The organism is Marinococcus sp. LNHM4E3-1 (genome assembly GCF_056034405.1).
Window position 1 is genome coordinate 1 of record NZ_JBQLID010000009.1, and the last position, 57,671, is coordinate 57,671.

Annotated in this window: 51 protein-coding genes and 1 riboswitch (1 of these 52 running past the window's edge); of the genes, 12 read left to right on the forward strand and 39 right to left on the reverse strand. The window is 48.7% G+C overall.

What is annotated here, in order from left to right:
- The first annotated feature begins 296 nt into the window (after positions 1-296).
- Positions 297-1,364 carry an SAP domain-containing protein gene (locus ACTRXI_RS10765; protein ID WP_474262430.1) on the forward strand — a complete coding sequence of 356 codons (1,068 nt, stop codon included), beginning with the start codon at positions 297-299 and terminating at the stop codon, positions 1,362-1,364.
- 60 nt (positions 1,365-1,424) lie between these two features.
- On the opposite strand, the gene ACTRXI_RS10770 is transcribed toward ACTRXI_RS10765, so the two are convergent.
- From ACTRXI_RS10770 to ACTRXI_RS10800, 7 genes are all read right to left on the reverse strand, one after another.
- Positions 1,425-1,850 (reverse strand): SRPBCC family protein, encoded by a 426-nt coding sequence (locus ACTRXI_RS10770; protein WP_474262431.1) that lies wholly within the window; start codon positions 1,848-1,850, stop codon positions 1,425-1,427.
- 53 nt (positions 1,851-1,903) lie between these two features.
- Entirely contained in the window at positions 1,904-2,758 is an 855-nt protein-coding gene (locus ACTRXI_RS10775) for an STAS domain-containing protein (protein WP_474262432.1), read from the reverse strand.
- A 178-nt stretch (positions 2,759-2,936) separates the two neighbouring features.
- Positions 2,937-4,736, reverse strand: a complete 1,800-nt coding sequence (locus ACTRXI_RS10780) for an IucA/IucC family protein (protein ID WP_474262433.1) — start codon at positions 4,734-4,736, stop codon at positions 2,937-2,939.
- A 39-nt stretch (positions 4,737-4,775) separates the two neighbouring features.
- Positions 4,776-6,086, reverse strand: coding sequence for a lysine N(6)-hydroxylase/L-ornithine N(5)-oxygenase family protein (locus ACTRXI_RS10785; protein ID WP_474262434.1), 1,311 nt, complete (start codon positions 6,084-6,086; stop codon positions 4,776-4,778).
- Positions 6,079-6,666 (reverse strand): GNAT family N-acetyltransferase, encoded by a 588-nt coding sequence (locus tag ACTRXI_RS10790; RefSeq protein WP_474262435.1) that lies wholly within the window; start codon positions 6,664-6,666, stop codon positions 6,079-6,081. The genes ACTRXI_RS10785 and ACTRXI_RS10790 overlap by 8 nt, the downstream gene beginning before the upstream one ends.
- Entirely contained in the window at positions 6,647-8,404 is a 1,758-nt protein-coding gene (locus ACTRXI_RS10795) for an IucA/IucC family protein (RefSeq protein ID WP_474262436.1), read from the reverse strand. Before ACTRXI_RS10795 ends, ACTRXI_RS10790 begins: the two co-directional genes overlap by 20 nt.
- Positions 8,401-9,909 carry a pyridoxal phosphate-dependent decarboxylase family protein gene (locus ACTRXI_RS10800; protein ID WP_474262437.1) on the reverse strand — a complete coding sequence of 503 codons (1,509 nt, stop codon included), beginning with the start codon at positions 9,907-9,909 and terminating at the stop codon, positions 8,401-8,403. Before ACTRXI_RS10800 ends, ACTRXI_RS10795 begins: the two co-directional genes overlap by 4 nt.
- Positions 9,910-10,226: 317 nt before the next feature.
- On the opposite strand from ACTRXI_RS10800, the gene ACTRXI_RS10805 reads away from it, so the two are divergent.
- Positions 10,227-11,039, forward strand: a complete 813-nt coding sequence (locus ACTRXI_RS10805) for a PRC-barrel domain-containing protein (protein ID WP_474262438.1) — start codon at positions 10,227-10,229, stop codon at positions 11,037-11,039.
- A gap of 122 nt (positions 11,040-11,161) precedes the next feature.
- A complete protein-coding gene (locus ACTRXI_RS10810) occupies positions 11,162-12,337 on the forward strand; it encodes a DUF4317 domain-containing protein (protein WP_474262439.1) in 1,176 nt (391 codons plus the stop codon).
- Positions 12,338-12,418: 81 nt separating this feature from the next.
- Here the strand turns inward: ACTRXI_RS10810 and rlmD are convergent, their stop codons facing one another.
- Entirely contained in the window at positions 12,419-13,807 is a 1,389-nt protein-coding gene (rlmD, locus tag ACTRXI_RS10815) for a 23S rRNA (uracil(1939)-C(5))-methyltransferase RlmD (RefSeq protein ID WP_474262440.1), read from the reverse strand.
- A 105-nt stretch (positions 13,808-13,912) separates the two neighbouring features.
- Between rlmD and ACTRXI_RS10820 the strand changes: the two genes are divergently transcribed.
- Positions 13,913-14,434 (forward strand): N-acetyltransferase family protein, encoded by a 522-nt coding sequence (locus ACTRXI_RS10820; RefSeq protein ID WP_474262441.1) that lies wholly within the window; start codon positions 13,913-13,915, stop codon positions 14,432-14,434.
- A 15-nt stretch (positions 14,435-14,449) separates the two neighbouring features.
- Positions 14,450-15,175, forward strand: coding sequence for a potassium channel family protein (locus ACTRXI_RS10825; protein WP_474262442.1), 726 nt, complete (start codon positions 14,450-14,452; stop codon positions 15,173-15,175).
- Here ACTRXI_RS10825 and ACTRXI_RS10830 read toward each other — a convergent pair.
- Positions 15,163-15,687 (reverse strand): N-acetyltransferase family protein, encoded by a 525-nt coding sequence (locus tag ACTRXI_RS10830; RefSeq protein WP_474262443.1) that lies wholly within the window; start codon positions 15,685-15,687, stop codon positions 15,163-15,165. The genes ACTRXI_RS10825 and ACTRXI_RS10830 overlap by 13 nt on opposite strands.
- Positions 15,688-15,859: 172 nt before the next feature.
- On the opposite strand from ACTRXI_RS10830, the gene ACTRXI_RS10835 reads away from it, so the two are divergent.
- The 4 genes from ACTRXI_RS10835 to ACTRXI_RS10850 all read left to right on the forward strand — a co-directional run bounded on the left by ACTRXI_RS10835 (position 15,860) and on the right by ACTRXI_RS10850 (position 19,616).
- Positions 15,860-16,840 (forward strand): aldo/keto reductase family protein, encoded by a 981-nt coding sequence (locus tag ACTRXI_RS10835; protein ID WP_474262444.1) that lies wholly within the window; start codon positions 15,860-15,862, stop codon positions 16,838-16,840.
- Between the two features lie 132 nt (positions 16,841-16,972).
- Complete coding sequence (gene exaC, locus ACTRXI_RS10840; protein ID WP_474262445.1) at positions 16,973-18,496, forward strand: acetaldehyde dehydrogenase ExaC; 1,524 nt, start codon at positions 16,973-16,975, stop codon at positions 18,494-18,496.
- Positions 18,497-18,528: 32 nt separating this feature from the next.
- Positions 18,529-18,900, forward strand: coding sequence for a DUF779 domain-containing protein (locus ACTRXI_RS10845; RefSeq protein ID WP_474262446.1), 372 nt, complete (start codon positions 18,529-18,531; stop codon positions 18,898-18,900).
- A gap of 143 nt (positions 18,901-19,043) precedes the next feature.
- Positions 19,044-19,616, forward strand: a complete 573-nt coding sequence (locus ACTRXI_RS10850; RefSeq protein ID WP_474262447.1) for a GNAT family N-acetyltransferase — start codon at positions 19,044-19,046, stop codon at positions 19,614-19,616.
- Positions 19,617-19,644: 28 nt separating this feature from the next.
- On the opposite strand, the gene ACTRXI_RS10855 is transcribed toward ACTRXI_RS10850, so the two are convergent.
- Both ACTRXI_RS10855 and ACTRXI_RS10860 read right to left on the reverse strand, forming a co-directional pair.
- Positions 19,645-20,532, reverse strand: coding sequence for a diacylglycerol kinase (locus tag ACTRXI_RS10855; protein ID WP_474262448.1), 888 nt, complete (start codon positions 20,530-20,532; stop codon positions 19,645-19,647).
- 116 nt (positions 20,533-20,648) lie between these two features.
- Positions 20,649-21,584 carry a helix-turn-helix domain-containing protein gene (locus tag ACTRXI_RS10860; RefSeq protein WP_474262449.1) on the reverse strand — a complete coding sequence of 312 codons (936 nt, stop codon included), beginning with the start codon at positions 21,582-21,584 and terminating at the stop codon, positions 20,649-20,651.
- Between the two features lie 440 nt (positions 21,585-22,024).
- On the opposite strand from ACTRXI_RS10860, the gene ACTRXI_RS10865 reads away from it, so the two are divergent.
- Both ACTRXI_RS10865 and ACTRXI_RS10870 read left to right on the forward strand, forming a co-directional pair.
- Complete coding sequence (locus ACTRXI_RS10865) at positions 22,025-22,336, forward strand: hypothetical protein (protein ID WP_474262450.1); 312 nt, start codon at positions 22,025-22,027, stop codon at positions 22,334-22,336.
- A gap of 73 nt (positions 22,337-22,409) precedes the next feature.
- Positions 22,410-22,997 carry a GNAT family N-acetyltransferase gene (locus ACTRXI_RS10870; protein ID WP_474262451.1) on the forward strand — a complete coding sequence of 196 codons (588 nt, stop codon included), beginning with the start codon at positions 22,410-22,412 and terminating at the stop codon, positions 22,995-22,997.
- Between the two features lie 18 nt (positions 22,998-23,015).
- Here ACTRXI_RS10870 and gatB read toward each other — a convergent pair whose 3' ends face one another.
- The 27 genes from gatB to ACTRXI_RS11005 all read right to left on the reverse strand — a co-directional run bounded on the left by gatB (position 23,016) and on the right by ACTRXI_RS11005 (position 56,134).
- Complete coding sequence (gene gatB / locus ACTRXI_RS10875) at positions 23,016-24,452, reverse strand: Asp-tRNA(Asn)/Glu-tRNA(Gln) amidotransferase subunit GatB (RefSeq protein ID WP_474262452.1); 1,437 nt, start codon at positions 24,450-24,452, stop codon at positions 23,016-23,018.
- Positions 24,453-24,468: 16 nt separating this feature from the next.
- Positions 24,469-25,926 (reverse strand): Asp-tRNA(Asn)/Glu-tRNA(Gln) amidotransferase subunit GatA, encoded by a 1,458-nt coding sequence (gatA, locus tag ACTRXI_RS10880; RefSeq protein WP_474262453.1) that lies wholly within the window; start codon positions 25,924-25,926, stop codon positions 24,469-24,471.
- A gap of 17 nt (positions 25,927-25,943) precedes the next feature.
- Positions 25,944-26,234, reverse strand: a complete 291-nt coding sequence (gene gatC, locus ACTRXI_RS10885; protein ID WP_091615876.1) for an Asp-tRNA(Asn)/Glu-tRNA(Gln) amidotransferase subunit GatC — start codon at positions 26,232-26,234, stop codon at positions 25,944-25,946.
- Positions 26,235-26,344: 110 nt separating this feature from the next.
- Positions 26,345-27,547, reverse strand: coding sequence for a CamS family sex pheromone protein (locus ACTRXI_RS10890; protein WP_474262454.1), 1,203 nt, complete (start codon positions 27,545-27,547; stop codon positions 26,345-26,347).
- A 139-nt stretch (positions 27,548-27,686) separates the two neighbouring features.
- On the reverse strand, positions 27,687-29,690 hold the full coding sequence (gene ligA / locus ACTRXI_RS10895) for an NAD-dependent DNA ligase LigA (protein ID WP_474262455.1): 2,004 nt from the start codon (positions 29,688-29,690) through the stop codon (positions 27,687-27,689).
- A gap of 14 nt (positions 29,691-29,704) precedes the next feature.
- A complete protein-coding gene (gene pcrA / locus ACTRXI_RS10900; RefSeq protein ID WP_474262456.1) occupies positions 29,705-31,927 on the reverse strand; it encodes a DNA helicase PcrA in 2,223 nt (740 codons plus the stop codon).
- Positions 31,928-32,000: 73 nt separating this feature from the next.
- On the reverse strand, positions 32,001-32,687 hold the full coding sequence (gene pcrB, locus ACTRXI_RS10905; RefSeq protein ID WP_474262457.1) for a heptaprenylglyceryl phosphate synthase: 687 nt from the start codon (positions 32,685-32,687) through the stop codon (positions 32,001-32,003).
- Positions 32,688-32,913: 226 nt separating this feature from the next.
- Positions 32,914-33,228 (reverse strand): YerC/YecD family TrpR-related protein, encoded by a 315-nt coding sequence (locus ACTRXI_RS10910; RefSeq protein WP_022793704.1) that lies wholly within the window; start codon positions 33,226-33,228, stop codon positions 32,914-32,916.
- 115 nt (positions 33,229-33,343) lie between these two features.
- Positions 33,344-35,086: an adenine deaminase C-terminal domain-containing protein gene (locus tag ACTRXI_RS10915; protein WP_474262458.1), complete on the reverse strand. Its 1,743-nt coding sequence runs from the start codon at positions 35,084-35,086 to the stop codon at positions 33,344-33,346.
- 369 nt (positions 35,087-35,455) lie between these two features.
- Positions 35,456-36,703: a phosphoribosylamine--glycine ligase gene (gene purD / locus ACTRXI_RS10920; RefSeq protein WP_474262459.1), complete on the reverse strand. Its 1,248-nt coding sequence runs from the start codon at positions 36,701-36,703 to the stop codon at positions 35,456-35,458.
- Positions 36,704-36,795: 92 nt separating this feature from the next.
- Positions 36,796-38,328: a bifunctional phosphoribosylaminoimidazolecarboxamide formyltransferase/IMP cyclohydrolase gene (purH, locus tag ACTRXI_RS10925; RefSeq protein WP_474262460.1), complete on the reverse strand. Its 1,533-nt coding sequence runs from the start codon at positions 38,326-38,328 to the stop codon at positions 36,796-36,798.
- Positions 38,325-38,936, reverse strand: a complete 612-nt coding sequence (purN, locus tag ACTRXI_RS10930; RefSeq protein WP_474262582.1) for a phosphoribosylglycinamide formyltransferase — start codon at positions 38,934-38,936, stop codon at positions 38,325-38,327. The genes purH and purN overlap by 4 nt, the downstream gene beginning before the upstream one ends.
- Positions 38,933-39,970 (reverse strand): phosphoribosylformylglycinamidine cyclo-ligase, encoded by a 1,038-nt coding sequence (gene purM / locus ACTRXI_RS10935; RefSeq protein ID WP_474262461.1) that lies wholly within the window; start codon positions 39,968-39,970, stop codon positions 38,933-38,935. The genes purN and purM overlap by 4 nt, the downstream gene beginning before the upstream one ends.
- A gap of 17 nt (positions 39,971-39,987) precedes the next feature.
- Complete coding sequence (purF, locus tag ACTRXI_RS10940) at positions 39,988-41,409, reverse strand: amidophosphoribosyltransferase (RefSeq protein ID WP_474262462.1); 1,422 nt, start codon at positions 41,407-41,409, stop codon at positions 39,988-39,990.
- Positions 41,385-43,613 carry a phosphoribosylformylglycinamidine synthase subunit PurL gene (gene purL, locus ACTRXI_RS10945; protein WP_474262463.1) on the reverse strand — a complete coding sequence of 743 codons (2,229 nt, stop codon included), beginning with the start codon at positions 43,611-43,613 and terminating at the stop codon, positions 41,385-41,387. Before purL ends, purF begins: the two co-directional genes overlap by 25 nt.
- Positions 43,597-44,280 (reverse strand): phosphoribosylformylglycinamidine synthase subunit PurQ, encoded by a 684-nt coding sequence (purQ, locus tag ACTRXI_RS10950; RefSeq protein WP_474262464.1) that lies wholly within the window; start codon positions 44,278-44,280, stop codon positions 43,597-43,599. Before purQ ends, purL begins: the two co-directional genes overlap by 17 nt.
- Entirely contained in the window at positions 44,280-44,528 is a 249-nt protein-coding gene (gene purS / locus ACTRXI_RS10955; RefSeq protein WP_474262465.1) for a phosphoribosylformylglycinamidine synthase subunit PurS, read from the reverse strand. Before purS ends, purQ begins: the two co-directional genes overlap by 1 nt.
- Entirely contained in the window at positions 44,521-45,240 is a 720-nt protein-coding gene (gene purC / locus ACTRXI_RS10960; protein ID WP_474262466.1) for a phosphoribosylaminoimidazolesuccinocarboxamide synthase, read from the reverse strand. The genes purS and purC overlap by 8 nt, the downstream gene beginning before the upstream one ends.
- 29 nt (positions 45,241-45,269) lie before the next feature.
- Positions 45,270-46,565, reverse strand: a complete 1,296-nt coding sequence (gene purB, locus ACTRXI_RS10965; protein ID WP_474262467.1) for an adenylosuccinate lyase — start codon at positions 46,563-46,565, stop codon at positions 45,270-45,272.
- Between the two features lie 31 nt (positions 46,566-46,596).
- Positions 46,597-47,736 carry a 5-(carboxyamino)imidazole ribonucleotide synthase gene (gene purK / locus ACTRXI_RS10970; RefSeq protein WP_474262468.1) on the reverse strand — a complete coding sequence of 380 codons (1,140 nt, stop codon included), beginning with the start codon at positions 47,734-47,736 and terminating at the stop codon, positions 46,597-46,599.
- Positions 47,724-48,218, reverse strand: coding sequence for a 5-(carboxyamino)imidazole ribonucleotide mutase (purE, locus tag ACTRXI_RS10975; RefSeq protein WP_474262469.1), 495 nt, complete (start codon positions 48,216-48,218; stop codon positions 47,724-47,726). The genes purK and purE overlap by 13 nt, the downstream gene beginning before the upstream one ends.
- Before the next feature lie 176 nt (positions 48,219-48,394).
- Positions 48,395-48,496, reverse strand: a riboswitch (purine riboswitch).
- Between the two features lie 91 nt (positions 48,497-48,587).
- On the reverse strand, positions 48,588-48,788 hold the full coding sequence (locus ACTRXI_RS10980) for an NETI motif-containing protein (RefSeq protein ID WP_474262470.1): 201 nt from the start codon (positions 48,786-48,788) through the stop codon (positions 48,588-48,590).
- A 106-nt stretch (positions 48,789-48,894) separates the two neighbouring features.
- On the reverse strand, positions 48,895-50,202 hold the full coding sequence (locus tag ACTRXI_RS10985; protein WP_474262471.1) for an allantoate amidohydrolase: 1,308 nt from the start codon (positions 50,200-50,202) through the stop codon (positions 48,895-48,897).
- A gap of 49 nt (positions 50,203-50,251) precedes the next feature.
- Positions 50,252-53,068, reverse strand: coding sequence for an ATP-binding protein (locus tag ACTRXI_RS10990; RefSeq protein ID WP_474262472.1), 2,817 nt, complete (start codon positions 53,066-53,068; stop codon positions 50,252-50,254).
- Complete coding sequence (locus tag ACTRXI_RS10995; RefSeq protein ID WP_474262473.1) at positions 53,061-53,429, reverse strand: response regulator; 369 nt, start codon at positions 53,427-53,429, stop codon at positions 53,061-53,063. The genes ACTRXI_RS10990 and ACTRXI_RS10995 overlap by 8 nt, the downstream gene beginning before the upstream one ends.
- An 18-nt stretch (positions 53,430-53,447) precedes the next feature.
- Positions 53,448-55,037, reverse strand: coding sequence for a diguanylate cyclase domain-containing protein (locus ACTRXI_RS11000; RefSeq protein WP_474262474.1), 1,590 nt, complete (start codon positions 55,035-55,037; stop codon positions 53,448-53,450).
- Between the two features lie 209 nt (positions 55,038-55,246).
- Entirely contained in the window at positions 55,247-56,134 is an 888-nt protein-coding gene (locus tag ACTRXI_RS11005) for a nuclease-related domain-containing protein (protein ID WP_322526102.1), read from the reverse strand.
- Between the two features lie 162 nt (positions 56,135-56,296).
- Here ACTRXI_RS11005 and ACTRXI_RS11010 point away from each other — a divergent pair, with 162 nt between their 5' ends.
- A complete protein-coding gene (locus tag ACTRXI_RS11010; RefSeq protein WP_474262475.1) occupies positions 56,297-56,893 on the forward strand; it encodes a DNA-3-methyladenine glycosylase in 597 nt (198 codons plus the stop codon).
- Positions 56,894-56,899: 6 nt separating this feature from the next.
- Here the strand turns inward: ACTRXI_RS11010 and ACTRXI_RS11015 are convergent, their stop codons facing one another.
- Positions 56,900-57,671 carry the 3' portion of an acrylyl-CoA reductase family protein gene (locus ACTRXI_RS11015; protein ID WP_474262476.1) on the reverse strand. It continues 224 nt past the right edge of the window, so the window shows 772 of its 996 coding nt (coding positions 225-996); its start codon lies off the right edge, out of view — the gene reads right to left on this strand; its stop codon occupies positions 56,900-56,902.

Genomic DNA, 57,671 nt, shown 5'->3' on the forward strand with positions numbered 1-57,671 from the left:
AAATGGGTTCATCTTATTGGTGAAAACCTGCTCTACCTTAATTGTGATAAATTGCTCTCTCTAGTTTAGCGTTTACAGAGGGTTATTTATTACCTGAAAGTGAAATTTTTTCTTCCGTAGAATCAATCGAAAAACAAATTATAGAAGAAAGCAAAGAAGATGAATTTATCAAAAATTCTATTTCTGAAGAAACACTAAGAATTTATAATGCCGTGCTGGCAGCTGCATGGAAGAAGGACGAATCACTCAATTCACACGAAATTAATATGCTTAATGTGCTTCGGGATGAGCTTGGATTGACTACTAAAGATCATTATCTGATCGAAAGCCGTACTGGAAGGTTCCCTCAAAAAGGAAACAAGTTACATTCTACAAAGCAAATAGAAAAATCGTTAAAGCATTTTCAAACGAGAGGACTTATTTTGCGATTCAAAAGCGATGAAGGTTATTATGTTATTCCTTATGAAATAGCCAGGGTCGTAAGATACGAAATGGGAAGTGAACTTCGCAAAGATACATATTTGAAACTCCTGAATGACTTAAATATGAATCAACTTAAGACTATCCTTTCTGCATTGAACTTAAATTTAAGCGGTAACAAGGACATTCTGATTGAACGAATTATAAAGCATAACGCTAGACCTACCAGTGTATTGAACACTTTAAGTTTATCTGAATTGAAAGAAGTGCTTCAATCTTTAGACGGAGCCAGGTTAAGCGGTACTAAAGTACAAAAAATAAAAAACATTATTGATTACTATGAAAATCTAACTTCAGTGGTTGATTCCGATCCTACAGATCATAGATCCAGGTATTACGATTTTTTTGAAGATTTGGCTTCGAGAAATTATAAGCTGTTAAGAACAAATAAAGTAATCGATAAAGATTTAGATATTGAAAATAATTTTGAACAAGCTACTCAGTTTCTTTTTGAAAAACAGTTGAAATTGGATCTCGTAAAAATGAATGGTTCAAAACATGCAGATGGTAAACTTCATTATTCATCAAAAGAAGTAATCCTTTGGGATAATAAAAGTGTTGAAGAAATATATAATTTCCCTGAAGCTCATTATGAGCAATTTTTGGGGTATATTCGTTCAGACACCATGAGGGTGACTCTGTTTTTGATTATTACTGCTGATTACAGTACCGAAACCATTTCTAAAGCCCAAAAGCTCAAAGCATTTTCAGAGCAGGACACTGACGTAGCTTTAATCAGTGCTTCCGATTTAAAATATGTCGCCGAACATTGGCAGGAATATTCCAACTCAAAAGATCCAAAGTTTAATTTGCAGGTTTTTAACTTAACTGGAGAACTAAATCGAAATACATTAAAAAGTAGAATGGAATGGGCTATACAATAAAAAGGAAGGCAGCTTCACTATAATAAGTGGCTGCCTTCTTTTTTATTAAGATAATAAGATTTATAATGCTTCACTGCATCTTTTAAGTCCTTTCAGTATATCCTTAGCAAGCTTATTCGTCAGCGGACGTACGAGCGCCCCAAGCACCCGGCCAAAACGGTGGTTTTGACGGGATTCGTACGTCTGGACGACTTCGGTCCATGCCGATCGCTCTTTTAATTCATAGGTAATGACTATATGCATTTGCTGGAGAGTCAATTCATAGCTGAATAACTCCGGCTCCTTCACACTTAGATTTCTCCCTTCAGATACGTAGACGGAGCGTCCAGCTTTCTGGGTCTGAGTGAATAACGCACCTTCCTTTTCAGGTGAATGCTCATATGTAATGTCGATAATTTCCGGACTCCACTCTGCCCGCTTCTCTGGATCCGTTAAACAATCATATACTGTCTTCCTGGATGCTTTTATCATGATTTCATGCTTCATCTTATCCCTCCCTGTGCTTTGGCTACTAAAAAAAACCGGCAGAAGGGCCGGTTTTATTGAGACTGCAGATGAAAACCAATATGTTCAAGCGCAGATTCCAGATTTCTTGAGATGTGGATGTTCATTTTTAAAATTTCATTGTTGCTTAATTCATGCTGGGCGATCGCCGGAGATATTCCGGTCAGTAAAATGTTAACTCCCATTAGCTTCAGGGCATGAATGACATTAATAAACACGTGCGGAAACTCACCATCCACGATCACAAGCCCTGACAAATCAATCACAAGGTGCTCAATTTTTTGGTCTGCCGCGTACTCCAGAACGGTACTGGTAATAATTTCAGCCCGTTTTTCATCAATAATTCCCTGAACCGGAAGAATCGAAATACCTTTTCTGACCGGAATAATCGGCACGTTTAAAAATCCGAGGTTGTACTGGGTGTGGTCGAGCTCGATAATATGTGCAAGCACCTCTCCCATGGCTTTTAAGTAGTCCACATCCTCCTGGCTGAATATTTTTTCCTCGGGATCCATAACACACAGCGTGCCGAATACATTGCCGTTCAGATCGGTCAGCGTGACACCGAGGAATCCTTTCATCTGCAGCTGGGAGGTCACCTCCAATTCTCTTGTCATCACATCTTTTGTCAGGTCTTCTGTACAGAGTGCGTCTTCCTCGTTCATAATAATTTTCCTGCAGTACGTATCACTATATTCTACCGAATAGCCTTCGGGAATAATTTCTTCTTTTTTATTAAACGTGCTGATGACAGTCATTTCATTGTTGCCGCGCTTTGTAATATACGCTGTATTCACATCAAGCTGGTCGGCTATTAAATCAAACATTTTCTGCGAAACAGATTTGAGTGACGGGAATTCAGTCGAATCCAGACTATATTCTTTTTGCAATTTATGTTCCTCCACATTTAGATTGATTGAGGGGATGATTTGTACATTAGAATTATTATAATACGTTTCCCCTTTCTAAACAATACATGTGTCTTTAGTACGATATATTTATGTACTAATTATGTAATTTATCACAAAGATAAATTATCAAACAAAAAAAGCCAGGAAAGATCCTGACTTATTCGTTATGCGCACGAACCATATAGAGGGCGTTGCCCACATACCCATGCTCTGAAGCGTGCGGGCGGTCATCACCGTCACCGTAGCCGTAATCAAGCATCCGGTTCCGATTCAGGCACAGCTTCACCATGGTCGGCTGAAAAAGATTAAAAAGCTCAAAGCGTCCATTCAGCTCCGGAAAGCATTTTTCGTACGCTTCCATTGTTTCTACAGCCATTTTCCAGAATATACTTTCTGTAAGTAAGTTCTTCCGGTCGAGCAGATCCGCCAGATAGCGGAAGTGGCAGATGAACAACCCGGTGAAAATGAACTGCACAAGTCCTTCCGGCGGCTCGCACCGAAGAACCTGCTTTAACTCCTCTGGAAGCTCCTCGAGCTCCGGCAGCTGCTGATCGCTCACATTCACATCATCCACAAAGTCTTTCATGATCAGCCGCTGCGGGGCATAGTTCTTTAATACAACAATTGTATTCTGCCCGTGAGGAGAAAAAACGGTGCCGTATTTATACATGTAGTGCAGCAGCGGAGGGAGCAGGGAATCAAACAGCTGCTTTATCCACGCTTTCGTACTTAACCCTGAACGTTCCACATACTCCTGAACCAACAGCTTTCCATTCGCATCTTCGTGCAAAAGAGCCGCCAGCGTTACTGGCTTTTCTTCATCCTCCACTGCCGTATAAATACTTTCTCTCCAGACAGCACCCAGCATCTCTGTATACTGGTACGGCACTCCCTGCAGATGATGAAACCCGGGATGCGGCACATCGATTGTTTCTGTTTCCCCGAGCAGCCCCACCTCACACGTATCCCGCAGAAAAGGGTCTTCGTCCTTGATGGTTTGAATCCATTTGGTCACCTCTGGTGCCACTTTTGTCCGCTCGCTTGGCAGCCCCCGGTAAACGAGTGTATTTAAAATACTTAGCGGAAGCTTCACATGTTTTTTTGTTTTATGCTCTGTGTTGACGAACGTACGAATCGATTGCTGCGGAAGGTACGCATCTTTTGAATACGCCAGAGGAATAATCCACCCTCTGGCAATATACTCAGCGTAGAGCGTTACGATGTAATTGTCCCACTGCCAGTCATGCACCGGCATGTAATAATAGTCATCCGGTTCTTCCCCGGCACGGCTTATTAGACTGCTAAAATAATTGCGCTCGGTTTCATTCAGCTCCTGCTCTATTAACTGGCGGTAACCATCAGCATGCAGGGTCTGAAACGAAGCAGCTTCCCTGTGGACCGCTATCCAGAATAAATGGACTTTCTGCTTATGTTCAGGGGCATAAGAAAGATAATCCTGAAAGCTGAAGCCAATTCGGCCTTTATTATATGTGATCCACGGATGGCCGTTCATTTCTCCTTCAAGCAGCAGATAATCCATGTCTGCAAGCTCGGCAGCCGTCGTCCTTTTGTCCAGCAAATAGCAGTCTGCTGTCAGGGTATGATAATATTCTTTCAGCAAATGCCCAGCTGTTTCACTCGAAATTGGAGCTGTTTGCTGTAGTTCAAGCAGAAAAGCGTCCGCCCGGACCGGCGCTTCTGATTTCCCTTCTTTTTTCACTATGCTTTCCGGATACACGTGGACACTGTCAAAAAACCGCTTGCGCGCCGAAAATGCATAAACTGCCTGAGCTGTTTTCACTTGAAGCTTCTGCAGCTCTCCCTCTTCGGTAACCTCTGCGTCGATAATACCCTCGTACAGGAATTCCTGAAGCATTTTAGCCGTTAACCGCCGGTTCGCCTCCTCCCAGTGCAGCTGTTGGACAGATTCCGCGGACTCCGCCGTATATGAATTCATCTGCTTCCTTCCTTTCTTTTAATATTATGGCGCTCAGCTTCATACGATAGCCCCGGCCGTTTTTCTCTTAAACTGCTGAAAGACATTTTCAGACCGGACGGGGTAAACTTCCCGGTTTGCGATTTGATTAATAATAACCGCGTTCCGGTGCGCTCCAAGCCCGAGGTCCGGCGCTCCAACACCATGCGTGTGCATCTCGCCGTTTTGAATAAAAACATAGCGGTTCTGCTCAGCCTGCACTGCACGGTACTTTTCATCAATTTGCATCCGCCCGTATTCATCACGCTGCAGATAAGCTTCGATTCCTCTTAGAAATGGCTGAGGGGATGGCTGGTAGCCTGTCGCAGCGATCAGTGCTTCTGTTTCTTCTGTATGCTCTGTGCCGTAGTTAATCTCCTTCAAAAACAGCTTTATATCGCCAGCCGGCGTACTATCCATACTCGTAAGTTCCGTATTTGCCTGAAGCACTATGCCCTGGCTTTCCCCTCCGATTGTCTGCTCATACAGCTCGTCGTATACGGCCGCAATCGTATCAGCGCTGATCCCTTTATACAGCAGATCCTGCTTCTTGAGCAGCTGCTCCTTTGTGTAAGGGTCAAGGTGGTAAAAATAACCAGTATAATCCGGCGAAAAATGTTCAAGTCCGAGCTTGGAATATTCCATCGGGAAAAATCCCGATGACCTCGTATACCAGCGGAGGCTGTATCCATATTCCGGCCGTTTCTTTAACAGATCGAGAAAAACTTCAGCGGCGCTCTGACCGGATCCTGCCACTGTGATGCTCTGCTTTTGGAGCAGTTCCTTCCGGCGGTAACGGTAGTCTGCAGAGTGGCAAACATCTCTTTCGTTTTCCATCCATGAGGGAAGCGCCGGCTTCGTACCGGTACCCATTACCACATGCCGGGAATAGAAGCACCTACTTTTCCCTGTGCCAGTATTTTCTGTTTCTACTTTATACAGCCCGTTCTCCTTCAAAAATTCCATCTGGACAACCCGCTGCCCAAACCGGCAGGAGGAAAGCTTTTCAGCTGCCCACCGGCAGTAGTCATTGTATTCGCGGCGCGGAATATGAAATTTCTCATAGAAATAAAAATGATATAATCTTTCCTTTTCCTGCAAGTAATTTAAAAAGGAATAAGGACTCTTTGGATCAGCCAGCGTGACCAAATCCGCAAGAAATGGAACCTGAAGGCTGGTGCCTTCGAGCAGCATACCGCCGTGCCATTCAAATCTATCGTTTTCATCCAAAAATAGACCCTTCACTTCCGGTACATTTTCCACAAGTGCCGCCATCCCCAGGTTAAACGGTCCAATTCCTACCCCTAATACATCGTATATTTCCTCAGCCATCGCGGTCTCCTCCTTCATATGTCCCGCGGGTGCAGACCATTAAAAGTCCACGTTTGTCAGGCAGATCCACCGGCTTTACAGGCTCAAATCCCGCTTTTTTAAACACATGAATCATTTTGCCGTTGGTAATATCGGGCTCAGCGATCACCCGATTTGTTCCAGGATGGTTAAACTGCATCGAAAGCATAGCTTTTAAAAGCGGCAAGGCAAGTCCCCTGCCTGTTTCTTCAGGGGGCCCAATCAAAAGGTGAACGCCCTGATCCTCCGGCTCCGCCTCGTAATAGGAACCAATCATGTCGTCTACTGCCCAATACACCTCCCAGTAGCTGATCGGACGGCCATCAAGCTCCCCGACATATAGCGATTGATGATTATCCGCCAGTGCCTTTCGAAGATGCGCTTGATAGCTGCTTTTATTTATATTCAGCTGCCAGAATGGTACGACATGCGCCTCGTGCATCCACCCATGCAGAAGATCCAGATCAGACTGTTCATCCACATCACGAAACTGAAGACGTTCATCCAGCTCTTCTACCGGATCCCGGCTAAAAATATGGTAATTAGATTGCCTCGTTTTCATGCTGCATGCACTCCTTTGCAGTCAGTGGATTTGAAATATGAATATAGACAGACTGTTCGGCCAGGGACCCCACCAATTCGTCCATGTCGAAAAAGCGGGTCAGCAGATTGCCCTTGGACGGGATGCTTTTGTATTCAAGAAGACTTTGGGTCAGGCGGGAACGGCCGAATGCTTTTTCCGCATCTTCAAGCTCCTCTCGGAGTATTTGCAGCAGTTCCGCTTCTTCAATCAGGTCTGAAGCTCCGAAGCCGTTAATCAGCCCAAACAAATGGTTGATGAAGAAGTAATAGCGGAAGCGTTCATCTGCAATATCATCTGCGCATACAGTGTCGCTTGAAGCATTCAGCTCCGGCACATACTTTTTCAAGTGCGCTTCCTTTGAGTGGGCAAAATAGTAGCCCTGACTGTCCCGGTAATAAAACACTTTCGGATAGCCGCCGGTAAAACGAACGACAGAATTCTGCTGGTGGGCTTCAAGCGCAATGCCGTGAGTCATATACAGCCAGAGCATAGGATGCAGGGATATTGATAAGTACCGCCGGAACCAGTCCCTGCTTACTTCGGCAGTGCTCCGGTTTTCCGCCCGGGCGAGACCTCGAATCATGTTGCTGAGCATACTGCCTTCCCCGTATGCATCGTGGACAAGCCCTGCGGCCAGTGACACCTGGTCATCCATATTTTCCTGAAACGGATTGCGCCGGATAATCGTTTCCAGACCTGTTTCTTCTTCACCTTTAAGGGTGATATATGCTGGATCATGTATAATTTCAAACCCCGGGAAAAACTGTGCTGCATCTTTTCCAATCCGGCTCTGCATCAGTTTTTCTACTTCTATGCCGCGAGCCAGTTCTTTTTTTTGATTGGCACGCAGTGAATTAGTAACCTTCACTGGAATTGAAACTTTAAACATGTACGGTGACTGCTCGTGATAGAGGGTCCGGATCGAGGAAGTCGCTGTGAAGCTTCGGCCTGCCGGGCCAAGATAATCTAATTCTCCGTGTTCCATTTTCCGTTGAATCGACTCCTCGCAGAGCATAGCTTCTGCCTGAAGCGGATGTACCGGCAGCAGGGCATATCCATCATCCAGACGGCAGTAGTGTTTTTTAAAAAATCCCTCTGTCTCCGGGGCATTTTGAAGATCTTTTTTTACGATATCTGCCGCATTTTCTTCTTCCATCGAGGCTTCCTCTACCTGTGCTGACGGAGCCCGGAAAAAATGCAGCTGAAAACGTCCTTTTGTTTCCGGGGAATACAGTTCAGTTTCCTCCTTACGTTCCATGCCCTGCCGGCTTTTAGGGGTCGGGTGCAGCAGGTGCCCGAGCAAAAGGCTCTGCTCTGAATCAATATAGCGGGAGATAACTTCTCCTTTATCCTCCCTGCGTGCTTCTAAAAACAGCTCTATGAGTTCAAAGCTTTGCAGTACACGCTGCATCATTTCTTCCTGCCCTCCCTTATTAGCGTATGCAAGCGAAAGTTCCTTCAAAAGCAAAGCCCCGGTGGTCAGCACATCCAGTTCAACTAGAGAACTGCTTTCGCTGGTTCTATAATAAAGTGGAAAACGGAAAAGATGATGATGTGTCAGAGACCGGTATTTAACCGGGAGTATCAGCTCTATCTCCTGATGAGAAAGCTCCACACGGCATTCCTTCTCTCCCCAGGCACCGCTTCCGGTCTCGCGCAAGTAACAATTGAGAAGGCTCTGCATCGAAGCCTCTGCTGCTGTTTGTTTAGTATTCACTTCTTCTGCCCCTTTCGTATGGTTTCAATTTCCCGGCCCATTTCAATCACGGCCTGAATCACGTGATCAATATCCTCTTCTTCCGTTAAAGGATTGATCAGCGTGCACTTTAAAAACTGCCTGCCGTCTACTTTCGTTTTGGCAATGACTGCTTCACCTGAAGCATACAACCGCTGCTGAATTTCTTTATTGACCTCGTCTTCTTCCCTTTCTTCAAAGGAGCTTTCTGTGCAGTATTTAAACACTACTGCATTCATTTCTGGTTTCATTACTAGATACAGGTTCGGCTCATCGTTAATTTTTTCCGCGAGACGCCCCGCCTGTCTTAAGCCCTTCCCGATCATTTCCGCCCATTTTTCCGTGCCCAGGGTCCGGAGCGTCATCAATATTTTAAGTGCATCAAAGCGCCGGGTCGTCTGCATTGAATAGTCCACGAGGTTAGTAAAGCCCTCCTCGCTGTCGTCTTCTGGGTTCAAATAATCCGCCCTGTGTCTGATAAAACGAAAAGTGTCCTGGCTCTTAACCAAAAAAGCCCCGCAGCTGACTGGCTGATAGAATAATTTGTGAAAATCCACCGCCAGCGAATCTGCTTTATGCACCCCGTCGAGCTTTACAGCCTGATTGCTGCTGAGCGCCAAAGCTCCGCCGAAGGCGGCGTCCACATGCATCCATAGATTTTCTTTGTCTGCTGTACGTCGAATCTCCTGGAGCGGGTCAATGCTTCCAAAATCAGTAGTGCCGGCCGTAGCCACTACGGCAATGGGATGGTCACCGGACTCCCTTGCCTCCTGAATGAAGGCTTCAAGCTTACCGGCGTTCATTTTTTTGTGCTCATCTGTCGGCACCCCTACTACTGACCGTTCTCCGAGGCCAAGCTGAACAGCCGATTTTTTGATGGTAAAGTGCGCCTCCTCTGAACAAAAAATCTTGAATCTGGATGCTTCCGGAGGAAGGCCATCGGCTTTCACATCATGTGACAACTCCCGGACGCAGTATTGGTCTCTTGCAAGCAGCAGTCCCATAAAATTCGACTGAGTCCCTCCAGTCGTAAATGTTCCTGCAGCGGTTTGAGGCAGCTGATACAATTCACACAGCCAGTTCACTACCTCTGTCTCTACTGTTGTCGCTGCCGGGCTTTGATCCCAGGAATCCATCGATTGATTTAGAGCGCTCACGATCAAATCTGCACACACCCCGGATAAAAGCGGCGGGCAGTGCAGATGTGCCATCGCATGAGGATGGCTGATGTTTAAGGAGCGTTTCATAATATGCTCCATTACTTCGTCAAGCACATTATCAAAAGTATGTTCATGCTCTATGCCGTGAAAGAATTGTTTTACCTGCAGTTCTTCTTCTGCGGCCACAGGGCTTTCATTTTCATTAAAAAAATCCGCTATATAGGCAGAAGTCTGGGTTAACATTTCGAGCGTTCTTTGCTTATCACCGATGTTTGTTAGAAATTCATTATCAAATGCGGTGTGCGACCCTTCCTTTACAACCGGCATATCGTCTCCTCCATGATCTGTTATTTATAGATAATGAAAATCATTATCAATTAATCTAAAAAAATAAAAGCTCTGTTTCAAGCTGTTAATTACAATGTACACACTAATTGAAAATGATTATCAAAGTCAACAACTGCTGTGGAATTGATACAAAGGTTGGTATCGGCCCGTTGAACGGTTTAGGTCTATTACCCTTTCTCCCGTCCAAATTGTGACTTAATATTCACCTGCTTTTAAGAGCTAACGTCGTTAGTTTAAAAACACCCCTATGAGGTAATAAGCCGTATATCAACAACTATCATCAGGAGGTGCAGCAATTGCTCGTACGCACAAAAGATTTTCAGGCATTTTGGATCTCAGCCACCGATGAAGAAGCAATCGGCTCCATTTCCGACGTCTATTTCGATTCCAGAGGCGAATGGAAGGTACGGTTTCTCGTCGCTGATACCCGCACGTGGTTTGTGGGAGGAAAGGTTCTGCTCAGCCCCCAGCTGATCAGCCGTCTCGACCTTGCCGGCCAGGCCATTCAGATGAATGCCTCGAAAGACCAGATTAAAGACAGTCCGAAGCCGGATGAACACGAACCTATTTCCCGTTCCTACGAAGCTTCTGTTTTAAATTATTACAACTTAGAGCCTTACTGGATTCCAACAGCCGGAAGTACCGGAACCGGGCCGGTTATGCCTGTAGGCGGCCCTTTCGCCCCTAACGATGATGACGATAATAACGCACGTCCCGCCCATGACACTGCCGTTACCGGTGCGGAAGAAAACGAAATGGAAGCTGCCCGGAACAAAGAAGACTACTACCTGCAGAGTACGAAGGATCTTCGCGGCTATGATGTCGATGCAGGCGGTGAAAGTATCGGCACGATCTCTGACGTGGTTTTTGACACAAACGACTGGAGCGTTCAGTTCATCGAGGTTGATACTGCCGGTGCACTGTCAAGTGACCACTCTCTCGTTCCAGTGGAATGGTTTAATCAGTTCAGTGCCATGGACGAAAGTGCCACCACCAGTGTGAGCCGCGAAGCGGTGGAAAATTCACCTGATTACGAAGCATCCATGACATTAACCGATGATTACGGTGAAGAAATCCGCCGTCACTTCGGCAGCCCCTCGAATAGATAAATGAAAGTTGTCCGCTGTTTAAAAGCAGCGGGCTTTTTTATATCTGCCGAATCCGGAACCGCTGTAATATGTTAAAATAAATAAGCTAATAATCCTTCAAACAGCTCAGGAGTGGACTACCTATGGATAAAAAAGATATTGCCGACCTTCGAAGGCAGTTAAAAACAGACAATGATCTGCTCACGATCTCCGACATCTTTAACGTTTACATAATGAAAGAAACGACCGATATTTATCACTATCAGAGTCAGCCGTTCGAAATGCTCGACAGCGACCAGCAGGAGCTGTTTATGGCCAATTTTAAAAAAGTTCTCACCGGGCAGCTGGATGAAAAATTATTCGAGCTGAAATTTCAGCAGGACGTTGAAGATTCCAGCCAGTTCATTCTCCACAAAGGTCTTTTAAGCCGTAATGTTGAAGACTGGAAGGAACAGATGCTTCGCATGACCGAAAAAATGATTGAAGACCACCCGTATGAAAAAGACACCGTAATCACCTTTATCCGTGCCGATTATTTAAAACCGGCAAAACAGCGGAATGAGGAAGCAGAAACGAGCGACCGCGATGCAGTATATTCCAATTCCTTTATTCTCTGCAGCATCAATAAGACAGAAGAGCCGAAAAAAGAAATGCAGTTTGATTACATTGAGAAGGAATTCAAATACAAGGTCGAGGCCGATCCGGTCATTGATCTTAAACATCCGTTGGCCGGCTTTTTGTTTCCCGCGATGACGGAAGGGGCCGCTGACGTCAATCATGTGCTCTATGCAGCTTCAAAGCCCAACGAACCCGACTACCGGTTTATCGAAGATGTGCTGAACGGAGAAGAGATCGTCACCGCCAAAGAAAACAAAACAGTATTTGAGGATATAGTAAGAGACGTGGTCGGTGATCAGATGAACCCCACCACACTTGCGAACGTCTACGGCGAAATTCACCGGGTCGTCGAAGAAAATGAAGAGGATACCCCGCCGACGCTCGACTATAAAGACGTGGAACGGGTGCTTCAGCAGAGCGGCGAGCAAGTGGAGACCGACAAAGTAAAAACAGCGTTTCAGCGGGTGACCGATAACGAAACCTATGAGCTGAAAGCAAGCAGCATCGTGCCGAAATACAATTCCAAATCCATTAAAATCAACACGAAAATCGCCAACATTGCGATCAGCCCGCAGGATCTTGAATACGTAAGACAGGTCAACTATCAGGGAAAACGCTGTATTATGATTGAGATTGAAGAGGACGCAGAGATCGAAGGCTTTAAAATGCTGCCGGAGGCTTTTGGCGAAGATACTCAGTAATAACACAAGGAAGGCCCCGGGCGGGACCTTCCTTGTTTTTTAATATACAGCTGGGCCGGCGGCGTTTTTGCATACTCCCTCTTACTTTCGCACTAATTTTGTGGCCACTTCCACATGCGTTGTCTGCGGGAACATGTCCACCGGCTGGGCTTCTACGACCTCGTATCCGCCCTCCACGAGGTGCTTTAAATCGCGGGCGAGTGTCGCCGGGTTACAGGAAACATATACGATACGTTCGGGAGCAACCTCAAGCATCGTATCAAGTAACTGTTCGTCGCAGCCCTTCCGCGGCGGATCCACAACAACAACGTCCGGTCGCAGCCCGTTTGCTTTTACCCACCACGGCATCACTTCCTCTGCTTTTCCTGTCGCAAAGGTTACGTTATCAAAATGATTCAGCTGGGCGTTTCGCTTAGCGTCACTCACGGCCTGAGGAACTACCTCCACGCCGTACACTTCACGCGCTTTTTCTGCGAGAAACAGCGAGATGGTTCCGATGCCGCAGTAGGCATCAATAACCGTTTCATGACCGCGCAGGTCCGCGTACTCCAGTGCTTTGTCATACAGCGTTTTTGTCTGGACCGGGTTCACCTGGTAAAAGGAACGCGCGGAGATCGCAAACTTCACATCGCCAATGTGGTCGTAAATGTAGTCTTCGCCCCACAGCGTCTTCGTGCGGTCACCGAAGATGACATTCGTTCGTTTCGTATTCACGTTTTGAACGATGCTTGCCGTATCCTTAACTTCACTGCGCACAGCCTCGATAAACGCCTGCTCGTCCGGTATTTTCTTGCCGTTTGTAATAAGGACAATCATCAGTTGGCCGGTAGTCGGGGCGTACCGCGTCACAACGTGGCGGAGAAAGCCGCGTCCGCTTTCTTCATCATAGGCGCTCATGCCAAATCGGTCGGCAATGTCTTTTACCTGCTGAACGGCAGCGTCGTTTTCCTTCTGCTGAATGATACACTCATCCATATCAATAATGTTATGTGTCCGTTTTTGGTAAAAGCCCGCTTTTAACCGGCCATCCTCTTTTACACCAAGCGGCACCTGGGCCTTGTTGCGGTAGCGCCACGGATCCTCCATCCCGATCGTATCGTGGACCACTGTTTCGTCGAGGCCGCCGATCCGTTCAAACGCATCCTTCACCTGTTTATGCTTATAGCGGAGCTGGGCATCGTAGGTCATATGCTGCAGCTGGCAGCCTCCGCATTTCACATAAATCGGGCACGGCGCTTCCGTTCGATCGCTGCTTTCTTCAAGAACAGTAATAAGCTTGCCAAAGCCGTAGCCTTTTTTTGTTTTAATAATCTTTGCCTGAATACGCTCACCGGGCAGGGCATACGGGATAAACAGCGCATACCCATCGATTCTTCCGACCCCGTGACCTTCGTGAGTTAAATCCTCGATCGTCGTCTCTATTAATTCATTTTTTTCTACCGGGGCTTCCGGCTTATTTTGCTTGCTCATTATTTCGTTCCTTCCGTTCATTCTAGTCTGTCAAAAAAATTGTAACACAGGAGTGGTTTGGCGTCCGTCTGTTCGCACGCTATAATATAGGAATACTATAAGCAAATGAAAAAGAACGGAGAGATACATATGGACATCCGTCTGATTGAACCATCGGATGCGAACGTTCACCTGGCGTTCAGTCAGCAGCTCGATAATGAAACATCTTATATGCTGATGGAGCCAGGAGAGCGAAAGCCAACAGCCGAGCAGCATCAGCATATGGTGAACGAGTTTATTATGAAGGATCATCTTGTGCTTTTTATTGTGGAAGATGCGGGTGTGGTGGTTGGCCACGCGATGGGCGTCGGCGGCAGCACCATCCGCAACTGCCTGACCGCCTCTGTCGTTATAGGGATCCTGCCCGCTTATCACCGCCTGGGTCTTGGAAGACGGCTCCTTGAGCATATCGAAGCATGGGCCGGAAAGCGCGGGCTTCACCGTCTGGAGCTGACCGTAATAGAAGAAAATGCCGGGGCGCGTGTACTCTATGAACGCTTCGGCTTTCAGATTGAAGGCGTTAAACAGGAGTCGCTTTTCGCCCACGGGACATACGTCAATGAAATTATGATGGCTAAGCTGCTGTAGAAAGGAGCACCAACCTTGCGCATTTCATTTGAAGCAATTTATGAGCTGATTCTTGCCGCTCTCTTAATATTTTCCTTAACGGTAGATCTGCCGCCTGAGCAATCCAGGGCGCTTGATATATTTATTTATGTTTTATTTGTAATTGATTTCAGCGTCCGCTTTTTTGCGAGCGACAGCAAGTGGCAGTACATCAAAAGCAATCCGCTCGAACTGATCGCCATTTTGCCGCTAGGGGAAATCTTCCGGGCTGCCCGCCTCATCCGTCTGCTGAAAATTCTGCGTCTGATCGTGCTGTTCAGCCGCCGGCATTCCCTGCTTGATGTCTTTTTCTCCAAATATCAGGTGGACCGGGCAGTGATCATTGTCGGCGTGCTGCTGTTTGCGGCCAGTCTTTCCATGCGCTGGATTGAACCTGACTTTCATACATACGAAGAAGCGCTCTGGTGGGCCGTCGTGACAACGACTACGGTCGGGTACGGCGACTTTTATCCGGTAACGACTGCCGGCCGGATTATTGCAAGCATCCTGATGATCGTCGGCATCGGACTAATCGGCATTGTTACCGGTACTGTAGCTGCCTTTTTCTCTCATGATCACCGTACGCTTCCGCCGGAAGCCCGGCACGTGCAGGAAACGCTGAACCGCTATCCGGAGCTTACAGCAAAAGAGATGGATGATATGATCGCTTCGCTTGAAAAGTGGAAGGAACGCTACAAAAAAGAGGAAGATCAATCATCGTAATTGTCTTCCTCTTCCACGCCCACCACCTGGCTGCGGCGTTCAAGCAGCACCACGTCGCGCCAGCGTCCCTGCATTTTGCCGATACGCTCCCGTACACCTACCTCTCGGAAGCCTTTACGCCGGTGAATACGCAGGCTATAGTCATTTTCAGGAAAAATGCCGGCCTGCAGCATCCAGTAGCCTTCTGCTTCCGCTTTTTCAATTAATGCTTCCAGAAGCGTTCCACCCACACCACGGCCGCGTTCATCCTGGTGAATATAGACACTCGTTTCGCCTACGCCTTCATATACTTCCCGGCCGGAAACCGGGGCAAGCGCTGCCCAGCCGATTACTTTTTCAGTTGTAGTGTCGATAGCAACGAGACGGCAGGCCAGATCGTGCGTCGCTGACCAAAGCTCCCATGACGGCGCCTCCGTTTCAAATGTCGCATGCTCACTCATAATTCCCATTTCGTATATGTCCCGGACTTCAGGCCAATGCTCCTTTTGCATTCTCGCTATGTAATAGTCCACGTGCATCTACCCCTTATCCTGCTTTTTTTCCTAGAATAACATACCTGTTTTTCTTTTGTTTATTTCAGCATCCGCCTGCAAATTGTTTACAATTTAATGAACAAAGGAATACCTTTCACGTAACCTGTCTCTCTGCCGCAGGGAATTATACTTATGAAAAGGACGTGTTCGCATGAAGTACCGTCGATTAGGGAACTCCGGCGTAAAAGTAAGTGAAATAGGCCTTGGCAGCTGGCTTACCTACGGCTCCTCCGTGGAGGACCAGACTGCTGGTAACATTATTCACCATGCGTATGAAAATGGCATTAATTTCTTTGACACGGCGAACGTCTACAATAAAGGAGAAGCGGAAAAGGTCGTAGGCAAAGCTTTAAGCTCCTACAACCGGGACAGCTACGTGCTGGCTTCGAAGGTGTATTTTCCAATGGGAGGCGGTCCGAACGACCGCGGACTCTCCCGCAAGCACATCATGGAGCAGTGCGATGCCAGCCTGCAGCGGCTCGGTACGGATTACATGGATCTGTATCAATGCCACCGCTATGATCCTGATACTCCGCTGGAGGAAACGCTGATGGCGCTTGATGACCTTGTGCGCCAGGGCAAAATTTTGTACTACGGCTTCAGCGAATGGTCCGGTGCCCAGATCAGCGATGCGGCACATATTGCTGATAAACGAAATCTTCACCGGCCGGTATCGAACCAGCCCATCTACAATATGCTCGTACGCTATATTGAAAAAGAGGTCCTTCCGATCAGCGAACGTGAAGGGCTCGGACAGGTCGTCTTTTCCCCGCTTGCCCAGGGCATTTTAACCGGCAAATACCGTCCGGGCGAGCAGCCTCCGTCCGACAGCCGTGCTGCCAATTCAGATATTAATTTCGCTATGGAACGCTTTATGGATGACCGGATTCTCGAAAACGTCATAAAACTGGAGAATTTAGCCCGTAACGAGCTCGGCGTTAAGCTTTCCCAGCTCGCCCTCGCCTGGATTCTCCGAAAGCCTGGCGTAAGCTCTACCATTGTTGGAGCGAGCCGTCCCGAACAGCTCGAAGAAAATTTAAAAGCTGCAGAGCTTGAACTTCCGGACAATCTGCTCGATGAAATCGACAGCACCCTTCAGGAAATCGAAGATGTGACCTCCAGGCTTCATTAAACACTATCCCGCCGCAGCCGGCGGGATTATTTTTATATTCAGAACTTCTATATTTTCATTATTTTTAAATGGTGCTATAATGAACTTGTGTAAGCGTTTCCAATTTTTCTCTAAAACGAAGGAGGATTTTGCATGAGATACGATGCACCAAACACCCCCGAAAGCCTCGTACATTTTAAAAACAAATACGATAACTTTATTGGAGGCGAATACAGAGCGCCGGCCCAGGGCGAATATTTTGATAACGTCAGTCCGGTTACCGGTACCGTTTTCTGTCAGATTGCCCGTTCAACGAAAGAGGACGTTGATGCGGCAGTGGCAGCAGCCAATAAAGCAAAAGAAGCGTGGGGCAAAACGTCCACGACCGAACGCTCCAATATTTTAAATAAAATGGCGAACCGGATGGAAGAAAACCTTGAAATGCTGGCCGTTGCCGAAACATGGGAAAACGGCAAAGCTGTCAGGGAAACACTGAATGCTGATATCCCTCTTGCCATCGATCATCTTCGCTACTTCGCAGGCGTTATTCGTGCCCAGGAAGGAACAATCGGCCAGATCGACGATGACACTGTAGCATATCATTTCCATGAGCCGCTCGGCGTTGTCGGCCAGATTATTCCGTGGAATTTCCCGATTCTTATGGGGATCTGGAAGATCGCTCCTGCACTTGCTGCCGGCAACTGCATTGTTCTCAAACCGGCTGAACAGACACCAGCGTCGATTTACAAGGTGCTTGAGCTCGTTGAAGACCTTCTGCCGCCGGGCGTTCTGAACGTAGTGAGCGGATTCGGGGTTGAAGCCGGCAAACCGCTTGCCCAGCACGAAGGCATTGATAAAGTGGCATTCACCGGGGAAACGACGACCGGACGACTGATTATGCAATACGCTTCGGAAAATATAATTCCGGTAACGCTCGAGCTTGGCGGCAAATCACCGAATATTTTCTTTGAAGACGTAATGGCCGAGGACGATTCGTATCTCGACAAAGCAATCGAAGGCTTCGTCATGTTCGCCTTGAACCAGGGGGAAGTCTGCACGTGTCCATCCCGTGCTCTCATTCAGGAATCCATTTACGATAAATTTATTGAACGGGCTATTGAACGCGTTAAAGCCATCAACGTCGGTCATCCGCTCGACACCGACACGATGATGGGCGCCCAGGCTTCCAAGGAACAGCTCGATAAAATCCTTTCCTACCTGGATATTGGGAAACAGGAGGGTGCAGAGGTTCTGGTCGGCGGCGAAGCAGCCCAGGTCGACGATGAAGACCGTTCACAGGGATATTATGTGCAGCCGACCGTATTTAAAGGCCATAACAAAATGCGTGTGTTCCAGGAAGAAATCTTCGGACCTGTGCTGAGTGTGACTACCTTTAAAACGAAGGAAGAAGCGATGGAAATCGCCAACGATACGCTGTACGGACTTGGCGCTGGCGTCTGGTCGCGTGATATGAACACCGCATACCGGTTCGGACGCGCGATCCAGGCCGGCCGTGTATGGACGAACTGCTTCCATGACTATCCGGCGCATGCTGCGTTCGGCGGCTATAAAAAATCAGGTATTGGCCGGGAGAACCACAAAATGATGCTCGACCATTACCAGCAGACGAAAAACCTTCTGGTCAGCTACAGCGAACAGCCGAAAGGATTCTTTTAAGCGGCCGGAAGCATTAAAAAGGAGGATGTCTCATGGCAGTAGAGCGTGTAACCGCTACTGACACTGCCCTTGAACTAATCAACAGATTGACAAAACGGCACGGTCCGTTAATGTTTCACCAGTCCGGCGGCTGCTGCGACGGCAGCGCCCCGATGTGCTACCCGGAAGGTGACTTTAAAACGGGCAACAGTGATATGTATATGGGAGATATCGGCGGGGCACCGTTTTATATGTCGAAGGATCAATTTGAATACTGGAAGCACACACAGCTGATAATTGATGTTGTCGACGGCCGGGGTGGGATGTTTTCTCTAGAAGGACCGGAGGGTAAACGGTTTTTAACCCGCTCCCGGGTATTTTCCGAAGAAGAACGCACAGAGCTCGAACACAATTCTACTGTTTAAACATTCAGGCATTCTGCATTTGCGCAGAATGCCTGTTTTCTGTCCGGTGTGCCTATTGTCATTTTAGGTATTTCTTATTATTCTATAATTAACAAAGAAATAAGCACCGTTTGAGGGCGCGCTACAGTAAAGGATGAAGGCCTATGCATCATTCATCAACATCACCGTTCAGACCCTTCCCCACCCTGGAAACGTCAAGGCTCCGGCTTCGGGCCCTTCGTTATTCAGATCTTGAAGACATTTACGAATACGCCTCCAATCCGCTGGTCTCCCGCAACGTTTTGTGGGACACCCACAGAAGCCGCGGGGAAACAAAAGATTTTCTGGATATCACGATGAATTCCTATAAATACGGCGACCGGGCGCCATTTGGCATCGAACGCAAGGACTCCGGCAAAGTAATCGGCACCATCGATTTTGTGCATTGGGACCGGGGTCATGCCGCCGGGGAAATTGGCTACACGCTCGCCCCGGATCATTGGAATCAGGGGTTCGGATCGGAAGCGGCACGGGAAATTATCCGCTTCGGCTTTGAAGATATGGGCCTGCATCGGATTGAAGCCCGGTGTTTCACCGAAAATACAGCCTCTGCCAAGGTAATGGAAAAGGTTGGCATGGTGCATGAAGGCACACTGCGCCGCTCACTGTTGATTCAGGGGGTACGGCGGGATGTGATGATTTACGCTATTTTAAAAACAGAATGGAAAAGCTATTAAAAAAACAGCCGGCGATTCGGCTGTTTTTTTATGGGCAGAACAGTTCAATATGCTGGTACAAATTTTCAAACGTCGCCGGCAGATGGCCGCCGTATTCCCCGTCAAGATTCAGCTGCATGTCTTCTTTTGCCTCAATACGAAGCTGTTTTGCTTTAAAATATTTAATTTTGGGATTTTCCAGATGCCTCCCGCGCAGAGCCTGGCGCAGCAGCTGGCTGAATTCAAACATCGTCATTTTCTGTACGATAAGCACATCAAAATAACCGTCGTTGTATTCTGCCTGTGGTAGAAGTTTTTCAAAACCACCGACGGAGTTAGTGTTGGATACGAGAAACATTGTAATTTCTTCCTCGAGAAGCTTTCCATCGTATTCAACAGTCGTCATCTGCGGGTGCAGAGACCAGAATTTCTCAAATCCTTTAATGAAATAGGCGGCCTGCCCCAGCGCCGTTTTCAGCCCCTTCGGAGTGTCATAGGTGAGCTCCGTCAGCTTTCCCCCCGCAGCAATATTAATAAAGTACGAGCCGTTCGCCTTTCCTATATCAATGCCCTGGGTGCGCCCGCGCGCAAATACGTCGCAGACCTCTTTGATTTCTTTTCCCTGCAGTCCAAGGGCCCGGGCAAAATCATTCGTCGTTCCGGCCGGAATAAGTCCTACTTTGGGGCGCCATTCCTGTTCAGCGATTCCATTAATGACCTCAAAAATCGTTCCGTCCCCGCCTGCGGCAATTACAGCTTCGAACCCATCCTGTGAAGCGCGCCGTGCCTCATCCCGGGCGTCACCCTCTCCCCGGGTCATAAAGGCTGATGTTTCGTAACCTGCCTGTTCCATCCGGTCTAATATATAAGGCACCTGCCGCTCCATCTGCTCTCTTCCAGACGTTGGATTGTAGATTACTCTCGCTCGTTTTCGCATATTATAACCCCTATTACATCGAAGATTTCAATTCATTTGGCTAATATATAAAAGAACTATCTTTGTCAGTCATTGTTACATGCATTACTAATTAATTGTATACTATTGTTAATTCATTAAACAGTAGCGGCTGTGGGGTCGATACTGCCCGGTTGAAAATATGGCCGCTGTGCCAGGGCTGCACGCTGAAAACGTAAATAATTTTGAAGAATAAAATCATAGAAAATTGTCTGGCCTTTTTCTTCTAAATAAAATAAGGATTTCTCCATACAACGCAGCGCTTCTTTTATATTACCTAAATAGTACAAACATATTCCTTTTTGATAATATAATTCTCCTAATAAGTATAAGGATTCCTGCTCATATACGTTTTTGATTCCTTCATCAACAACTTTTAACCCTTTTTTAAATTTATTAGAGTTTGCATAAACTACACATGTATTGAAATATATTTTTGTTTGCATCGGCCCCCATTGATCTATCGGTAGCTTTTTATATAAAGTTCGCGCTTCATCAAAATATTTAACTGCTTTATTAAATTCCTTTGTGTCCATAAAAATAGTACCAAAATTTATAATAATGCCTACGTCTTCTTCTGTAATACTCAAGGTTTCTGTCTTAAGATCTCGGGCTAATTGCAATAATTCTAAAGCTTCTTCTTTTTCATTTGTTAATTTAAAATGTAAAATAGCTCTTTTCCACAATAAAAACTTTTTATGCACTGGCTTCCTAAAAAGAGGATTTTTTAACTCTTCTCTTATGATATTCATCGCCTCAATAAAGTCATAGTCGCGGATTAACTTATCAATTTTATCTTTAGTGTCTCGAATGTAATTAAATCGTGGAGCTTCATGATCGTCAAAAAAATAACTTATCTTAACCCCTAATTTTATAGCTATTAAATTTAAAATTTCTGCAGTCGGTTGCATTTCATCTCTTTCAATTTTGGAAATAGCTTTTTGTGAGCATATACTTTTAGCTAGTTCACTTTGGCTAATTTCATAGTATTGTCTTAAATCTTTAAGTTTTGTACCTAAAGTTAATATTTCCATAGCAACCTCCTGTTTAGTACTATAGTTCTTAACATTTCTATTGTAGCATGAATACCGGACCTTAAGACAGTTAATCTCTTCTAAAGCCCGAATTCTCGGAATACACTTTTTTATTAATTGTGTAATAATATGGATAGAGCTTGATTAACTAGTCTTTAGGAGGTATGCAGTAATGTCCAAAGCTTATTTATTTAGAATAGCAACTTTTGCCGTAATGGCATCATTTGCAGCTGCTGCTGGGGATTTTCAAACTCTAGTCAACCTGCCTGGAGTAGCTTAATATCTAAGTTCTAAGTGTAAACCGTCACCCTCGACACACGTTTCACACCATTAACCAAGCTTACCCCTGTTATATTTTTTGTATCCCTTGCAGTTTAGCTGGCAGGGGATTCTTTTTTTTACTTATTAACTGACCATTTATCGGCATTGGAGGAGCAGCCATGCATCCGGATCAACATATTGCTTACTTTGTAGATCAATTTTTGTACCAGCTGGATCATGCAGACGATCCAGCCGAGCTCTGCCAGCTCCGCGATCAGGTGTTTGAACAAGTCGCCCTTATTGGTGTCCGTCTCCCTTATATTGAAATGATGGGTACACTCTGGCACAAACACCCCGCCATCCTTAAGGAAGCACTCGAAGAAGAGCCTGTTTGTTATGGTCTTTTAATTGATACGTTTCAGCACGTTTCTTCGAATCAGTTTGTGTATATGCGCTGGCGGCTGCACGAATGGGCCCGGCTTTCTGCGTGAACAGAAAATGGGTTATATTCGGCAAAATATCGGGAAAATACTCTCCACCTATAGTTTACGGAGGGGATAAAAAATGGCTGAGTTTACCGTGGATTCCCAAATATACCTTCGTCCGTTTAAAGATAAGGACGCTGCCGATTATCTGCAGCTGGTGGATGATAATCGTTCATACCTGCGTCATTGGCTGCCCTGGGTGGATAAAACACGCGAGCTGCGCGATGTACTCCGTTTTTTTGAACACCGGGCTAAACTTGCCCGCCGCGGCACCTCTTACACGTTTGGTATCTGGTACGAAGGCAGGCTCGCCGGGGCGATCAGCTTCAACCACGTGTACCGGCTCACCCGGCGCACTGTCATTGGCTACTGGCTTGCCGCCCCCTTTCAGGGAAGAGGCATTATGACCCGGGCAGTACAGACATTGACTGATTATGCCTTTCGGGATATTCATCTCCGGCGTGTGGATATTTGTGTCGCTCCAAACAACCGTCCCAGTCGTTCAATTCCGGAGCGGCTCGGCTTTGAAAAATATAAATATGTGCGCAATGCCGAATGGCTGTACGACCATTATGTTGATCACGTTGTCTATACGATGCGTTCGCGCTTCTGGCTTCCAGCTATTCTCGGTCCCGGAATGGAGCATACAAAAACCCCGCAGGTTTAAATCTGCGGGGTTTTCTGTTTAGCGCTGTTCCATGCCTTCAAGAATTAAAGAGTTTACCATCTGCGGATTGGCTTTCCCTTTCGTTTCCTTCATCACCTGGCCGACTAAGAAGCCGAGCGCTTTGTCTTTTCCATTTTTGTAGTCTTCAATCGACTGCGGATTGTTATCCAATATGCCGTCAACTACCTGCTTCAGCTCTCCTTCATCAGAGATCTGCATAAGTCCTTTATCTTTTACGATCTGTTCCGGATCGCCGCCCTGCTCCATTACATCTGCAAAAACCTGCTTGGCAATTTTGCTTGAAATGGTGCCTTTTTCAATGAGTTCAATCAGCTTGGCAAGCGACTCCGGCGTGAGAGCCGTCTCGTCAATATCCATATCGTTGTTGTTTAAATAGCCGCTTATCTCGCCCATCAGCCAGTTGGCTGTAAGCTTGCTGTCCGCTCCGGCATCAACAGTTTCCTGGAAAAAGTCTGCGATGGCCTTGGACTGCACCAATACTGATGCATCGTATTCGGAAAGACCGAAGTCCTCGATATAACGCTTCTTCCGTGCGTCGGGAAGTTCAGGAATTGATGACATGATTCGTGATTTCCAGTCTTCGTCGATATAGTACGTGACCAGATCCGGTTCCGGGAAGTAACGGTAATCATCCGAGCCTTCTTTGATACGCATCAGAATTGTTTCTTTTTTCGCGTCATCCCACCGGCGCGTTTCCTGCAGTACTTCTCCGCCAGAAAGCAGTTCTTTTTCCTGACGTCCTTCTTCAAATGCCAGTCCTTTTTGCACATTCGTAAATGAGTTCAGGTTCTTCAGCTCAGTTTTCGTGCCAAATTCCTCCTGGCCTGCCGGACGGATGGAAATGTTCGCATCACAACGGAGCGATCCTTCTTCCATTTTGCAGTCGGAAACGTCGGTATACTGCAGAATCGCTTTTAATTTTTCCAAATAAGCGTAGCCTTCCTCCGGCGTCGTAATATCCGGCTCTGACACAATTTCAATCAGAGGTGTGCCAACACGGTTAAAGTCAACCAGAGAGTGGCCGCCGTCTTCGTCGTGCGTGAGTTTTCCGGCATCTTCTTCCATGTGAATACGGGTAATACCGATACGCTTCGGTCCGTTTTCTTCTGTTTCAATGTCAATCCACCCGTTTTCTCCGATTGGCTGGTCAAACTGGGAAATTTGATAAGCTTTCGGATTGTCGGGATAAAAGTAGTTTTTACGGTCGAATTTCGTTTCTGCGGCGATATCGCAATTTAATGCAAGCGCTGCTTTCATGGCATAGTTGACCGCCTGCTCATTCAAAACCGGCAGCACTCCTGGATGGCCCAGGCAGACCGGGCACGTATGCGTATTCGGAGGAGCACCAAATTCGGTTGAGCAGTTGCAGAAAATCTTTGTATTTGTTTTTAACTCTGCATGGACTTCGAGTCCAATGATTGTTTCAAAGTTCATGGTCCTGGTTCCTCCCCTATAATTCCGGTCTGGCTTTATGGTGTTCAGTTGCCTGTTCAAAGGCGTGGGCAACTGTATAGATCGTTTCTTCAGCAAACGGCTTGGCTATAATCTGCAGGCCAACCGGCATATTGTCCGAGAAGCCGCACGGCACAGAAATCGCCGGAATACCAGCCAGGTTTACCGGAATGGTTAGAATGTCGTTGGCGTACATCGTGAGCGGATCATCAAGCTGCTCCCCGAGTTTAAATGCAGTTGTCGGCGCTGTCGGCCCGACGATAACATCATAGTCGGCAAATACTTTTTCGAAGTCCCGTCGGATGAGTGTACGTACCTGCTGGGCCTTCTTGTAATAAGCATCATAATAACCCGCGCTCAAAGCAAAGGTTCCAAGCATAATCCTGCGCTTCACTTCTTCACCGAAGCCTTTGCTGCGGGTTTCTTTATACATCTCCACCAGATCCTTCGCGTTTTCATCGCGAACACCGTAGCGGACACCGTCAAAGCGGGCCAGGTTGGCTGAAGCCTCTGAAGAAGCAATTAAATAGTACGCAGCCACTGCGTATTTTGAATGCGGAAGGGAGACTTCCTCCCATACTGCTCCCTGCTCCTCCAGTACCTTCAGCGCTTCAAGCACACGCTGTTTGACGCCTTCATCTACGCCTTCTCCGATGTATTCGGCCGGCACACCAATTTTCAGGCCTTTAACGTTCCTGCCTAGTGCTTCCAGATAATTTGGTACCTGAACATCTGCGGAGGTCGAATCGTTTTCCGAATGACCGGCAATCTGCTGCAGTATGTAAGCATTATCTTCAACCGAACGGGTAAGCGGTCCGATCTGATCCAGGGAAGAAGCAAAAGCAACAAGACCGTAACGAGATACGCGTCCGTAGGTAGGCTTCAAGCCGACAACTCCGCAATAGGAAGCGGGCTGGCGGATGGATCCTCCTGTATCAGAGCCTAACGAAAACAGCACTTCGCCGGCTGCCACAGAGGCTGCTGAGCCGCCGCTCGAACCGCCCGGAACGTAATCGGTGTTCCACGGGTTTCTCGTTTCCTGCACGCCGGAGTTTTCCGTAGAGGACCCCATGGCGAATTCGTCCATGTTCAGCTTCCCGACGGTGACCGTTTCTGCTTCTCCGAGTTTATCCATCACGGTCGCATTATGAACCGGATCAAAGTTTGCAAGCAGCTGACTTGCGCAGGTGGTCCGAAGGTCCTCGGTGATAATATTGTCTTTAATACCTGCCGGCATGCCAAACAAAAACGGCACCTCGCCACCGTTTTGAATAAGCTTGTCGAGCTTTTCAGCCTGCTCGAGTGCCCGTTCTTCATTTAACGTTAAAAACGCTTTTACGTCTGTATCTACTTCACGGATACGGGCAAATGAAGCTTCCACCAGTTCGGTGACAGTTACTTCCTGGTTTTTTATCTTCGTATGTAACGACGCTACACTTTCTTCCAAAATGGACATACGTTATCTCCCTTCTTTTACTCCAGCACGGATGGTACTTTCACCTGGCCGTCTTTTTGGTCCGGCGCATTTTTTAATGCTTCCTCCCGGTCAAGCGATGGTTGAATGGTATCTTCACGCAGTACGTTGTGAATATCCAATACGTGGGATGTCGGCTCCACGTCAGTCGTATCGAGTTCATCAAGCTGTTCAGCAAATCCAATTATCGCATCAAGCTCTTCGGTCAGTTTTTCCAAATCCTCATCAGAAACGGAAAGTCGTGCGAGATGGGCCACGTGCTCCACATCTTCTTTTGAAATATGAGCCATCAGTTTTTCCTCCTTTAAATGCTTCTATCGTTCTTCTGTTGGGACAATACTCTGATCATATCAAAGAAAAAGGAAAGCGGGCAACTGTGCCCACTTCCCGCGCTCACAAATTACTCATTGTATACGTGAACGTACATATCTTCTCCCGGTTCATTCGTAATTAACGCTTCCTGACCGGAGGAGGAATTAATATTCACTTCCACTTCAAGACCGTTTGGAAAAATGTCTTCTGTCTTATCCGCCACGTGCTGAGTAAAGGCAATAATTTCTGTTTTACTGTAAAATTGAATTGGAATATCAATCGTCAGGCTGTCGAGTTCACCATTAACGTAATGACCTTCTCCAACTACACCGACTGTATTGTCAAAAAAGCTGTTCACTTCATTACTAAACTCATCGAACATTTCGGAATCAGAACGGTTATTTTCTTCTGCTTCCGAAGACGGGAACAAATAGTTTGATTCATTTAATTCATTCCAGTTTCCGGGCTCCTGTCCCGGATCAGCCATACCGGTTGCAATAAACGTTCCCGGCACGCTCGAGTCTCTCGGTGCCTCCTGGAAGACGGTAAACATGATCGGCACTTCTTCAATCTGGTCTGCATTATCGCGTTCGTCGTTTCGCAGGCGCTGGGTAATTTCCTCTGCAATACGCTGCGCGTCCTCAAGAGCGTTTTCTTCACTGATGGACTCTTCAAGCCACGGTCCGTATGTACCGTCTTCATATTCCTCGCGGAAGTAATATGTTTCATTCATCGACAGCCCAATGACAATACCGCCAAGTTCAAGGCCGTCGCTTCCCTCTTCCATGTAGTTATGTTCAAGCAGGTTGGACATTGTTCTCGGTTCACCGCGTTCGCGCTCCTCAAACTCGTCTCCTTCACTCCCGGCAAGCGGCGGATTCAGCCCTCTCGGCCTCGTCGTTGGTTCACCGTCGCCTTCTTCGCCTTCCCGCAGCAGCCAGTTATTTAACTCACTGCGTTCAATGACCTGCCCTTCCCGGAAATAGTAGTTATCCTGACTGAACTCTTCCGAAGCAAGCTCCTGCATGCCTATTTCCATCCGCTCCAGATCAAAGCGGTTATAAACAATGGAATTACTGAGCCCCCGGGATTCACCTGTGACGTACTGGCCATCGTCAGTGAGCACCGCCCGGTAGTACTCATCCAGACTTGGAATGCCGGCGCTCAGCGACAGCTCTTCCTCTGATTCCGGCTGAGAGTTCTCTGATTCTGATTCACCCCCGCCAAACAACCCGCATCCTGATAATGCAAACACGGAAGCAGCTATAACAAGGCCGGCTCTTTTCCGCATAATATCATTTCCTCCATTCCCGGCGTTTCCTTCCAGATATTTTTTCCTCTTTTGTGCATCCAGAGGCTTACATTTTTTTCTTTCCCATCTCTATCTTAGAAGGTATGCCCGAGTGAAACAAGCTACTTTTATCTTCTTTTTATTCACTTGTCTGCCCAATTAACTGCTGTTCGTCCCAGACGGTCACGTCCAGTTCTCTCGCTTTTTCCAATTTAGAGCCGGCTTCTTCTCCTGCCACCACGATATCCGTATTGCTGCTGACGCTGCCGGTAACCTTTCCACCCAGCGCCTCAATACGTTCCTTGGCGTCCTTGCGGGTTAATTCCTGCAGCTTGCCGGTAAGAACGACCGTTTTACCGCTGAACACAGTATCTGTTGCCTGTTCAGATTTCCGCGGGCCTTTATATTCCATATTCAACCCGAGCCGGCGCAGCTCGCCGAGCAATACCGAAACGTTTTCCTGTTCAAAATAACTGACAATGGAATCTGCTACCTTCTCACCAATATCATAAATGGCAAGAAGCTGGTCTTTATCTGCCTGTTCAAGTGCCTCCATCGTACCGAATTCTTCTGCCAGCGTCCGGGCCGCTTTGGAGCCGACAAACCGGATGCCAAGGCCGAACAGTAAGCGTTCCAGTGAATTTTCCTTGGACGCTTCAATCGCTCTCAAAAGATTATCAACGGATTTTTCCCCCATGCGTTCAAGCTCAAGCAGTTCATTCCGGTCGAGCTTATAAATGTCTTCAATCCCAGAGACTAATTGATGCGAAAACAGCTGCTGAATCACCTTTTCTCCGAGGCCATCGATATTCATCGCCCCCCGGGAGACAAAATGAATCAACGCTTCCTGCAGCTGTGCCGGACAGTTTGGATTCATGCAGCGAAGAGCCACTTCCTCTTCGAGACGTACAAGCTCTGTCCCGCAGGAGGGGCATTCTGTGGGCATTTCAAATTCCCGTTCATTTCCTTCGCGGAGCTCGGTTAACACCCGCACGACCTCCGGAATAATATCTCCGGCTTTTTTAACGACAATCTGGTCTCCGAGTTTGATTCCCTTTTCCCGTATCAGATCTTCATTATGAAGCGAAGCCCGCTGCACTGTCGTTCCTGCCACCTGAACCGGCGTCAGCTTCGCCGTTGGGGTCACTACGCCGGTACGTCCAACGCTTAAAATAATATCCTCGAGCGTCGTCACCTTTTCTTCTGCCGGAAATTTATAGGCCGTCGCCCAGCGTGGACTTTTTGCTGTAAAGCCCAGGTCCTCCCGTTGGCCTAGATCGTCCACCTTGATAACGATGCCATCGATTTCATAGGAGAGCCCGTTGCGGTTTTCCGTCCAGTAGTCTACAAATTCCAGTACTTCTTCAATGGTTCGGCATTTTTTCGTTTCCGGGTTCACTTTGAATCCGAGCTGATCCATAAAATCAAGCGATTCGGCGTGCGTATTCACGTCCAGCTCATCATCGTTGCCGGCACCATACAGAAAAATATCCAGGTTTCGCTTGGCCGCAATTTTCGGGTCAAGCTGCCTGAGGGAACCCGCAGCTGCGTTGCGCGGGTTGGCAAACGGCTCTTCTCCGTTTTTCTCCTTGTCTTCGTTCAAGCTGAGAAACGAGCGCTCCGGCATAAACACTTCTCCGCGCACTTCAATATCCACTGCTTCTTCAAGACGCAGAGGGATCGCCCGGACCGTTTTCAGGTTATGGGTAATATCCTCTCCGGTTGTGCCGTCGCCCCGGGTCGCCCCGAGCACAAAGCGTCCGTCCTCATAGGAGAGCGATACGGCCAGGCCGTCTATTTTCAGCTCGCACACGTATTCCACATTGTCACCGGTCACCTGGCGCACCCGCCTGTCAAAGTCACGCACATCCTGTTCGTTGAACACATTTCCGAGGCTCAGCATCGGAATCCGGTGCTGCACCTTGCGAAAGCCTTCCAGGGGCGCTCCTCCAACTCGGACCGTCGGAGAGTCGGGAGCCTGCAGATCCGGGAAATCATTTTCAAGCTGGATCAGCTCCTGCAGCCGTTCATCGTATTCAGCATCCGGCACGATTGGATTATCTTTGACATAGTAATAATAGCCGTATTTATCCAACAGCTCACGGAGTTGTTCTACACGTTCTTCTGCTTGCTTTCTCTCCATCGGCTTCGTCCTTTCTACGCTTTTTCAATTGGGGCAAACGTGGCCATCAGCCGCTTGACACCTTCGCTCGGAAAAGCAATATCGAGTTCCATGTCGTTGCCTTCACCTCGTACGCTGACAACGGTGCCGGTTCCCCATTTTTTGTGCTTAGCCTTGTCGCCAATATTCCAGGAAAGGTCACTGCCGCCGCTTGGCGTCGGTGCTTTGCTTTCCCGGGGAGCGGCCGTTGCAGCCTGGCGCTTCCGTTCAAACGGGGAAGCCGTTTTTCCGCCGGCGGAATTCTGCTGCTTTTCTTCACGTCCGGAAATCAGCTCCTGTGGGAGCTCCTGAATGAACCGCGACATTGGGTTTGCCTGCGTTCGTCCGTACTGCATCCGCATGGAAGCGTGGGTCAGGTGAAGCTCCTGCTCGGCCCGGGTCATTCCAACGTAGGCGAGCCTGCGCTCCTCTTCCATTTCTTCGGGCTCAAACAGTGAACGGTTGTGCGGGAAGATCCCTTCTTCCATCCCAATAAGAAATACGGTCGGGAATTCCAGTCCCTTGGCGGAGTGCAGGGTCATCATAGCTACCTTGTCCCGCACGTCGGTGTCATCATTTTCATTTAGGTCAGCCACAAGCGCCAGATCCGTTAAAAAGGAAATTAACGATTTGTCCTCGCTCCGTTTTTCAAACTCCTGGGCGACCGTCATAAATTCTTCGAGGTTCTCGAGGCGGCTCTGTGACTCCAGCGAGCGTTCATTTTTCAATGCTTCCCGGTAGCCGGTTTTCTCCAGGAGCTCTTCGACCAGTTCGGTGACCGAAAGGTAGTCCTGCATCTGCATCCAATGCTTCATCTGCTCGGCAAAGGACTGCAGCTTTTTGACCGGCCCGGCGCCAAGACCAATCTGATCGGCCTCCTGCAGCGCATGGATGAGGGAAATATCCTGACTCGCAGCATACTTTGTCACCTTTTCCATCGTGGAAGCTCCGATGCCTCTTTTAGGCACATTTACAATCCGCCCGAGGCTGATGTCGTCATCCGGATTTGCCACCGTCCGCAGATAGCCGAGCAGGTCTTTGATTTCTTTTCGGTCATAGAACTTGGTGCCGCCAATCATGTTGTACTCCACGCCTGATTTCACAAACATTTCCTCAATCACACGGGACTGCGCGTTTGTCCGGTATAAAACGGCAATATCACCGTGGCGTATATCCTTCTTTCTCGTAATTTCTTTGATTTTATCCACTACGTAATACGCTTCGTCGCGTTCGTTGGAGGCCTGAAAATAGTAGATATTTTCCCCGTCCGGATTCGACGTCCAAAGCGTTTTTTCTTTACGCCCGGCATTGTTTTTAATCACTTCATTTGCCGCGCGCAGAATCGTTTTCGTCGACCGGTAGTTCTGTTCGAGGAAAATAGTGACTGCTTCCGAATAGTCCCGCTCAAAGGAAAGGATATTTTGTATATCCGCCCCGCGCCATTTGTAGATGGATTGGTCTGAATCCCCTACAACGCAGAGGTTGTGACGCTTTGCTGCGAGCATATTCACGAGCATGTACTGCGCCCGGTTGGTATCCTGGTATTCGTCCACATGAATGTACTGGAATTTCCGCTGATAAAACTGCAGCACCTCCGGCACGTCTTCAAACAGCTGGATCGTTTTCATGATCAGATCGTCAAAGTCAAGGGCGTGGTTGTTCCGGAGCCGCCGCTGGTACTCTTTATACACATCCGCTGCAATTTCTTCGAACGGCCCTTCTGCTCTTTCTGCAAACTGATTCGGTGTTTCAAGCACATTTTTATTGGACGAAATCATGCCAAGGATCGCCCGTGGTTCAAACTTTTTCGAATCGATATTCTGATCCTTTAAGATTTGCTTGATAACAGACAGCTGGTCGCTTGAATCCAGTATCGAAAAGTTCCGGTTATAGCCGATCCGGTCGATATCCCGGCGGAGAATGCGGACGCACATCGAGTGAAAGGTCGACATCCAAATATCCTCGGCCACCGGTCCGACGAGTTTGCCGACACGCTCCTTCATTTCTTTGGCAGCTTTATTTGTAAAAGTAATTGCAAGAATTGCGTAGGGCGGGATCATTTTTTCTCTAATTAAGTAAGCAATCCGGTGGGTCAACACCCGGGTTTTTCCGCTTCCTGCCCCGGCCATAACCAGAAGCGGACCTTCTGTGTGCTGCACCGCTTGTTTCTGCGGCTCGTTCATTCCGGATAACATGCGCTCAATGATTTGTCGCTGCATGATGCCACCGCCTTTCATAAGTATTCAGGAACATACGTTCCTGTTTTAGTATACCGAATATTTTTGATTCACGCTACGGCCTGACCGCTTTGACGGTCTGCACTGCTCTCTTTACATCCTCATACACAATATCTCCGACTACGATGGTATCTGCGTAAGCAGCCATTTCCGCTGCCTGCTCTTTCGAACGGATACCGCCGCCGTAAAAGAGCCTTGCTTCGTGTAATGCTTCCCGTGCTTTCTGAACCATTCGCACGTCGCCATATGTGCCGCTGTATTCTATATAAAAAATCGGAAGATGAAACAGCCGGTCCGCCATCGCGGCATATGCTTCAATATCTTCGTCCGTCTGTTCCGTCCTGGCCTTTGTTAATGCTGCTGCCTTGGCATCCGGATTTAAAATACAGTATCCTTCCGCTAGTACTTCCTCCTGCTCGAGCGCGGGGCCCATTTCCTTCAGTGCCTGCTGATGCAGCCCAGTAATCCAGCGGGCATCTCCTGCATTTAACACAGTCGGCACGAGGTAGCAGTCAAAGCCGGGGGTCACCGCTTCTATATTTGAGATTTCAAGCGCACAGGCAACTGGAAACCGACGCACCCGGGCCAGAAGATTCAATGTATTATCAAGGGTAACCCCGTCGCTTCCTCCCACAATGACCGCGTCTGTTCCCGACTCACATATTTGTTCTAAATTCTCGTCGCTGATCGCTTTCGCCGGATCCAGCTTAAAGACATGTTTCCATTCTGAATATGATAGCATCCTGACGTACTCCCTTTATGCAAATAGATAAGCCCAGAGAGGCTCCGATTTGAAGCTGCTAAGATCTGAAACGGCCAAACCTTCCGTGCCTTTCCGCTTTTCATTCCTCAGTCTTTCATTATACCAAATCTACCGCAGTTCCTAAATAAACTTATACCGTTTCCCCCGCAAAAAAACTCCCATCCGGCAGTCCGGCGGGAGTTTTATACGCGTCTGTCTGTACGCTCTATTGTGAGTCCTGTTCCTGTTTTTCATCATGCACACGGTCGAGAGTCATTTGATAACTGTCGTTTCCATAATTCAGGCACCGTTTCACCCTTGATATGGTTGCGGTGCTTGCACCGGTTTCCAGTTCAATTTTGTGATACGTATACCCGTGCTGAAGCATTCTTGCTACTTCAAGCCGCTGGGCAAGTGATTGAATTTCATTAATCGTGCATAGATCGTCAAAAAATTCATAGCACTCATCGATATTTTTTAACGAAAGGATCGCCTGAAAGAGCTGATCGAGCTCTTTCCCCCTTAATTTGTCAATCTGCAACACACTACACTCCTTTTTGGCTACGTGACAGACGAAGGTATTTATTCATAAAGCGACGCGCAAAACAGTTTCATCCAGGCTGAAACTAGCTGATATCAGTACCTACTTTTACAGTTTAACGCATAATGGCAGGAAAGAGTACCATTTTTTTATGAACGTCATATATACCTTTTTGCGTAACCCTGATATACGGGAGATGAGTCGCTGCAAAAAATAAGAGAGAATAAACCGGATCCTCATGCGGATAGCCCCGGGTTTTCAGCGCGGCTACCATTTTTTCATGCTCAACAATAACCTCTTCCATCGGCTTCGAGGACATCAGGCCGAAAATATCCAGGGAAATATGCTCCACCACTTCCCCGTCCTCGACGAGAAAAATCCCGCCTTTATTTTTGATGAGTTCTTCGGCTGCTTTTTGCATATCTTCCTTATGCTTGCCGATCATAATAATATCACCATTGTTATTAAAGGAAGACGCGAATCCGTCCACCTTGGTTGCAAACCCTTTTAAGATCGTATTAACGCGCCATTTTCCGTACCGGTCAATGACCATGAAAAAGGACTCGTCGTGGGTTTTCCACAGCTCATCATTGTTTGCTTCAATGCCGATATGGTAAGGCTTTAAAATAACGGAATTCATCAGCTCGATTCCCATCGGCATCGAAAAGTGAAAGTCGCTGTCCTTTAATTCCCAGTCAATTTCAAGCGGGGTCACCCCGTACTTTTCCCATTCGAAGGGCTTTTTCGGATACAGGTTCGTTTCATTCCTGTATACCCACTGGCCTTTAGCAAGCACGGCTTCAGGCTTAGGCTCGCGTTTATCCGATAAAACATTCAGATGGGCAAGCCGCCCCGGGGCAATCATGCCGATCAAATTATCGAGACCCAGGTGAACCGCCGCATTATACGAGCCCATTTCATACGCATCGATTTCGGGCACGCCCTTGTCCAGGCAGATTTGAATGGTCCGGTCAATAACACCTTCTTTATAAAAGGCCGGGGTGGACCCGTCAGTATTCAGCGTAAAACGGCGAAAGTCCGTGATTCCGGCCTCAAGCAGCCCTTCGATCATGTCCGGAAGGTCCGGCCGGATCGAAGAGTAGCGCAGCGATGTGACGAGACCTGCGTCCAGCCGGCGAAGCGCTTCCTCTGCTGTCATCGCTTCATGCTCGCCGTCCACGCCGAGCAGTGCCATCTGCGTAATCGTCGATACCGAGGAGCCCGGAAGGTGTCCTTCAATCGGCTTATTCAGTTCCTTCGTGTATTGCATCCAGTGCAGGATCGTATCGTTACCCGTCATCACTTTAGGCCACGAGGTCAGCTCTCCCCCCTGGACGACGAGCGGATGCTCCAGCCAGTCCTTCATGTTCGACGGCGAAAACCACCGGTCTTCTTCCTCCAGTTCTGTCTGGGAATCGTACCGGGCCCACCAGAACATGGACGTAGGAAGCTCCCCAAGATCTTCAATGGCAGAAAGCGCCTGGTATTTCTCCATATTTAAAAACAAAAACAAATTATCGTTCACAAGTGTAGTCGTTCCACGCACGGACGCATACTCCGCCAGTGTCTGCGGGCTGTACAACTGGAATGGGTGGGCATGTGGTTCAATATAACCCGGCACCACCCATTTTTCGCTGCAGTCGACGATTTCCGATCCGTCTGTTTTCTCCGGCCATTCAGGCCCGGCGTACATAATGCGGTCGTCATATATCCATATGTGCCCGCGGCTCCAGCTTTTGCGGGCACTATTTAAGTATGTTGCATCTTTTAAAATAATAGAGGGAGCTGTTTCGCCCCTCATCACGGAAAGATGGTCTCTCAATGTTGATTTGCTCCAATGATACAGCTTATTTGCCATCCAAACATCTCTCCTCCTGCACACAGTTCGTTGCTCGATTTCATTTTCCCTATCATATCACAAATGTAAACGCTTTTTTATATTTTCAAGTGACAATTTTGAAACGTTTTCCTTTTTTACAACTGTTTTCATGATTTCACAAAAATAGTGAAACAGTTTCAGTTAATTGTCAGAATTCACTTAAAATATTAGGAAATTTTATTGAAAGACCGATAAAACTGTACTAATATTTTTATCCTGCTCATTGTAACAGAATCCTTTGCCCGAGAGAAAGAAAATGACAGGAAATATAACATAAATTTCATATTCGCTTTGCAAGGTTCATAAAAAAACTGTTTCTGCTGATGGCAGAAACAGTTTTGCTTTTCATTATTGCAGAGCCCGGAAACCAATATCGGTGCGGTAAAATAAATTACCCGTATCGAGTTCCTTTATTTTTTCATATACCTGTGCCTTCGCTTCCCCGAGGGTCGCAGCTTTCTCTGAAAGCAGCAGCACCCGGCCGCCGCTGTTTACATATACGCCGTTCTTTTTTTCCACTCCAGCGAAAAAAAGAAGAGGGCTTTCCGGCACATGATGGATGGGACGGTTCTTTTCATAGGTGCCCGGATAGCCTTTAGAAGCAGCCACTACTCCGAGTACCGCTTCTTCCGACCAGACTGGCTCCGGCCTGCCTCCGTCGAGGAGGGTTACCAAAAGTTCCGCCAGATCCGATTCGAGTCGCGGAAGCACGACCTGCGCCTCCGGATCACCAAACCTCGCATTAAACTCAATCACTTTCGGTCCCGCAGACGTCATCATTAATCCGGCATACAGGACACCGGTGAACGGCGCGCCTTCCTCCATCAGGCCGGAGGCTGCCGGCTGGAGTACTTTTTCCACCGCTTCATCGATGTCTTTTTGAGTAAATTGAGGAACGGGACTGTAAGCACCCATTCCTCCGGTATTGGGCCCTTCGTCGTTATCATATGCACGTTTATGGTCCTGCGCAGCTACCATTGGCACGACCGTTTCACCGTGTACAAAAGCCATTAAAGACAGTTCTTCGCCCTCTAAAAATTCTTCAATGACTACTTCGGCTCCCGCTTCGCCGAACTTGTGGTCTTTCAGTACTTCTTCGAGCGCCTGCAGCGCTTCGGCTTCGGTCATCGCCACGGTGACCCCTTTCCCGGCAGCCAGACCGTCTGCTTTAATAACAATCGGCGCTCCCTGGCGGCGTACATAAGCCTTTGCTTCTTCATATTTTGAAAATGAAGCATAGGCGCCGGTCGGAATATGATAGCGTTCCATGACTTCTTTCGCGTAGGATTTACTTCCTTCAATCATAGCTGCTTTCTCACCCGGACCAAACACACGCAGCCCTTCCTGCTCAAAACGGTCGGCAAGCCCGGCCAAAAGCGGGGCTTCCGGCCCGATCACAGTCAGCTCCACCTTCTTTTCCTTTGCGAAGGCAACCAGGCTTTCCTGATCACTTTCCGCTATGTTCACGCATTCCGCATAATTCTCCATACCGTCATTACCCGGTGCTGCATACACGCGGCTCACACTCGCACTTTTTGCAAAGGCATAAGCGAGGGCATGCTCCCGACCGCCTGCTCCTACTACTAAGACATTCATCGCCATCCTCCTGTTCGAAAACCGTTATATTCATGCTTCACTGGTTTCAAATAAAAGCCCGGGAAGCCATTTCCCGGACCTTTCTGCCGATTTTAATGCTTAAAATGGCGCATACCGGTAAACACCATAGTGATTCCCAACTCGTTGGCCCGGTCGATGGACTCCTGGTCCCGGATCGAGCCGCCCGGCTGAATGATCGCTGAAATCCCCGCTTCCCCGGCTGTTTCCACCGTATCCTGCATCGGGAAAAAGGCGTCGGAGCCAAGTGCGCTGTGCACCGCTTCTTCCCCAGCCTGGTCAATGGCAATCCCCGCCGAGCCGACCCGGTTCATCTGACCGGCCCCAATGCCTATCGTCTGGACATTTTTCGTCAATACGATCGCGTTGGATTTAACATGCTTTACTACCTTCCAGGCGAGCTTCAAGTCTTCCCATTCGGCCTCTGTCGGTTCCCGCTCCGTTACCACCCGCACGTCTGCGTCCAGAAATCCCCCGGTATCCTCATCCTGCACAAGCAGACCGCCGTGAATGGATGTCAGCTGCGAACGCGGCTCTGCAAATCCCTCGAGCGTTACCGTCAGCAGACGGATATTTTTCTTCTGCGTCAGCAGATCAAGAGCTTCCTGGGAAAAACTCGGGGCGATGACAATTTCAAGGAATATTTCCTTGAGCTTCTCTGCGATGGCCTCAGTCACTTCACCGTTAAACGCAACAATGCCGCCGAATATCGAGACTGGATCTGCGGCATACGTTTTGTCGTAAGCTTCTTCGAGTGTTTCCCCAATCGCGACCCCACACGGATTCATATGCTTCACGGCTACCGAAGCCGGGTGCGTAAACTCACGGATCATGCTGAGCGCTGCTTCAGCATCATTAATATTGTTGTAGGAGAGCTCTTTGCCGTGCAGCTGGAAAGCATTTGCAATCGAGCTGAGCGGCCCGATCGGCTCCCGGTAAAAGGCTGCCTCCTGGTGAGGATTTTCGCCGTAGCGCAGATCCTGCTTTTTCTCATACGTCACGGTATACATTTCGGGATGCTTTTCTCCGGCTTCCCGGGTTAAATAATCCGCAATTAACGCGTCATAGGAGGCAGTGTGCCGGAAAACCTTAGCCGCAAGTTTTTTGTTCGTCTCAGCTGACACCGCTCCGCTGTCGTTTAATTCTGTAAGCACAAGCTCATAATCATCCGGATCCACGACGACCGTAACGTCTTCGAAGTTTTTCGCCGCGGCCCTGAGCATCGTCGGGCCGCCGATGTCGATGTTTTCAATGGCGTCCTCAAACGACTTGTCCGGGTTTTCGATCGTTTTTTTGAACGGGTACAGATTTACTACCACCAGGTCAATCGGTTCGATGCTGTGCTCCTTCAGCTGGGCTGTATGAGCATCATCGCTGCGGCGGGCAAGCAGTCCGCTATGTATGTTCGGATGCAGCGTCTTCACCCGGCCGTCAAGTATTTCCGGAAAGCCGGTAACGTCTGAAATACCCGTGATCTGCACACCACTTTCCTCAAGTACGCGGCTCGTTCCTCCTGTGGAGATAATTTCAATTCCCTGCTTTTCGAGGCTTTTGGCCAGGGGAACAATGCCCTCTTTATCTGACACACTAATTAATGCTCGTTTCATGAATGGTTGGCTCCCTCCGTATTGGTTTGCACTGTTTTAAGGGGACGGGCAATCCACTGCTGGACAATTTCCGGATAGAGCCGGTGTTCGACAGCCTGGATACCGGCTGTGAGTGTCCCTAGCGAATCTGTCTCTTTTACATGCAGCGGCTCCTGCGCAATGATGCTTCCAGTATCCATGCCTTCATCGACATAATGAACCGTGACCCCGGTCACTTTTACTCCGGCATCCCACGCCTGCCTGATGGCATCTTTTCCAGGAAAAGCCGGAAGCAGTGACGGATGAACATTAATCATACGCCCGCCGTATTCCGTAAGCAGCGTATCGCCGATTAACCGCATGTAGCCTGCAAGCACGATCCGCTCCGCCCCTTTAGCATATAATTCCTTTACGATTTCAGTTTCAAACGCCGCCTTGTTTTCGTATTCCTTCGGCGAAAAAGCGAACACCGGAATGTCTTCTTCTTCGGCAAAGGCAACGACCGGGGCGTGAGGCTTGTCACAGACAATCAGCACAAATTCCGCTTCGAGCCTCTGCTCCCGGGCTGCACGAACCAATGAACGGGCATTTGAGCCGGTGCCAGAGGCAAATAAAGCGAGCTTCATCAGCACGTCGCCCCCTTCACCTGCACACCGCTGCCATCAGTCACTTCCCCGATGGCCCACGCCTCTTCCCCGGCCTGCTTCAGCGCCTCGAGCATGCTTTCTTTTTCCGCAGCTGGTACAACCGTCATTAAACCGATGCCCATATTAAAGGTGCCAAACATGTCTTCCGGAGACAAATGACCCTCGTTTTGAATGAAGGGAAAAATCTCCGGCTGTCGCCAGCTGTTAACGTCAAACATCGCGCCGCAGCCGTCTGGAAGCATTCTCGGAACATTTTCAAAAAAACCGCCGCCGGTAATATGAGCCATACCTCTGGCTGTTCCTGCCTGCTTAATTACCTTCGCAGCATTCACGTAAATCTTCGTTGGCTCGAGAAGCTCTTCTCCGAGCGGACGCTGAAACGGCGGTACCGTGTCGTTCATCGTAAACAATCCCTCTTCAAACAAAACCTTTCGCACAAGGGAAAACCCGTTACTGTGCACGCCTGAGGAAGCCACCCCGATAATTGCGTCTCCGGGTTCCGCTTTTGATTCAGCCAGAATATCCGCTTTCTCCGCCGCACCTACGGCAAACCCGGCCAGATCATATTCTTCTTCGCTGTACATTCCCGGCATCTCGGCGGTTTCTCCGCCGATAATGGCACAGCCTGCCTGCGCACAGCCATCTGCTACACCTTTCACGACCTGCTCAATTTTTTCCGGGTCTGCTTTTCCCAGTGCCAGATAGTCCAGGAAATAGAGGGGATCGGCCCCCTGGACGGCGATATCATTTACACACATCGCCACTACATCCTGGCCGATCGTGTCGTGCTTATCCATTTGAAAAGCAAGCATTAATTTCGTACCGACACCGTCTGTGCCCGATATGAGCACGGGCTCTTTGTAAGGAAGTCCGGAAATATCAAACATACCGCCAAAACCACCGAGAGCCCCCATCACTTCCGGGCGGCCAGTACGGGCAATGTGTTTTTTCATCCGCTCTACCGCCTGGTATCCTGCTTCAACGTCTACACCGGCCCGCTTGTAAGCTTCAGACATCCGTAGGCCCTCCTTTGTTAACCATTCATAATTTTATCGTGCGGGTGGAGCGTATCGTCATAAATTTCTGTAGGGTATCTGCCGGTAAAGCAAGCGAGACACTGACCGCAGTTCGGCTCGCTTTTGTCCCGGCCGATGCCGTTCTGCAGGCCTTCAATGCTGATAAATGAGAGGGAATCCGCCTCCATCAGATCGCGCATTTCATCGACGGTGTAATTCGAAGCAATCAATTCCGCTTTCGTTGACGTATCTATTCCGTAAAAGCATGGGTGCGTAATCGGAGGTGACGTAATGCGTACGTGCACTTCGGTGGCTCCCGCATCTTTCAGCATGCGGACGATCCGTTTGCTTGTCGTTCCGCGGACAATTGAATCATCCACCATGACAACCCTTTTGCCTTCCACGACCCCGCGGACGGCCGAAAGCTTCATTTTCACACCCTGCTCCCGCAACGCCTGCGAAGGCTGGATGAACGTCCGGCCGACATACCGGTTTTTAATCAGCCCAAGTTCATATGGCGTGCCGGTAGCTTCGGCATATCCGATAGCGGCGGAAATCGAAGAGTCCGGCACTCCGGTCACTACGTCCGCTTCCACCGGTGCTTCTTTAGCCATTTCTTTACCAAGATTTTTTCTGGCAGTATGCACATTAATATTGTCCACATTGGAATCCGGACGGGCAAAATAGACATATTCCAGGCTGCAGATCGCCCGCGACGTAGAGGCTGAAAACAGCTCTGAACGCATGCCCGAGTCGTCAATGCTGACAATTTCTCCCGGCTGCATGTCCCGGACGTACTCAGCACCGATCACGTCGAACGCACACGTTTCCGAAGCGACCACGTACGTGTCTCCAATTTTTCCAATCGTAAGCGGACGGAGGCCGTTCGGATCCATGGCGCAAAGCAGCTTGTCCTCCGTCATGACCGCAAAAGCATATGCTCCTTCAATATAGGAGAGGGCATCCTTCAGCTGATCCTCAAAGCGGGTTTCATCGCTTCTCTTGATCAAATGGGCAAGCACCTCGGTGTCTGAGGTGGATTGAAAAATGCTTCCTTTTCTTTCGAGTTCCTCTTTCACGTGGTTGGCATTCACAAGGTTTCCGTTATGCGCAATCGCAAGTCCCGTCGTCTGTGACTGAAAAAGCAGCGGCTGGCAGTTCACAAGACCGCCTCCGCCTGCCGTAGCGTAGCGTACGTGCCCAACGGCTGAGCTTCCCTGCAGCTGTTCAAGGTCCCCTTCTTTAAAGGCTTCCGTAATAAGACCGAGTCCTTTGTGGCTCGACAGTTTATCGCCGTCGCTAACGACGATGCCTGCCCCCTCCTGGCCGCGGTGCTGCAGACTATGCAGCCCGTAATAGGTCAGCTGTGCGGCCTCCTCGTGATTCCAGACAGCAAACACACCACATTCTTCGTTTAAGCCTTTGATTTCACCAAGCATGGAATAGCTCCTTTCCAGGCGTTCTCCAACTCCTTGGCAGAAGCTTGAAGAATCGTCTCTCCCGATTCTTTGAGTAAGTGCAATGTCGCTTCTTCTGTCACTCTGCCGGCGTATCTTGCGTCTGGCACTGTCTGTTCAAAGGCTTTCCGGTTTTCCGGTGTTACCGAAATCACATAGCGTGACTGCGTTTCAGCAAACAATTCATTGACAACATCCCCGGCAATTACTGCTTCCGCTCCGAGTCCGGTGCCAAATGTGCTTTCCGCAAGGGCAACGCCGAGACCGCCTTCGGATACGTCATGCGCCGATTGAACCAGTCCTTCCTGAATAGCCTTTAACACGTCGCGCTGTCGCCTGTATTCGGTGTCAAGATCAAGCTCCGGAGCCCGGCCGTCAATAGACCCGGTCTGCATTTCCTGAATCTCGCTGCCGCCAAAGTCTTCCCCTGCTTCCCCGATAATATATACAGCATCTCCCGGTTGCTTAAACTCCTGGGTTGTAATATGGGCAAGCTCTTTAATCAGCCCTACCATGCCAACGACCGGCGTCGGATAGATCGCGCCGTTCTGCGTTTCGTTGTAGAGGGATACATTGCCACCGATAACCGGTGTTTCAAGGGTTTTGCATGCTTCAGTCATTCCATCAATCGACTTCTCAAACTGCCAGTAGATTTCCGGTTTTTCCGGATTGCCGTAGTTCAGGCAGTCAGTCAGACCGAGCGGAAGCCCGCCTGAGCAGATGATGTTGCGGGATGCTTCTGCAATAACGATTTTCCCGCCCTGCTCCGGATCAAGTCCGAGGTAGCGTGCATTGCAGTCAGTCGTCATCGCAAGCGCTTTGTCTTTCCCGCGTACGCGGAGTACCGCTGCGTCAGACCCCGGCAATACGGCTGTGTTGGTGCGGACCATGTAATCATACTGGTCGTAAACCCATTCCTTGCTGGCGACCGTCGGCTGCTTTAACAGGTCCGTGAGCGTTTCCTTCGCATCATTCACGTCCGGTCTCCACGCTTCCTGCTGCTGGCGTTTGCGGAATGCATCGGGTTCCCGCGACTCAGGATAATACACCGGCGCGTCTTCAGCCAGCGCATCCACGGGTACGTCCGCCACCTTCTCCCCGCCGTGCCAGAGCACAAGGCGCTGATCATTAATCACATGGCCGATTTCCGCTGAATGAAGTCCCCAGCGGCTGCAGATATCGTGAATCTCTTTCTCTTCTCCCTGTTTTACAACCAGAAGCATCCGCTCCTGGGACTCGGAGAGCATCATTTCATATGGGCTCATGTCGAGCTCCCGCTGCGGTACCGTATCAAGGTTCATTTCGATCCCTGACCCCGCCTTGCTGGCCATTTCTGCTGAAGAAGAAGTCAGCCCTGCCGCTCCCATGTCCTGAATCCCGACAAGCGATTCACACTTCACGAGTTCGAGGCATGCCTCAAGCAGCAGCTTTTCCATAAATGGATCACCCACCTGCACGGAAGGACGCTTGCTTTCCGATTCGTCGCTGATTTCTTCCGAAGCAAAAGTAGCTCCGTGGATACCGTCTTTCCCGGTGCTTGCACCGACATAAATAACTGTATTTCCGGCGCCGCTTGCAATACCTTTCTGAATATCCTTATGATCAATGAGCCCAACGCACATTGCGTTGACGAGCGGGTTGCCCTCATAGCTCGGGTCAAACTGCACTTCGCCTCCGACTGTCGGCACGCCGATGCAGTTTCCGTATCCGGCAATCCCGGCGACAACCTCTTCAAATAAATATTTCACCCGCGGCTTGACGAGTTCTCCAAAACGAAGCGAATTCATAATGGCGACCGGGCGCGCCCCCATTGAAAATACGTCCCGGAGAATACCGCCTACTCCGGTGGCTGCACCCTGGTAAGGCTCAATCGCTGACGGATGGTTGTGGCTTTCCATTTTAAACACAACCGCCTGCTCGTCGCCGATGTCGATGATGCCGGCGCCTTCCCCGGGCCCCTGCAGCACGCGCTCTCCCTCTGTCGGAAATTTTTTCAGCTGGGCTTTGGAATGCTTATAGCTGCAGTGCTCCGACCACATGACTGAAAACAGGCCAATTTCTGTATAGTTTGGCAGGCGCCCGAGAATTTTTTTAATCATTTCGAATTCTTCGTCTTTAACGCCCATTTCCTGATAGATTTTTTCCTGTTCAATCTGCTCTGCGGAAGGCTCAAGTAGTAAGGACATGGGATTTCCTCCATTGCTTCAATATTGACTGAAAGATTTTCAATCCGTCGTCACTGCCGAGAATCTGATCGGTTGCTCGTTCCGGGTGCGGCATCATGCCCATCACGTTGCCCTGTTTGTTTATAATGCCGGCAATTGCCTCTTTGGAACCGTTAAAATTATCTTCATAGGTGAATACAATCTGGTTGTTAGCCTGCAGATCCTTTAGGGTCTCGTCGTCGCAATAGTAGTTTCCTTCGCCGTGGGCTACCGGGATCGTAATTCGCTCGCCCCTGGCGTATTCGGAGGTAAAGCCGGTTTTATGATTCGCCACTGCGAGGCGGGCCGGGCGGCAGATAAACTTCAGCGACCGGTTCCTCTGCATGGCTCCCGGAAGCAGTCCTGCTTCAAGCAGCACTTGAAATCCGTTGCATACGCCGAGAACCGGCTTGCCTTTTTCCGCCTGCTCCACGACGCTCGCCATGACCGGGGCAAAACGGGCGATAGCCCCGGAACGAAGGTAGTCTCCGTAGGAAAATCCACCGGGCAGAAGAATACCGTCGTAATCCGCGACGCTTTCTTCGGTGTACCAGACTTTATCCACCGGCTCCCCGAGACCTTCCTGGATTGCATAATACATATCGTCATCACAGTTGGACCCTGGAAACACGATCACCGCGAACCTCATCAGGACACGCCCTTTCCGATCGTATACGTGTAATCTTCAATCACCGGATTGGACAGGAGCTTTTCACACATTTCTTCGATCCGGGCTTCAAGGTTGCTTCCTTCCTCTACTTCGAGTTCAATATACTTGCCGGTCTGAACAGATGCCACTTCATGGTACCCCATCGTCTGCAGGGCATTTTCAATCGTACTTCCCTGCGGGTCAAGTACTCCCTCTTTTAATGTCACATACACTTGAACGTTAACCATGTGCAGCTCCTCCTAATCGCTGTAATATTTCGGTATAGCCTTCCTGAAGAGAACCAATCCCGTAACGGAACAAATCTTTATCAAACTTCTGGCGGGTTTCTTTATCCCACAGCCGGCACGTATCCGGAGAGATTTCATCGGACAAAAGCAGCTTTCCGTCCTCTGTCGTGCCAAACTCAATTTTAAAATCAACAAGCAGCAGGCCGTGGTCGGAGAAATGCTTCCAGAGCGTTTTATTCACATGTTCGGCCATCTGCTTCATGTCCTTAACCTGCGACGGAGAAGCGGCCTGCAGCAGCCGGATATGATCATCGTTAATCAACGGGTCCCCAAGCTCGTCATCCTTGTAGTAGAATTCCACTACCGGCTGATCGGTTTCAGTACCTTCCCCGATACCAGTGCGCCGGTGGAGACTGCCGGCGACAATATTACGTACTACAACCTCAAGAGGGATAATCGTCGTCTTCCTGACCGCCTGTTCGGTTTCAGAGAGCCGGTCCACGAAGTGGTTATTTATGCCTTCTTCATGAAGCTTTTGAAACAGCAGGGAAGAAATTTCATTATTCAGCTTGCCCTTCCCAACCAGCACTTCTTTTTTCTCCCCGTTAAACGCGGTGGCATCGTCTTTGTATTCTACCCAGAGCGTATTTTCCACGTCTGTTTCATACAGTTTTTTGGCTTTTCCTTCATACAATAGAGCGCGTTTTTCCATCGCAGGCTCCTCCTTTGGACTATCCCTTATTATTCGATGCCGGCACGGGCGAAGATCGTATCGACTTCCTTCATGTGATGACGGTGGTCAAAGCAGTCCTCGATTTCTTCACTGCTTAAAACATTCGTGATGGCCGGTTCATTTTCTACAAGCTCCCGGAATGGGATGCCTTTTTCCCAGGCCTCCATCGCTTTTGGCTGAACCGTGTCATACGCTTCCTCGCGCACCATGCCTTTGTTGATCAGTGTAAGCAGCACGCGCTGCGAGAAGACAAGGCCAAGCGTTTTATCCATGTTTGCTTTCATGTTGTCTTCAAATACTGTCAGGTTTTTCACGATATTGCCGAAGCGGTTCAGCATATAATTAAGCGCCGTGGTAGCGTCCGGAATAATAATTCGTTCGGCCGAGGAGTGGGAAATATCTCGTTCATGCCAGAGCGGCACATTCTCATAAGCGGTAAGCATATGGCCGCGGATGACCCTGGCCAGGCCGGTCATGTTTTCCGAACCGATCGGATTTCGTTTATGCGGCATCGCTGATGAACCCTTCTGTCCTTTGGCGAAGAACTCTTCTACTTCCCGGGTTTCACTTTTTTGCAGGCTGCGGATTTCGACAGCCATTTTTTCAATCGACGTGGCAATTAAAGCGAGAGTGCTCATGTAATCTGCGTGACGGTCCCGCTGCAGCGTCTGCGTCGATACCGGCGCTGCCTGCAGGCCGAGCTTCCGGCAGACTGACTCTTCAATAGCCGGCGGGATGTTGGCAAATGTTCCAACCGCTCCCGAAAGCTTCCCAACGCGGATGCCTTCGGCCGCTGCGTCAAAACGTTCGAGATTGCGCTTCATTTCCTGATACCAGAGCGCAAGCTTGATGCCGAAGGTAGTGGGTTCTGCGTGCACACCGTGGGTGCGTCCCATCATAATCGTATGCTTATGCTCTTTTGCTTTGTTTTTTAAAATTTCGAGAAACTGCTCCAAATCTGAGCGCAAAATATCGTTGGCCTGCTTAATCAGGTAGGAAAGAGCGGTGTCCACAACGTCGGTGGAGGTCAGGCCGTAATGAACCCATTTGCGCTCATCGCCGAGCGTCTCCGACACCGCCCGGGTGAATGCCACAACGTCATGACGTGTTTCCTCTTCAATCTCCTGGATCCGTTCGATGTTAAAGGAAGCATTGTCTCTTATTTTTTTCACGTCTTCCTTTGGAATGTCCCCAAGCTCCGACCAGGCTTCGCAGGCGCATATTTCGACCTCAAGCCAGGCGTTAAAGCGGTTCTCTTCGGTCCAGATGGCACCCATTTCCGGGCGTGTGTAACGATCGATCATAATCAGGTTCCTCCACTCTTCTCTTTAATAATTAACTCTCTATGTACTGCTTCCAAACGTCCGTGGACCTATCAAGCGCATCCTGTAGATCCTCGCGGAGCACCGTCCAGTGCCCCATTTTCCGGCCGGGCTTGGCTTCATCCTTGCCGTACAGATGCACATGGTCCTTGCTCCACTCTTCCATATGCGCAGTTACCGCTTCGACGTGTTCACCGAGAATGTTGGTCATAACCACCGGCTGCTTCAGTCCAGCAGGTCCAAGTGGAAGACCGCAGACAGCGCGGATATGCTGTTCAAACTGGGAGGTTTCACATGCCTCAATCGTATAGTGACCGGAGTTGTGCGGCCTCGGCGCCACTTCGTTTACATACACTGTTTCATCATCTGTAACAAACATTTCCACTGCCAGGGTGCCGACAAGATCCACATGTTCGGCAAGCCGGTGGGCAATACGGATCGCTTCTTCATTCACAAAACGCGATATTCTTGCCGGTACAATGGTCTGGTGCAGAACATTATTAACATGGATATTTTCTCCGACCGGAAACACGCCGGTCTCCCCGTGCACGCTCCGGGTGACAATGCAGGAAATTTCTTTTTGGAACGGAATCCACGCTTCAAGTACGAGCTCTTTGCCTTCGCTTCCCCCAAGGGCTTCAAACGCTGCTTCTGCATCTTCTGCTGCTTTTAACACTACCTGTCCCTTGCCGTCGTAACCGCCGCGGCATGTTTTCAGCACGCTCGGCACACCAATCTCTTTTACCGCTGCCGATAGCTCTTCGCGGGAGGTCACCTGATGGTACGGAGCTACTTTAATATTCGCTGCTTCAATGGTCTGTTTTTCACGAAGGCGGTGCTGCGCCGTATGAAGCAGCTGGCTGCCCTGCGGAAGATAAAGAGTATTTTCCAGATGCCTGGCTGTCTCTGCGTCAATATTTTCAAATTCATAGGTTAATACATCACAAGCTTCTGCCATTTTGTCCGCCCCGGCACGGTCGTCATAAGATGCTTCAATTTCAACATCTGCCACCTGTCCGGCGGGCGAGTCTGTTTTTGGTTCAAGAACGGCCACACGGTAGCCCATTGGCTTGGCCGCAAACGCCATCATCCGTCCGAGCTGTCCTCCTCCAAGTATTCCGATTGTCTGTCCGGGTTTCATTACTTTCCCCATAATTCATCTCCTGACTGCATGACCTGCTCACGCATTTGCTCTCTACGCTGCTGCAGCTTATCTGCCAGCTTTTCATCAAAGGCTGAAATCATCTGAGCGGCCAGAAGTCCGGCATTTGTCGCTCCAGACGTTCCGATGGCCACAGTTGCTACCGGCACACCGCCGGGCATTTGAGCGATGGATAAAAGCGAATCCCATCCGCTTAAAGCCTTGGACTGAACCGGGACCCCGATGACCGGCAGCGTCGTTTTCGCTGCTATCATACCCGGGAGATGAGCTGCTCCCCCGGCACCGGCAATAATCACTTTTATTCCTCGTTCTCTTGCCTCTGCCGCGTACTCAAACATATAATCCGGCGTCCGGTGGGCGGATACGATGTTCTTTTCAAACGGTACTCCGAGCTCATCGAGCACCTCGCATGCCTTCTGCATTGTGTCCCAGTCGGACGTACTGCCCATTACTACTCCTACCTGCGGTTCCACTTGCGCCACCCCTTTGCTTTTTCCTCACGTGCTTTTTGACATAAAGAAGCCCCGGTGCCAGATCCATCCCTAAAAAAGGATAGTCTTCCGCACTCCGGGGAAGGTCTCGTGAACGTATATGCTCTACTATAGAAGAAAAATTCAAGCCGAAGCTTCCACTATTTCAGATAAAGGCTTCGTTTGATCATTCTCCTCATAGTCCAGCAATTTACGGTTGCCGGGTAGAGACGCTCGAGCCTTATTCCCGAAAGTATATGAGGATTGTCATCGTTCTGCTTTTCTTGCTTACGTGTTACAGCTTAACAAGTTGTTATATTATCTGTCAATCAAAATTCGAACGATTAGAATAAACTTAGATTAAATGTTCGTTTATTTCTTTTTTGCTTCAAAACTGATTTCCTGCCTCACCGGCACATACTGTGTTTCTCCGTTAATAGTCTGCTCTTCAAATACAGGCTTTTCCATTCTGCGCACCGGCATAAAACCTTCTGCAGCAATCCGGGAGAGACACTCTTCCACTGTTTCTTCTTCCTGTACGTAAAACGTCTGTTTATTTTTCTTTTTAGCCATTCGTGTCGCTGCTCCTTATTTCTTTACTTCTATGCTTCCAGTATAACAGGTTCTTTCTAAAAAAAACGAACGAAGCAGAATTTCATTTCCCGCTTCATTCGCCTATTTATCGTCCGTTTTCTGTGCCTATCGTTCGTATGGTCTCTTTTAGGACTGCAACACCATTTACACAGTCTTTTAATTCAGTAAACTCTTCAGGTGTGTGGCTTTTGCCTTCAAAGCTCGGCACAAACAGCAGGCCAAATGGTACGTAGGCTCCAAACATCATAGCGTCATGGCTAGCACCCGATACGAGGGATTCTGTAGCTAAGCCGATGCTCCGGGAGGCCTCCTCAATCGAACGCCGGATCCATTCCGGGACCGGCACCGGTTTTACTCTGAAGGCCACTTCATGAGAAACAGTAAGCCCGCGGCGACCGGCTATTTTTTCTGCTTCGCTTCGCGCCAGGCTGATCATTTGATCCCGGACTTCTTCGTCGAGGTCCCGGATATCCGCTGTCAGCCGGGCCTCTCCGGCAATTACGTTTGAACCGTTCGGCTCAAGCGAAAGCCTCCCTACGGTAGCTACTGCGGTGTCACTGTGCATAGCCGGAAGCTGTTCCAGATACAGAATAAATTCTGCTGCTGCAGCAGCTGCGTCTTTCCTGATGTTCATCGGAGTGTTACCGGCGTGATCCGTTTCTCCCCAAAAATGAACGTCAAGCCAGGAAGGGCCGGCGATTCCTTCTACCACCCCGATACCCGCCTCCTGCTGTTCGAGCTGTTTTCCCTGCTCCACATGCAGCTCTAAATATGCCCGCAGCCGTTCACGCGGATAAATATTTTTCTCGGGCTTGTTCGGCGAATAATCCATCAGCTTCATCGCCTCCGCCGCCGTCACTCCCTCATCATCACGCATTTGAAAAAAATCATCCTTTGAGATATCGCCAACGGCCGCCCGGCTTCCGAGCATCCCGCTCCCAAAACGTGCCCCTTCCTCATCGACGAAAACAGCAATTTCTATTGAACAGTCCAATTCGGCTCCTTCGGCCTTCAATGCTTCTACAGCCATCAGACTCGATACACAGCCGAGAGCCCCGTCAAAAGCACCGCCGTTTTTTACAGTGTCGAGATGAGATCCGGTAAGGATAATCGGGGCCCCGGCCCGACCTGACTCCCATAGTCCGTAAATGTTTCCTACACCGTCCTCCCGTACACTCAGGCCCGCTTCCTCCATCCAGGAACGAAAAAGATTTTTTGCCTGCTGCTCCTCTTCTGTATAGACATAACGTGTAATGCCGCCCTCTTCCGTGCGGCCCACAGCCGCCAGTTCCTCCAGGCGGCTGGCCAAAATCTCGGGGTCAATCGACGGAAAACCCCTGCTTTCCTCAATGGTCTGGAGGAGGCGCTCCCTGCTGAATCCCTTGTTACCCAAAGCATCATCACTCCTTCTCTTCTTTCAGACTAACACACCGGCACAGACGTTACACTTCATTAAAGGAAGGAACATACACTTCCCCCTGGCTATCTGCCTGCTCAATGATACGGCGCACCTGTTGGGATAAGCTGTTTGGAGGATACGGCTTAGTCAGGTAATGCCGGACGTCCATACGGGCCATTCGCTCCTTATCCTCGTGCAAAGCCGAGGAAATAATAATTGGCACGTCTTCGGTATGACGGAAGGATTTCAGCTGTTCAATAAAAGCCCATCCATCCATTTCTTCTCCAAGCATCAAATCCACCACAAAAACCTCCGGCCGCAGCCCCCGTTTTAATGCATTCAGCGCTTTGTAAGGATTGAAGTAGTGCACTACTTCGTATTTGGCGTGGCGAAGTTCTTCTGAAAGAAGCATTCCCAGGCTCCGGTCGTCCTCGAGTATAAGCACCGAGTGAAGATCACTTTCTTCCGGCAGTTCTTCAATATCGAAATCGACTCCTGAGATTGGGAAAAATAAGCAGAAGCTGCTGCCTTCCCCTTCTATCGAATCAACCTCTATTCTGCCTTTATGGTCTTCAACAATTTGCTTCGTTACGGCAAGCCCGAGACCAGTGCCGCGGATTTTCCTCCGCTCTTCATCATTAATACGGTGAAACTTTCCGAAAAGACGGGGAAGCTCTTTTTCCGGAATCCCAAGACCTTCGTCTGTTATTTTTACTCTCACCATATCCTGCTCATTGGCAAGCTCAATTTTTACCTCGCCGCCGTCTGGGGAGAATTTTACTGCATTGCCAATAATATTGGTGACGCCCTGCACGATTTTACTTTTATCTGCATAAATTCGTCCATACTGAAGCCGGTCCTTTACAACAAACGTGTGGTCCGGCTGGTTCGGTTCAAAGGTATCCACGACCTCAAGCATCAGGCTGCTGATATCAACTTCTTCCATGCCATATTCCTGACGGCCGGACTCCATCCGCTGCAGATCGAGAAAATCGTTAATTAACGAAGTTAACCTTTCCCCTTCCCTGTGAATGGTTTCTATATATTTTTTTTGGCGGGCCGGCTTTAAATCTTTGACGAGAAGAAGCTCTGCAAAGCCTAAAATACTCGACAGCGGTGTCCTGAGTTCATGACTTACAGTGCTGACAAGATCTGATTTCATCTGATCAAGCTCAAATTCCTTAGTCCGGTTGCGGTGAACAAAGATAGTTCCCTTTTCTTCGGATTCCATCTGCACATTTCGTCCATATAGCTCGTAAACGTTCACGCCGCTCTCTGACGTAATTTTATATTCGATACTGTAGCCTGGAGAGTCTCCGCCACCGATAAAAGCTTTAAAATAGTTTTCCACTTTTTCCCGGCAGTCTTCATCAATTTGCTTGATCCACCCTGACGTCCATTCCGAAAACGGGAGGGTTTGTTTCTCATTCTGAACCCCCGTATTAATCATACTCCACGTCCAATGATTCGCATGCTCAAGCTCTCCATTTTCATTGATATACTGGATCCCTTCATCAACACTGTCGATAATACGCTGATACAAAAATCGCTCCTCCTCCGTTTCCTCAAACAGAAGAATACGGCTGAAGGAAATGGAAGCCTGACGGAGAATGCCGCGCATCGTCTCGCGCTCCTGCACCGAAAAGCTTTGTCCGGTCCTGGTGAATACCGCTGCGCCAATCATTTCTTTTTTACTGCTGAACACCGGCAGATACATTTCGTACACTGTCGTTTCTACGCCGCTCAATCCTTCTTCCCCGGCTCTTGTTTTCCGTTCGGTGACATGAACCTTTTTCGTGTCCGCGATTAAAGCAAGCGGGCTCCCTTCAGAATGATCTTCGAAATGCTGTTTTTCTTCTTCACTTACCCCGTACCAGGCAGCCTGCCAGAAAGGCTCCATCGCTGCCACCATTCCCTTTTCGAAATGAAACAGATCATACATTTTGGCAAGCAGCTGTTCCATTAATGCCTGCTTTCCCATCGAGCCGCTGAACGTTTCATTTAACTCGTTTAATGTCCGCAGGTATTCCTGCTGCTCCTGCAGCTCATTCTGCTGGGTAACAAGCTCTTCGTTCCGGTCCATAATCGCGTTTTGATTCTGCTGAATACTTGCTGCCATGACATTAAAGGAACGGCTCAGCTCTCCTATTTCATCGCTGCGGTGGCTGTCTGAGACCAATATTTCTTCGCCGCCTCCCACCCTTGCCGCAGCGTCCTTCATTTCGACCAGAGGACCGGTGATTTTCCGCAGAAGCAGCCAAACAACAGCGCCGAGCGCTATCAGTATCGCAATCAGATACAGCAGATAAGCAAAATGCGAATTCTCGTTTACCTCGAAGTACTGCTCGTTCACACTCATCCTCTCTGCCTCTGCCTGATCGTGTCCACTCGATAAGCTGTTGACGAGGGCCCCGACCTGAGAGCTGACCTGCGCGCGGTTTTCAATAGTCGTACGCCCGGATTCTACCGCTTCAGTCAGCTGTGGAAGCCATTCGTTTTCATAGTCATCGAGAAACTGTTCCGTCTGAGCGACCAAATCAGTTTCTGCTTTGTTCAGGCTCCTATATTCCTCGAGCTGCGTTTTCGCGGCGTTTAAGTTTCTTTCTATATCCTCCCGTTCACTTTCATCCCCAAAAGCGAGGTAGCCGCGACCGGCAATAATAATCTGCTGGGTATAAAACTCCAGATCCGCCAACACATTCTGCGTATCCCGCCACTGCCTGGACTCGTTCTCAAGCTCCTGCTGATTGGAACTCATGTAGGCATGCTGCCATATACCCCCGGCGGCAGCAAGCGTTAGTACTAATAGAAAAATAATACTAAACCTACGGTGGAGACGTTTCTTTATGTAGTTAAGCATCTAATAAATCCTCCACAATTGTGATAAGCAGAGCCGGGCTGAACGGCTTGGATACAAACTCCATCACGCCTGCTTTTCTCGCTTCTTCTTCGTCTTTGTCCTGAGACTTTGCAGTAATCATTAATGTTTTCATGTTTTCAAGCCTGCCGTCTTTCCGGAGCATAGAAACAACTTCCACTCCGTTATACTCAGGCATCATGTTATCGATAATTAAAAGGTCATAGGAAGCAGTACTTGCTTTTTCATAGGCTTCCTTTCCATCCTTTGCTTCGTCAATTGTGTATTCTTCTTCGTCCTCCAACGTATCCACCACAAGCATTCGAAGCACTTCCGCATCATCAGCTACCAGTATTTTGTACATTTCTTTCCGCCTTTCTGTTTACAGCACCCGCTGAATTAATCGCTTCGCACGTGCGACCAGCTCTTCCTTTCGAAAAGGCTTCATCAAATAATCGTCCGCTCCAAGCTCAAGCGCATGAACAATATCCCCCTCGTTCCGGTTGCCTGTGAGCATTAATACGATCATGTTGCTCGACGGATACTTTCCCCGAAGTTTTTCAAGCACTTCAAACCCGTCCATGCCGGGCATAGTAACGTCCAGCACGACAAAGTACCGCTGTCCGCGTTCATAGTTTTCTTTTTCAAAAAATGATTCTCCAGAAGGGAAATACTTTGTCCGTATCCGGTACCTCGCTATGTTTAACTGGTGAAACTGGTCAGCGACAAAGGAAGCCATCGCTTCATCATCGTCAATAATAAATACATTTATGTAAGGAAGATCGATAGTTGTTTCACCAGAATAGGAAACCACGGCGTTCCGGCCCGAATCCTTTGCTTCAAGCATGGCTGCATCTGCTTCATTGATCAGCTCCTGCAGAGAAGCGTGATTAGTAGTGGCGGTAGACGTTCCCGCCGTAAACCCGAGCCGGTACGGCAGGCGTCGCTCTGAGACGAAGTCGGCAAAGGACTGCTGCAGGCGCTTCATGATTTTTTCTGTTTCCTCCGAAAATGTCTGCTGGAAAATGAACAAAAATTCGTCCCCGCCCAGGCGGATCAGGTGATCGCTCGGACGTTTCCGGGAGAGCATATGGCTGACAAACCATTTGAGCACCTGATCCCCTTCATCGTGTCCGTAGCTGTCATTAATCTGCTTGAAGTGATCAATATCCGTCAGTGCTACAGAAAAAGGCTTACCGCTCCGTTTAAACTCCGCCCACAGTCGCCCTTCCTCCATTTCGAGCATTTTACGGTTATAGGCTCCCGTCAACTCGTCCACCGTCAGCGCTTCTTTCATCGGAGCCTGCCACTCCAGGTGGCGGTGAATGACCTGCACCATTTCAATCGTGGAATATGGCGGTTTGATCACAAAGGAAGCACCGTCTTCATAAAGTTTATCTGCTCTCTCTCTATCTATTCCGCCACTGCAGAATACAACGACAGGGAGCAGAGCATCTCTCGCTGCATCTTTAATACGTTCAATAATCGTTTTCTCTCCCCGTACGGCCAAATCTTCCGAGAGAAGAACCATTTCCGGATGGAATTCCTCTATTTTTTCCATAAGCTTTCTTCGATCAGAAGCAAGCAGCACGTGATGGCCAAGCATCTCAAGCTGCTCCTTCACTTCATACAAAACGTAAAGCTCTGTATGCCCGAGAAGCACAAAAGAAGATTCTTCTTCGGAATTGTCATAGGAAATGGAAAGTTTCTCTGGCTTGCCTTCCTCCCCAAGCACGTTCATGATTTTTTCGGCATACATCTTCCGGGCTTCTGCGGGAGCTTCTGTATCGAGCGCCCGCATCGCTTCCTCCGCCATTTCAGCTGCCCGTCCCAGCCCGATGGTGGCTCCGGTGCCTTTGATCGTGTGAAGCCATCTGTACATTTCGTCAAAATCTTTGTACCGCTTATGTTCTAAGTATTCATACTGCTTTTTAATATTTGCAATAAAGGTTTTCTGATACTGTTTTACCATAATAATATCCCTTCTAACCGTTATTATCTATTTTCCATTATATACTATTTTACCGTGTCAAAAGTAGCTTAATATAAGAAAAAATGCCATATTTTTAAAAAGTAGAAAATATTTCATCTTTCTATACAGACGCGGAAAAGATACGCATATGCAAATCAACATAAAAAACCGCCCCGGCAAATGCCGGGGCGGCTTCTGTATAAAAGCATCTATGAAACGTAATTTGTCGTAATGATGGAGCGTTCCATTTGATACAGCTGCTCCTGGGAGTACAGGGGCGCATTTTGGGAAAACTGCTCATGAAAGAACGCACGCAGTGCTGCTTCTGTCGTAAAACGATGCGTATAGGCATCCACCGACACGTCCTGGACAAATCGGTCATCCTGCGTGTTCGAATGGCCAAAGAAAATAATTGGCGTCACTTCGCCCGGATTGTGCTTTTCCCTGCGCAGAAAATCTTCTGTAATCGAAGCCGTCGCTTTGGCATGTTCAATCGGACTGTCGTGTACTTCAAATGTTCCTGACCGAATATGCCCCCGGCTTGTGTTTTGAAAAACCATTGTCGTTTCCACGTCTTCTTCAAGATCCGGGTACAGCGTATCAAGCACAAAATCAAGTGTCCCGGCATTGTGTTTACTGACGCCGTGAATAATATGGCCTTTCCATTTCTGTGTTTCAAGCACATACAGTCCGCGGCTCGTCAAAACGACGTGGTCCACCTGGCGGGTCGAAAGCTCCGTCCGGTCATCGAGCGGAACGTACACGTGTCCGGAAATTAACATTTCATCCACAGCAATCTGATTTGCTTCGACAAGATCATTTTTAATGCTTCGAAGCAGTTCATGTGTTTTCATTTCTTCCGGTTCCCGTGAGATTTTCTCCAGATGATAAATGTAATCCGTCAGCTTCCCTTTTTCTTCCTCATATTTGCCGCGTATCGCCTGGATATCCTCGCGGTACTGCGAGCTCTTTCCCTCAATTTCCTCTTCCATTTTTCTATCGTACTGCCGGACTTTTTTCAAATACTGATCCCGCTGAATTAAAATAACTGCTCCAATGATGATTAAAGCTATAATAACCGTGACTGCTATACCCATATAAGCACCTCTTCCATCTCCTGCCTTAATATTTTTACTATGACCCGGAATTTGGTACACTAAAAAACGCTTCTCATTCGCTATGTAAAACTATATACATTATATTTCTATCATAATCAATATATTCCTTTTCGTATACACCTAAAGAAAGGATTCTTCCCTATGACACTTTATTCTGTTGTTCCAAAGGATTTTTACAAAAAACCGACACTCGAGCTCTCCCGGGCGCTGATCGGCTGTGTACTTGTGCATGAAACGCCGGAAGGTCCTGCAGCCGGCAGAATTGTTGAAACGGAAGCCTATATCGGCCCGGTGGACCGGGCTGCCCACAGCTACAATTACCGCAGAACAAAGCGGACGGATGTAATGTTTTTTCCCCCGGGTTACGTATATATGTACACGATGCATACCCATGCGCTTCTAAATATCGTCAGCGGGGTGGAGGAATCTCCCGAGGCTGTCCTCATCCGCGCTGTCGAGCCTGTAGCGGGCCTTGAGCTTATTCAAAAACGCCGGCACCGTGTCCGCGGTATTCAGCAGACAAACGGCCCCGGCAAGTTAACGAAAGCGCTTGGCATTGATATGAGCTACTACGGCCATGAACTTGATCATCCGCCGCTGTATCTGTCACCAAAAGATTATGAACCTGTAGTTGAAAACGGCCCGCGCGTCGGTATTTCCGGAAGCGGCGAAGCGCGCCATTACCCATGGCGGTTCTTTGAAACCGGCAATCCTTACGTATCCAAATGGAGGGCCTGAGTTTTGTTATTTCAAAGCGACGATCCGGCGGCCCTGGATCCGGCTTTCCAAAATAGCGTCAAGATCCTCCGCCAAATCATCCAGGGTGGTCTCGCTTGCAATCGTATCAAGCAGTGATTGTACTTTCAGGTCGCTTGCGAGACGGTTCCATACATACTGTCTTTTTTCTGCCGGGCAGTACACCGAATCAATCCCGGCCAGGTTGACACCACGTAAAATAAACGGATGTACTGTCGTAGGCACGTCCGTCCCTCCGGTAAGTCCGCTGACTGCTACAGTGCCGTGATACTTCATCGTACTCAGCAGGTAGGCGAGCGTCTCTCCCCCAACTGGGTCGACGGCCCCGGCCCACATCGCTTTGCCGAGCGGCTTGCGCTTGTCCGGATTTACATCTTCGCGGGAGAGAATACGTCCTGCCCCAATATTCCGAAGATAATCATGGGCTTCGGCGTTCCCGGTAACAGCTGCCACATCATATCCGAGGGAGTGAAGCATCGCTACAGCCATGCTTCCAACGCCGCCAGTAGCACCGGTTACAACAATCTCGCCCTGATCCGGTCTGACTCCTTCCTCTTCCAGGCGCACGACCGATAATCCTGCTGTAAACCCGGCAGTTCCAAAAATCATGGCTTCTCTCGGAGTCATCCCCTCCGGAAGTTTTACCACCCAGTCAACAGGCACTCTTGCTTTTTCTGCGTAACCGCCGTGATGGGCAACACCCAGTTCATATCCTGTAACGAGCACCTCGTCGCCCTCCTGATACCTCGAGTCACTGGAC

Excerpts from the sequence above, each read along its gene's own strand:
- ACTRXI_RS10770 (WP_474262431.1), bottom strand. The coding sequence starts at position 1,850 with ATGAAGCATGAAATCATGATAAAAGCATCCAGGAAGACAGTATATGAT.
- ACTRXI_RS10780 (WP_474262433.1), bottom strand. The coding sequence starts at position 4,736 with ATGAATTCATATACGGCGGAGTCCGCGGAATCTGTCCAACAGCTGCAC.
- ACTRXI_RS10785 (WP_474262434.1), bottom strand. The coding sequence starts at position 6,086 with ATGGCTGAGGAAATATACGATGTATTAGGGGTAGGAATTGGACCGTTT.
- ACTRXI_RS10790 (WP_474262435.1), bottom strand. The coding sequence starts at position 6,666 with ATGAAAACGAGGCAATCTAATTACCATATTTTTAGCCGGGATCCGGTA.
- ACTRXI_RS10800 (WP_474262437.1), bottom strand. The coding sequence starts at position 9,909 with ATGCCGGTTGTAAAGGAAGGGTCGCACACCGCATTTGATAATGAATTT.
- ACTRXI_RS10810 (WP_474262439.1), top strand. The coding sequence starts at position 11,162 with ATGGATAAAAAAGATATTGCCGACCTTCGAAGGCAGTTAAAAACAGAC.
- rlmD (WP_474262440.1), bottom strand. The coding sequence starts at position 13,807 with ATGAGCAAGCAAAATAAGCCGGAAGCCCCGGTAGAAAAAAATGAATTA.
- ACTRXI_RS10820 (WP_474262441.1), top strand. The coding sequence starts at position 13,913 with ATGAAAAAGAACGGAGAGATACATATGGACATCCGTCTGATTGAACCA.
- ACTRXI_RS10835 (WP_474262444.1), top strand. The coding sequence starts at position 15,860 with ATGAAGTACCGTCGATTAGGGAACTCCGGCGTAAAAGTAAGTGAAATA.
- exaC (WP_474262445.1), top strand. The coding sequence starts at position 16,973 with ATGAGATACGATGCACCAAACACCCCCGAAAGCCTCGTACATTTTAAA.
- ACTRXI_RS10845 (WP_474262446.1), top strand. The coding sequence starts at position 18,529 with ATGGCAGTAGAGCGTGTAACCGCTACTGACACTGCCCTTGAACTAATC.
- ACTRXI_RS10850 (WP_474262447.1), top strand. The coding sequence starts at position 19,044 with ATGCATCATTCATCAACATCACCGTTCAGACCCTTCCCCACCCTGGAA.
- ACTRXI_RS10855 (WP_474262448.1), bottom strand. The coding sequence starts at position 20,532 with ATGCGAAAACGAGCGAGAGTAATCTACAATCCAACGTCTGGAAGAGAG.
- ACTRXI_RS10860 (WP_474262449.1), bottom strand. The coding sequence starts at position 21,584 with ATGGAAATATTAACTTTAGGTACAAAACTTAAAGATTTAAGACAATAC.
- ACTRXI_RS10865 (WP_474262450.1), top strand. The coding sequence starts at position 22,025 with ATGCATCCGGATCAACATATTGCTTACTTTGTAGATCAATTTTTGTAC.
- ACTRXI_RS10870 (WP_474262451.1), top strand. The coding sequence starts at position 22,410 with ATGGCTGAGTTTACCGTGGATTCCCAAATATACCTTCGTCCGTTTAAA.
- gatB (WP_474262452.1), bottom strand. The coding sequence starts at position 24,452 with ATGAACTTTGAAACAATCATTGGACTCGAAGTCCATGCAGAGTTAAAA.
- gatA (WP_474262453.1), bottom strand. The coding sequence starts at position 25,926 with ATGTCCATTTTGGAAGAAAGTGTAGCGTCGTTACATACGAAGATAAAA.
- gatC (WP_091615876.1), bottom strand. The coding sequence starts at position 26,234 with ATGGCTCATATTTCAAAAGAAGATGTGGAGCACGTGGCCCATCTCGCA.
- ACTRXI_RS10890 (WP_474262454.1), bottom strand. The coding sequence starts at position 27,547 with ATGCGGAAAAGAGCCGGCCTTGTTATAGCTGCTTCCGTGTTTGCATTA.
- ligA (WP_474262455.1), bottom strand. The coding sequence starts at position 29,690 with ATGGAGAGAAAGCAAGCAGAAGAACGTGTAGAACAACTCCGTGAGCTG.
- pcrA (WP_474262456.1), bottom strand. The coding sequence starts at position 31,927 with ATGCAGCGACAAATCATTGAGCGCATGTTATCCGGAATGAACGAGCCG.
- pcrB (WP_474262457.1), bottom strand. The coding sequence starts at position 32,687 with ATGCTATCATATTCAGAATGGAAACATGTCTTTAAGCTGGATCCGGCG.
- ACTRXI_RS10915 (WP_474262458.1), bottom strand. The coding sequence starts at position 35,086 with ATGGCAAATAAGCTGTATCATTGGAGCAAATCAACATTGAGAGACCAT.
- purD (WP_474262459.1), bottom strand. The coding sequence starts at position 36,703 with ATGAATGTCTTAGTAGTAGGAGCAGGCGGTCGGGAGCATGCCCTCGCT.
- purH (WP_474262460.1), bottom strand. The coding sequence starts at position 38,328 with ATGAAACGAGCATTAATTAGTGTGTCAGATAAAGAGGGCATTGTTCCC.
- purM (WP_474262461.1), bottom strand. The coding sequence starts at position 39,970 with ATGTCTGAAGCTTACAAGCGGGCCGGTGTAGACGTTGAAGCAGGATAC.
- purF (WP_474262462.1), bottom strand. The coding sequence starts at position 41,409 with ATGCTTGGTGAAATCAAAGGCTTAAACGAAGAATGTGGTGTGTTTGCT.
- purL (WP_474262463.1), bottom strand. The coding sequence starts at position 43,613 with ATGTCCTTACTACTTGAGCCTTCCGCAGAGCAGATTGAACAGGAAAAA.
- purQ (WP_474262464.1), bottom strand. The coding sequence starts at position 44,280 with ATGAGGTTCGCGGTGATCGTGTTTCCAGGGTCCAACTGTGATGACGAT.
- purS (WP_474262465.1), bottom strand. The coding sequence starts at position 44,528 with ATGGTTAACGTTCAAGTGTATGTGACATTAAAAGAGGGAGTACTTGAC.
- purC (WP_474262466.1), bottom strand. The coding sequence starts at position 45,240 with ATGGAAAAACGCGCTCTATTGTATGAAGGAAAAGCCAAAAAACTGTAT.
- purB (WP_474262467.1), bottom strand. The coding sequence starts at position 46,565 with ATGATCGATCGTTACACACGCCCGGAAATGGGTGCCATCTGGACCGAA.
- purK (WP_474262468.1), bottom strand. The coding sequence starts at position 47,736 with ATGGGGAAAGTAATGAAACCCGGACAGACAATCGGAATACTTGGAGGA.
- ACTRXI_RS10980 (WP_474262470.1), bottom strand. The coding sequence starts at position 48,788 with ATGGCTAAAAAGAAAAATAAACAGACGTTTTACGTACAGGAAGAAGAA.
- ACTRXI_RS10990 (WP_474262472.1), bottom strand. The coding sequence starts at position 53,068 with ATGCTTAACTACATAAAGAAACGTCTCCACCGTAGGTTTAGTATTATT.
- ACTRXI_RS10995 (WP_474262473.1), bottom strand. The coding sequence starts at position 53,429 with ATGTACAAAATACTGGTAGCTGATGATGCGGAAGTGCTTCGAATGCTT.
- ACTRXI_RS11000 (WP_474262474.1), bottom strand. The coding sequence starts at position 55,037 with ATGGTAAAACAGTATCAGAAAACCTTTATTGCAAATATTAAAAAGCAG.
- ACTRXI_RS11005 (WP_322526102.1), bottom strand. The coding sequence starts at position 56,134 with ATGGGTATAGCAGTCACGGTTATTATAGCTTTAATCATCATTGGAGCA.
- ACTRXI_RS11010 (WP_474262475.1), top strand. The coding sequence starts at position 56,297 with ATGACACTTTATTCTGTTGTTCCAAAGGATTTTTACAAAAAACCGACA.